The 56685-nt window shown below is 53.1% G+C and carries 62 protein-coding genes (1 of these 62 only partly in view); 33 read left to right on the forward strand and 29 right to left on the reverse strand.

Going from position 1 to position 56685, the window contains the following annotated elements; genetic code table 11:
- From A0129_RS05260 to A0129_RS05295, 8 genes are all read left to right on the forward strand, one after another.
- The coding region (locus A0129_RS05260) for a flagellin (protein ID WP_291713043.1) at positions 1 to 535 on the forward strand (535 nt) is incomplete at its 5' end.
- A 176-nt stretch (positions 536 to 711) separates the two neighbouring features.
- The gene (locus A0129_RS05265; protein ID WP_105028589.1) at positions 712 to 1056 is read left to right on the forward strand and encodes a flagellar protein FlaG; all 345 of its coding nucleotides are present in this window, start codon (positions 712 to 714) and stop codon (positions 1054 to 1056) included.
- Between the two features lie 22 nt (positions 1057 to 1078).
- The gene (gene fliD / locus A0129_RS05270) at positions 1079 to 2728 is read left to right on the forward strand and encodes a flagellar filament capping protein FliD (protein ID WP_291713045.1); all 1650 of its coding nucleotides are present in this window, start codon (positions 1079 to 1081) and stop codon (positions 2726 to 2728) included.
- Positions 2729 to 2826: 98 nt separating this feature from the next.
- On the forward strand, positions 2827 to 3219 hold the full coding sequence (gene fliS, locus A0129_RS05275) for a flagellar export chaperone FliS (RefSeq protein ID WP_291713047.1): 393 nt from the start codon (positions 2827 to 2829) through the stop codon (positions 3217 to 3219).
- 26 nt (positions 3220 to 3245) lie between these two features.
- The gene (locus A0129_RS05280) at positions 3246 to 3593 is read left to right on the forward strand and encodes a flagellar protein FliT (protein WP_168426926.1); all 348 of its coding nucleotides are present in this window, start codon (positions 3246 to 3248) and stop codon (positions 3591 to 3593) included.
- A 30-nt stretch (positions 3594 to 3623) separates the two neighbouring features.
- The gene (locus A0129_RS05285; RefSeq protein ID WP_291713049.1) at positions 3624 to 4889 is read left to right on the forward strand and encodes a flagellar hook-length control protein FliK; all 1266 of its coding nucleotides are present in this window, start codon (positions 3624 to 3626) and stop codon (positions 4887 to 4889) included.
- Positions 4879 to 5160: an EscU/YscU/HrcU family type III secretion system export apparatus switch protein gene (locus tag A0129_RS05290; protein WP_291713051.1), complete on the forward strand. Its 282-nt coding sequence runs from the start codon at positions 4879 to 4881 to the stop codon at positions 5158 to 5160. Before A0129_RS05285 ends, A0129_RS05290 begins: the two co-directional genes overlap by 11 nt.
- A 2-nt stretch (positions 5161 to 5162) precedes the next feature.
- Complete coding sequence (locus A0129_RS05295; RefSeq protein ID WP_291713053.1) at positions 5163 to 5918, forward strand: flagellar brake protein; 756 nt, start codon at positions 5163 to 5165, stop codon at positions 5916 to 5918.
- Positions 5919 to 5930: 12 nt separating this feature from the next.
- On the opposite strand, the gene A0129_RS05300 is transcribed toward A0129_RS05295, so the two are convergent.
- Complete coding sequence (locus A0129_RS05300) at positions 5931 to 7472, reverse strand: helicase HerA-like domain-containing protein (RefSeq protein ID WP_291713054.1); 1542 nt, start codon at positions 7470 to 7472, stop codon at positions 5931 to 5933.
- Positions 7473 to 7554: 82 nt separating this feature from the next.
- Positions 7555 to 7878 (reverse strand): flagellar hook-basal body complex protein FliE, encoded by a 324-nt coding sequence (locus tag A0129_RS05305; RefSeq protein WP_008252509.1) that lies wholly within the window; start codon positions 7876 to 7878, stop codon positions 7555 to 7557.
- Between the two features lie 224 nt (positions 7879 to 8102).
- On the opposite strand from A0129_RS05305, the gene fliF reads away from it, so the two are divergent.
- The 13 genes from fliF (at position 8103) to fliR (ending at position 19362) form a co-directional block, all read left to right on the forward strand.
- Entirely contained in the window at positions 8103 to 9830 is a 1728-nt protein-coding gene (gene fliF, locus A0129_RS05310; protein ID WP_291713056.1) for a flagellar basal-body MS-ring/collar protein FliF, read from the forward strand.
- A 36-nt stretch (positions 9831 to 9866) separates the two neighbouring features.
- Entirely contained in the window at positions 9867 to 10868 is a 1002-nt protein-coding gene (gene fliG, locus A0129_RS05315; RefSeq protein ID WP_291713058.1) for a flagellar motor switch protein FliG, read from the forward strand.
- Complete coding sequence (locus A0129_RS05320; RefSeq protein ID WP_291713060.1) at positions 10855 to 11598, forward strand: FliH/SctL family protein; 744 nt, start codon at positions 10855 to 10857, stop codon at positions 11596 to 11598. Before fliG ends, A0129_RS05320 begins: the two co-directional genes overlap by 14 nt.
- Positions 11599 to 13005: a flagellar protein export ATPase FliI gene (gene fliI, locus A0129_RS05325; RefSeq protein ID WP_291713062.1), complete on the forward strand. Its 1407-nt coding sequence runs from the start codon at positions 11599 to 11601 to the stop codon at positions 13003 to 13005. It begins immediately after the preceding gene.
- A 15-nt stretch (positions 13006 to 13020) separates the two neighbouring features.
- Positions 13021 to 13470, forward strand: a complete 450-nt coding sequence (fliJ, locus tag A0129_RS05330; RefSeq protein ID WP_291713064.1) for a flagellar export protein FliJ — start codon at positions 13021 to 13023, stop codon at positions 13468 to 13470.
- Entirely contained in the window at positions 13467 to 14954 is a 1488-nt protein-coding gene (locus tag A0129_RS05335) for a flagellar hook-length control protein FliK (protein WP_291713066.1), read from the forward strand. Before fliJ ends, A0129_RS05335 begins: the two co-directional genes overlap by 4 nt.
- Positions 14955 to 15082: 128 nt before the next feature.
- Entirely contained in the window at positions 15083 to 15601 is a 519-nt protein-coding gene (locus tag A0129_RS05340; protein ID WP_291713068.1) for a flagellar basal body-associated FliL family protein, read from the forward strand.
- 16 nt (positions 15602 to 15617) lie between these two features.
- The gene (gene fliM / locus A0129_RS05345; protein ID WP_291713070.1) at positions 15618 to 16664 is read left to right on the forward strand and encodes a flagellar motor switch protein FliM; all 1047 of its coding nucleotides are present in this window, start codon (positions 15618 to 15620) and stop codon (positions 16662 to 16664) included.
- 22 nt (positions 16665 to 16686) lie between these two features.
- Positions 16687 to 17136, forward strand: a complete 450-nt coding sequence (gene fliN / locus A0129_RS05350; protein ID WP_291713072.1) for a flagellar motor switch protein FliN — start codon at positions 16687 to 16689, stop codon at positions 17134 to 17136.
- Between the two features lie 63 nt (positions 17137 to 17199).
- Positions 17200 to 17538: a flagellar biosynthetic protein FliO gene (fliO, locus tag A0129_RS05355; protein ID WP_291713074.1), complete on the forward strand. Its 339-nt coding sequence runs from the start codon at positions 17200 to 17202 to the stop codon at positions 17536 to 17538.
- Positions 17535 to 18305: a flagellar type III secretion system pore protein FliP gene (gene fliP / locus A0129_RS05360; protein ID WP_291713077.1), complete on the forward strand. Its 771-nt coding sequence runs from the start codon at positions 17535 to 17537 to the stop codon at positions 18303 to 18305. Before fliO ends, fliP begins: the two co-directional genes overlap by 4 nt.
- 20 nt (positions 18306 to 18325) lie before the next feature.
- Complete coding sequence (gene fliQ, locus A0129_RS05365) at positions 18326 to 18595, forward strand: flagellar biosynthesis protein FliQ (RefSeq protein WP_291713078.1); 270 nt, start codon at positions 18326 to 18328, stop codon at positions 18593 to 18595.
- Between the two features lie 2 nt (positions 18596 to 18597).
- Positions 18598 to 19362, forward strand: coding sequence for a flagellar biosynthetic protein FliR (fliR, locus tag A0129_RS05370; protein WP_291713080.1), 765 nt, complete (start codon positions 18598 to 18600; stop codon positions 19360 to 19362).
- On the opposite strand, the gene A0129_RS05375 is transcribed toward fliR, so the two are convergent.
- From A0129_RS05375 to ectA, 7 genes are all read right to left on the reverse strand, one after another.
- The gene (locus tag A0129_RS05375) at positions 19363 to 19815 is read right to left on the reverse strand and encodes a response regulator (protein WP_291713082.1); all 453 of its coding nucleotides are present in this window, start codon (positions 19813 to 19815) and stop codon (positions 19363 to 19365) included.
- The gene (locus tag A0129_RS05380) at positions 19800 to 21851 is read right to left on the reverse strand and encodes a histidine kinase dimerization/phospho-acceptor domain-containing protein (protein ID WP_291713084.1); all 2052 of its coding nucleotides are present in this window, start codon (positions 21849 to 21851) and stop codon (positions 19800 to 19802) included. Before A0129_RS05380 ends, A0129_RS05375 begins: the two co-directional genes overlap by 16 nt.
- Before the next feature lie 135 nt (positions 21852 to 21986).
- The gene (locus A0129_RS05385) at positions 21987 to 23396 is read right to left on the reverse strand and encodes a sodium/proline symporter (RefSeq protein ID WP_291713086.1); all 1410 of its coding nucleotides are present in this window, start codon (positions 23394 to 23396) and stop codon (positions 21987 to 21989) included.
- 1 nt (position 23397) lies between these two features.
- On the reverse strand, positions 23398 to 24312 hold the full coding sequence (locus A0129_RS05390) for a phytanoyl-CoA dioxygenase family protein (protein WP_291713088.1): 915 nt from the start codon (positions 24310 to 24312) through the stop codon (positions 23398 to 23400).
- A 21-nt stretch (positions 24313 to 24333) separates the two neighbouring features.
- Positions 24334 to 24723, reverse strand: a complete 390-nt coding sequence (locus tag A0129_RS05395) for an ectoine synthase (RefSeq protein ID WP_291713090.1) — start codon at positions 24721 to 24723, stop codon at positions 24334 to 24336.
- A complete protein-coding gene (ectB, locus tag A0129_RS05400) occupies positions 24720 to 26054 on the reverse strand; it encodes a diaminobutyrate--2-oxoglutarate transaminase (RefSeq protein WP_291713092.1) in 1335 nt (444 codons plus the stop codon). Before ectB ends, A0129_RS05395 begins: the two co-directional genes overlap by 4 nt.
- On the reverse strand, positions 26051 to 26524 hold the full coding sequence (gene ectA, locus A0129_RS05405) for a diaminobutyrate acetyltransferase (protein ID WP_291713162.1): 474 nt from the start codon (positions 26522 to 26524) through the stop codon (positions 26051 to 26053). The genes ectB and ectA overlap by 4 nt, the downstream gene beginning before the upstream one ends.
- Between ectA and A0129_RS05410 the strand changes: the two genes are divergently transcribed.
- The 3 genes from A0129_RS05410 (at position 26450) to A0129_RS05420 (ending at position 27685) form a co-directional block, all read left to right on the forward strand.
- A complete protein-coding gene (locus A0129_RS05410) occupies positions 26450 to 26629 on the forward strand; it encodes a hypothetical protein (protein WP_291713165.1) in 180 nt (59 codons plus the stop codon). The genes ectA and A0129_RS05410 overlap by 75 nt on opposite strands.
- A gap of 243 nt (positions 26630 to 26872) precedes the next feature.
- Positions 26873 to 27355, forward strand: a complete 483-nt coding sequence (locus A0129_RS05415; RefSeq protein WP_291713094.1) for a MarR family transcriptional regulator — start codon at positions 26873 to 26875, stop codon at positions 27353 to 27355.
- Positions 27356 to 27457: 102 nt separating this feature from the next.
- The gene (locus tag A0129_RS05420; RefSeq protein WP_291713096.1) at positions 27458 to 27685 is read left to right on the forward strand and encodes a hypothetical protein; all 228 of its coding nucleotides are present in this window, start codon (positions 27458 to 27460) and stop codon (positions 27683 to 27685) included.
- Between the two features lie 10 nt (positions 27686 to 27695).
- Here A0129_RS05420 and A0129_RS05425 read toward each other — a convergent pair whose 3' ends face one another.
- From A0129_RS05425 to A0129_RS05500, 16 genes are all read right to left on the reverse strand, one after another.
- Positions 27696 to 28745: a diguanylate cyclase gene (locus A0129_RS05425; protein ID WP_291713099.1), complete on the reverse strand. Its 1050-nt coding sequence runs from the start codon at positions 28743 to 28745 to the stop codon at positions 27696 to 27698.
- 88 nt (positions 28746 to 28833) lie between these two features.
- Complete coding sequence (locus A0129_RS05430; RefSeq protein ID WP_291713100.1) at positions 28834 to 29358, reverse strand: chemotaxis protein CheW; 525 nt, start codon at positions 29356 to 29358, stop codon at positions 28834 to 28836.
- 14 nt (positions 29359 to 29372) lie between these two features.
- Entirely contained in the window at positions 29373 to 31571 is a 2199-nt protein-coding gene (locus A0129_RS05435) for a methyl-accepting chemotaxis protein (RefSeq protein WP_291713102.1), read from the reverse strand.
- A gap of 20 nt (positions 31572 to 31591) precedes the next feature.
- Positions 31592 to 33700, reverse strand: coding sequence for a chemotaxis protein CheA (locus A0129_RS05440; protein WP_291713104.1), 2109 nt, complete (start codon positions 33698 to 33700; stop codon positions 31592 to 31594).
- Positions 33701 to 33703: 3 nt separating this feature from the next.
- A complete protein-coding gene (locus tag A0129_RS05445; RefSeq protein WP_291713106.1) occupies positions 33704 to 34048 on the reverse strand; it encodes a lipid asymmetry maintenance protein MlaB in 345 nt (114 codons plus the stop codon).
- Positions 34049 to 34067: 19 nt separating this feature from the next.
- On the reverse strand, positions 34068 to 34433 hold the full coding sequence (locus A0129_RS05450) for a response regulator (RefSeq protein ID WP_105028561.1): 366 nt from the start codon (positions 34431 to 34433) through the stop codon (positions 34068 to 34070).
- 22 nt (positions 34434 to 34455) lie between these two features.
- Positions 34456 to 35652: a methyl-accepting chemotaxis protein gene (locus A0129_RS05455; RefSeq protein ID WP_291713108.1), complete on the reverse strand. Its 1197-nt coding sequence runs from the start codon at positions 35650 to 35652 to the stop codon at positions 34456 to 34458.
- Positions 35636 to 35824 carry a hypothetical protein gene (locus A0129_RS05460; RefSeq protein ID WP_291713110.1) on the reverse strand — a complete coding sequence of 63 codons (189 nt, stop codon included), beginning with the start codon at positions 35822 to 35824 and terminating at the stop codon, positions 35636 to 35638. Before A0129_RS05460 ends, A0129_RS05455 begins: the two co-directional genes overlap by 17 nt.
- A gap of 224 nt (positions 35825 to 36048) precedes the next feature.
- Positions 36049 to 36342, reverse strand: a complete 294-nt coding sequence (locus A0129_RS05465; protein WP_291713112.1) for a hypothetical protein — start codon at positions 36340 to 36342, stop codon at positions 36049 to 36051.
- Between the two features lie 21 nt (positions 36343 to 36363).
- Positions 36364 to 37350 carry an alpha/beta fold hydrolase gene (locus A0129_RS05470; protein WP_291713114.1) on the reverse strand — a complete coding sequence of 329 codons (987 nt, stop codon included), beginning with the start codon at positions 37348 to 37350 and terminating at the stop codon, positions 36364 to 36366.
- Positions 37351 to 37497: 147 nt separating this feature from the next.
- The gene (locus A0129_RS05475; RefSeq protein ID WP_291713117.1) at positions 37498 to 38193 is read right to left on the reverse strand and encodes a DUF3299 domain-containing protein; all 696 of its coding nucleotides are present in this window, start codon (positions 38191 to 38193) and stop codon (positions 37498 to 37500) included.
- 35 nt (positions 38194 to 38228) lie between these two features.
- Positions 38229 to 39527, reverse strand: a complete 1299-nt coding sequence (locus tag A0129_RS05480; protein ID WP_291713119.1) for an ABC transporter permease — start codon at positions 39525 to 39527, stop codon at positions 38229 to 38231.
- The gene (locus tag A0129_RS05485; protein ID WP_291713121.1) at positions 39524 to 40207 is read right to left on the reverse strand and encodes an ABC transporter ATP-binding protein; all 684 of its coding nucleotides are present in this window, start codon (positions 40205 to 40207) and stop codon (positions 39524 to 39526) included. Before A0129_RS05485 ends, A0129_RS05480 begins: the two co-directional genes overlap by 4 nt.
- On the reverse strand, positions 40204 to 40821 hold the full coding sequence (locus tag A0129_RS05490; RefSeq protein WP_291713123.1) for a DUF2796 domain-containing protein: 618 nt from the start codon (positions 40819 to 40821) through the stop codon (positions 40204 to 40206). The genes A0129_RS05485 and A0129_RS05490 overlap by 4 nt, the downstream gene beginning before the upstream one ends.
- Positions 40822 to 40901: 80 nt before the next feature.
- Complete coding sequence (locus tag A0129_RS05495) at positions 40902 to 41717, reverse strand: mechanosensitive ion channel domain-containing protein (protein ID WP_291713125.1); 816 nt, start codon at positions 41715 to 41717, stop codon at positions 40902 to 40904.
- A gap of 4 nt (positions 41718 to 41721) precedes the next feature.
- On the reverse strand, positions 41722 to 44772 hold the full coding sequence (locus A0129_RS05500) for a parallel beta-helix domain-containing protein (RefSeq protein ID WP_291713127.1): 3051 nt from the start codon (positions 44770 to 44772) through the stop codon (positions 41722 to 41724).
- A gap of 182 nt (positions 44773 to 44954) precedes the next feature.
- Between A0129_RS05500 and A0129_RS05505 the strand changes: the two genes are divergently transcribed.
- Both A0129_RS05505 and A0129_RS05510 read left to right on the forward strand, forming a co-directional pair.
- Complete coding sequence (locus A0129_RS05505; RefSeq protein ID WP_291713129.1) at positions 44955 to 45302, forward strand: c-type cytochrome; 348 nt, start codon at positions 44955 to 44957, stop codon at positions 45300 to 45302.
- Between the two features lie 10 nt (positions 45303 to 45312).
- Positions 45313 to 46587 (forward strand): NAD(P)/FAD-dependent oxidoreductase, encoded by a 1275-nt coding sequence (locus A0129_RS05510; protein WP_291713131.1) that lies wholly within the window; start codon positions 45313 to 45315, stop codon positions 46585 to 46587.
- Between the two features lie 6 nt (positions 46588 to 46593).
- Here A0129_RS05510 and A0129_RS05515 read toward each other — a convergent pair whose 3' ends face one another.
- Positions 46594 to 47214, reverse strand: a complete 621-nt coding sequence (locus A0129_RS05515) for a DUF2799 domain-containing protein (protein WP_291713133.1) — start codon at positions 47212 to 47214, stop codon at positions 46594 to 46596.
- Positions 47215 to 47462: 248 nt separating this feature from the next.
- Here A0129_RS05515 and A0129_RS05520 point away from each other — a divergent pair, with 248 nt between their 5' ends.
- Entirely contained in the window at positions 47463 to 48233 is a 771-nt protein-coding gene (locus A0129_RS05520; RefSeq protein WP_291713135.1) for an alpha/beta hydrolase, read from the forward strand.
- Positions 48234 to 48246: 13 nt separating this feature from the next.
- Here the strand turns inward: A0129_RS05520 and A0129_RS05525 are convergent, their stop codons facing one another.
- The 3 genes from A0129_RS05525 to A0129_RS05535 all read right to left on the reverse strand — a co-directional run bounded on the left by A0129_RS05525 (position 48247) and on the right by A0129_RS05535 (position 50226).
- Entirely contained in the window at positions 48247 to 48621 is a 375-nt protein-coding gene (locus tag A0129_RS05525; protein WP_291713137.1) for a hypothetical protein, read from the reverse strand.
- A 199-nt stretch (positions 48622 to 48820) separates the two neighbouring features.
- Entirely contained in the window at positions 48821 to 49753 is a 933-nt protein-coding gene (locus tag A0129_RS05530; protein WP_291713139.1) for an alpha/beta fold hydrolase, read from the reverse strand.
- Positions 49750 to 50226: a thioesterase family protein gene (locus A0129_RS05535; protein ID WP_291713140.1), complete on the reverse strand. Its 477-nt coding sequence runs from the start codon at positions 50224 to 50226 to the stop codon at positions 49750 to 49752. The genes A0129_RS05530 and A0129_RS05535 overlap by 4 nt, the downstream gene beginning before the upstream one ends.
- Positions 50227 to 50378: 152 nt before the next feature.
- Here A0129_RS05535 and A0129_RS05540 point away from each other — a divergent pair, with 152 nt between their 5' ends.
- The 6 genes from A0129_RS05540 to A0129_RS05565 form a co-directional block, all read left to right on the forward strand.
- Positions 50379 to 50612 carry a hypothetical protein gene (locus A0129_RS05540; protein WP_291713142.1) on the forward strand — a complete coding sequence of 78 codons (234 nt, stop codon included), beginning with the start codon at positions 50379 to 50381 and terminating at the stop codon, positions 50610 to 50612.
- Positions 50596 to 51375 carry a hypothetical protein gene (locus A0129_RS05545; RefSeq protein WP_105028544.1) on the forward strand — a complete coding sequence of 260 codons (780 nt, stop codon included), beginning with the start codon at positions 50596 to 50598 and terminating at the stop codon, positions 51373 to 51375. Before A0129_RS05540 ends, A0129_RS05545 begins: the two co-directional genes overlap by 17 nt.
- A gap of 111 nt (positions 51376 to 51486) precedes the next feature.
- Positions 51487 to 53922, forward strand: coding sequence for an ATP-binding protein (locus A0129_RS05550; RefSeq protein WP_291713145.1), 2436 nt, complete (start codon positions 51487 to 51489; stop codon positions 53920 to 53922).
- 10 nt (positions 53923 to 53932) lie between these two features.
- Positions 53933 to 55681, forward strand: a complete 1749-nt coding sequence (locus A0129_RS05555; protein ID WP_291713147.1) for a CHASE domain-containing protein — start codon at positions 53933 to 53935, stop codon at positions 55679 to 55681.
- Positions 55682 to 55849: 168 nt separating this feature from the next.
- Positions 55850 to 56074, forward strand: coding sequence for a hypothetical protein (locus tag A0129_RS05560; RefSeq protein WP_291713149.1), 225 nt, complete (start codon positions 55850 to 55852; stop codon positions 56072 to 56074).
- Between the two features lie 191 nt (positions 56075 to 56265).
- A protein-coding gene (locus A0129_RS05565; protein ID WP_291713151.1) for a UDP-glucose/GDP-mannose dehydrogenase family protein crosses the window boundary here: on the forward strand, positions 56266 to 56685 show its 5' portion. Its footprint extends 999 nt past the window's final position; 420 of the gene's 1419 nt are visible here — the first part of the coding sequence; its start codon is at positions 56266 to 56268; its stop codon lies beyond the right edge, outside the window.

A 56685-nucleotide genomic window follows, 5' to 3' on the forward strand; every position in this document is an offset into this window, starting at 1 on the left:
GAACCGTGAATTCACAGAACTGGCCAACGAAGTGGGCCGTGTTGCAACAGGCACCACATTCAACGGCAATAACGTGTTCGCAGCTGCCAACAAAACCGTGAACCTGCAAATTGGTTCTGGCAACGTGGCGTCTGACACACTGGGCGTTAACCTGACCGACACGGGCACGGCTGCTGGTAATGACTTGCAAACCACCCTGGGTGGCGCAACACAGGCCGCAATCGTGACCGCATTTGGTGGTGTAGACACAGTGGCCAACGCAACAACTGCAATCACTGAAATTGACACTGCAATCAACGACATCACCAACCTGCGCGCCACAACTGGTGCTGGTTTGAGCCGACTGGATCAAGTGGTTTCTTCGCTTGAAACCACCAGCGCCAACCTCAGCTCTGCCCGTGGACGAATCATGGATGCGGACTTCGCCAAAGAAACTGCAAACCTGACCCGTTCACAGATCCTGCAACAGGCCGGTACTGCCATGTTGGCCCAGGCCAACCAGCTGCCCAACAACGTGTTGAGCTTGCTGCGTTAATTCAGATTTGATCTGAAACCAGACGAGAATTTGCCAAAAGCAGATTCAAATCGAACAAAAAGCCCGGTGAATCAAGCTCACCGGGCTTTTTAACGTTAAAGAAAACCCCTAAAGCTGCCGTTAATCAAGACATGGGGCCTTGTCTTGGCCTCGTAAAATTCGCAAAGGTGGCGAAAATGAACATTTCAAACATGGCTGATTATGCAACTGGCCTGCAGAAACCGCAGGACGCAACGAACACTAAACCGGCTCAAAACATGGGAGTCCAATCACCCATGGGAGAACGGGCCGAGTTGAGCGTGAGCGAAGTACTTGAGGTGGTTCAGAAAGCAAACGCTGCCTTAACCAGCAATCAATCCAATTTGAAGTTTTTGGTCGACAGTGACAACGGCAAACCGATTGTTCAAATTGTGGACCGGGAAACACAGGAAGTGTTGAAACAAATTCCGTCGGTTGAAATGCTGAAGATCGCAAAAGCCATCGAGAAAATGCAAGGCGTTCTCATGTCTCGCGAAGTCTAGAACGCAACAAGGGGAATAAATCATGGTAGGAATTTCATCGGCAGGTATTGGTTCGGGATTGGACATTGAGGGCATCATCAGCTCTTTGATGGCTGCTGAACGTATTCCACTGACCAAAGTAAGTCAGGAACGCACTGCGATCAATACCAAGATTTCCATCTACGGCATCATCAAGAACTCGTTTGCAGACCTGAAATCAGCCGCTGACAAACTCAGCAACCTGAGCAATCTGAATCCATTGAAAGTGACTTCAAGCGACGACAAACAGGTGGCTGCGACGGCCAGCGCCAGCGCCGCCAAAGGCACTTACAGCATACAAGTGAGTCAACTGGCCAAAGCCCAAAGCGTGGCGGCATCCAGTGTAGCCACGGCCGACACCACCGTCGGTACAGGCAGCCTGACCATCACCTTGGGCAGCTATGACTCAGGCAGCAACACCTTTACGAATAATCCGGATAAAACCCCGGTGACCATCAACATTGGCACCGGGCAGCAAACGCTGGACGGCATTCGTCAGGCCATTAACGATTCGAATTCAGGCGTAACTGCCTCGATCATCAATGACGGTACCGGCGCTCGCTTGGTGTTGACCAGCAAGGAAACAGGTGCGGTGAATGGTTTTAAACTGGAAGTGGCTGACGCCGACGGGAACAACACCGACACTGCCGGGCTGTCCAGGCTTGCCTTTGATCCCACAGCCGCAGTAGGCTCAGGTAAAAATGCCAGCTCGCTTCAAGTGGCGCAAAACGCCAACTTCACCATCAACAACCTGGCGGTCAGCAAGGCCAGCAACACAGTGACTGATGCAGTTCAGGGCCTCACCCTGAACCTGAAAGCCGTGACCACCACGGCAGTGAATCTGGAAGTTGGGCTGGATGACACGGCACTGAAAACCACACTGGACGGATTCGTGTCCGCTTACAACAAGATTCGCGGCAATCTGAAAGACCAGCAGCAAAAAGATGCCACCTTGTCCAAGGAAACAACACCATCCACGCTCGAACGTGGTCTTCGCAATATTCTGCGTGAACAAGTGGCCCAATACGGCCTAGGCTTGAGTGACATTGGTCTTAGCTTTGACAAAGACGGAGTTTTGTCACTCAACAAAAGCAAACTTGACTCAGCCGTGGCTGCAGACCCTTCCATTCTGGAAAAGGTTTTCACCAACACCGCGACAAGCACTGACGCGCGTGTGAAGTACCTGGGTGCGAGCAGCATGACCCAGGAAGGCACTTATGCAGTCAATATAAGCACGGCTTACGATGGCAGCAATACGATTGCAGGCACCATCAATGGTGTGGCGGGTACAGGTGTGGGCAATGTTCTGACCGGTGCTACCGGAAACGCCAGCGAGGGTCTGCAATTCTCGGTGGTTCAAGGAGCCAGCGGCAACATGGGCTCGATTACCTTCAGCAAGGGCCTGGCTGAAAGGCTCAGCGACTGGATAGGCAGCCTGACCGACGAAGGCGGCACCCTGGTATCCAGAACAGATGGACTAAACAGCAGAAAATCCCGCCTGGACGACCAGGAAGACCGAATCAACCTGCGACTTGAACAGGTGGAAAAGCGCTACCGCGCCCAATTCACGGCGCTGGACTCGATGTTGGCCAGCATGCAGCAAACCAGCTCTTATCTCAGCCAGCAACTGGCCGCGCTGGCCCAACAGCGGTAAGCGCGGAACTGTGCCCTAAAACCCCTGTTTTTAGTCGGATCAAACAGGGGCTACAGGCCCTACCATTTGTTTAAGACAAATTACCAAGTGAACGCACCATGATGTACGGCGCAAAAGCATACGCACAGGTAGGACTGGAAACAGGCATCAACAGTGCCTCACCCCACGGCCTCATTGTGATGCTTTACGAAGGGGCAATCGAGGCCATTCGCAAAGCCAAAATTTACCTTGAAATGCAAAACATCGAGATGAAGACCAAATCGGTGGACAAGGCGCTGCGCATCATCAAAGACGGATTGACTGCGTCGCTGGACGTGAATGCTGGCGGTGCGCTGGCTCAGCAATTGCTCGCACTGTACGACTACATCGGCAAAGAACTGATTTTGGCCAACGCCCAAAACAGTCCGGAACGCATGGACACCTGCATCGACTTGCTGGACGACTTGCGCACTGCCTGGCTGGAAATAGGCCAAACCGTCACCAAACCATAACAACATACTTAGGACCGCTCTCGACCATGATCTTCGCGACAGACAACAACGGTGCAATCATGAAGTTGTACGCAGCCATAGCGAATCAAAGCCAGGTGATGCTTGATTCGGCCAAGGCCGGCAATTGGGATGAGTTGTGTGCTGCTGAAGAACAGTGCTCAAAATTGATCCACGAGCTTCAGGCAATCAAGGAAGCACAACAAACCGAGTTGAATGAAAAGGAACGCAGCCAGCACATTGGCTATCTGAAAAAGATTCTGGCTGATGACGCTGCCATTCGCGACATCACTGAACCCCGCCTTAAGCAGTTGGAAGAATTTCTTCGCGCAGCCAACAACTCGCAGAAACTCAGCAACTCTTATGGGTCCAACTAAGCCATTGCGCTAAAGCAACGGGTGTGAGACATGACATTAACCCCGGTTAAATCGGCTCCGCCCAGCGTCAATTCTGTACTTCAATCCAATCCTGGGGATCGTGTTTCGTCTGGCAAAGGCGAGATCGCACCTGTGGTTGCCATACTGACCCGTCAACTCCCGCTACCACAAGCCCAGCAACTTGCCGGGCAAACCGCCTTGGTGCGTGTGGTGAAAGGAGGTCCGGGCAATGAGGCAGAACTGGAGTTTGGCGGCCAGAACATTCAAGTCAAATTACCTCCTGGACGACAGCTCACTGCGGGTGAAATGGTCACCGTCGCCTTTGCCCTGTCCGGCAAAGGGGATGACTTGTCCGCAGGTGGCAGCAGCGGCAGTAAGAAAATTGCTGAAGCCCGCAATCTGCTCACGCCTTTGCCCGCAACCACTGAGGATGGTGAGGCTCAGGACTCCCCCAGTTTCGTGGATCGACTCTCGGGCACAGCGCGACTGATTGGTCTTCTTGAACGTTTGGGCCAGGGTTCACCTACCCAAGTGTCCACCTCGGTGATGACCAGCCTGAAGCAATTGAGTGCACAGTTTCAAACACAAACCAACCTGCCCGGCGTCTTGCTGGCTGACCCCGACAATACAACGCCCAATACCCGCGCCGTGGCGCAAACTACACCTCAAAGCCAGGTGCAACATGCCCAAAGTGTGAACACATCGAACCAACTGAACAACAGTCTTGCTGGTGTATTGGCAAAACAGGTCAGTGCTGCCGTAGAAAACAGCGGTTTGTTTTACGAATCGCATTTACAACAGTGGGCCAATGGCCAACGCAGTACCGACCAAATTGCAAGAGAGCCTCAAGCGCGATTCGGACAGGAACAGGTGATCTCGGAAAAAGGTCTGAACCCCTCTGCCGTCGATCAATCGGTCAAACTGGTTACTGCGCAACTGGCTGCACTGGACAACAATCGAATTTCTCTGGCGCTTAGCGGCTTGTTGGGACACCCGGTTCAAATCGACATTGAACCAGACCACGAACAGGCCGGAGATCAGGAAGAGCCGAACAGCGAGGAGCCTGCCCGCCCCTGGGTTGCACGCCTGAAACTGGACATGGCTCATTTGGGTGAACTGAATGTCCGGGTGCGTATGGTAGGTTCACAATGTGATGTGCAAATTACCGGATCTGCACGCAGCAAACAGGTCATTGATCCCCATTGGCAAACCTTTCGGCAAGCCATGGATGACAAAGGACTCAAGCTGGTCCACGGCCAATTCATGACACCGACGGGGTTGGAAATTGGCGAATAAACTCAGCCCCCAACAAGCCGTGGCCTTGGCTTACCTAGAACACTCAGGTGCACCCAAGGTGGTGGCCAAAGGTCAAGGCTTAATTGCAGAACAAATTATCCAGAAAGCCAAAGAATCCGGAGTGTTTGTTCACGAAAGTCGCGAGCTGGTCTCGTTGCTGATGAATGTCGACCTGGACCAACAAATTCCACCGGGTCTCTACCAGGCGATTGCAGAATTGTTGGCCTGGGTGTATCAAATAGAAAACAAAGAATTCAGTACAGAGGGATAGTCATGAGTCACAACACCAGTATCGCCCCAGAACGCGATCAAAAACTGCTTGAGGAATTCAGTTTGAGCGCAGTACCCACTGTGCGCAAACTACTCACCACCATCGATGAAGACGAGCATGAGCTGTATGTATACCTGCAAGCCGACCACACTCAGTTTGTCACTGAAATACTGAATATCGATTGGACCAGCGGCCTCATGTGGCTGGGTACACCCTACGACAAAACCCTCAGTAGCAAGTGCGATGCTTCAACGGCCTATGTCATGGTGAGTTTTCCGGACGGCGTGAAAGTGCAGTTTGCAGGCATGGGAATTCTACAGAGCCAATACCAGGGGGCTGATGCCCTGCGCGTTGCCATACCCAAAACCGTCGTTCGCCTGCAACGGCGAAATTACTTCCGGGTGATGGCCGATGAGGAATTAAACGCACAGGTCAAACTTGAAATTCCAACGGTGAGCAGCCCAATCAGCCTGATCGACATCAGCCTTGCTGGCTGTGGCTTGTCATTACAAACACCACCCAGCCTTCATCAGGCGGGAGAAGTCATTCAGGATGTTCGCCTCACATTGCCCGACGGCGAAGGCAGCATGTTGGTGGAGTTGGTGGTGCGAAACATCAAGCCGATGGCTGACCACCCGGAAATGGTCCAACTCGGATGTGAAATGAAAACGGTAGAACGGGGCGCCGAACGCAGGCTGCAGCGGTTTCTGCTCGCCACAGAACGCCGACAACGCGCCAACCTGCATTCGATCGACTAGGTGCTGGATGTGTCAGCGTCGCTTGCTGCCACCCAGCAGAGAACCAAGAATGCCACGCATCAGCTCACGCCCTACCTGTGAGCCAATGCTGCGCGCCGCACTCTTCGCCATGGTCTCTGCCACACTCTGGCGCTTGCGCCCACCCGCCGAGCTGGTACCAAACAGCATGTCTCCCAGACCGCTGAGCGTACTCTTCTCTTCGGCGGCTTGAGTCCCGCCCTGTGCAGCGGGCGTCTCGGCAGCGTCCTGCGCCGCCATCGCCTGCTCGGTGCGCGCTTTCAACATTTCAAAAGCCGATTCACGATCCACCGCTTTTTCATACACCCCTGCCACCAATGAATTGGCAATCAACTCCTTGCATTGCTCGGGGCTGGCCGGACCAAACTTGCTGGCCGGTGGATACACCCAGGCGCGGCAAGTTGGGCTGGGAGTACCCTTCGGATCGAGAAAACTGACCAAGGCTTCACCGACACCCAACTCGGTAATGGCGGCTTCAATGTCCAGGCCAGCATTCGGACGCATGGTTTCCGCCGCCACTTTGACCGCTTTCTGATCGCGCGGAGTGAACGCCCTCAGGGCATGCTGAACGCGATTACCGAGCTGCCCCAACACCGAATCAGGAACATCCAGCGGATTCTGGGTCACGAAATAAACACCTACACCTTTGGAACGGATCAGGCGAACCACCAGCTCCACTTTTTCAATCAATGGCTTGGGCGCATCGGTGAACAACAGGTGAGCCTCGTCAAAGAAAAACACCATTTTGGGTTTCTCGACATCACCCACTTCAGGAAGATTCTCGAACAGCTCAGACAACAACCACAACAGGAATGTGGCGTAAAGCTTTGGCGAATTCATCAACTGATTGGCTGCCAGAATGTTGATGATGCCCTTGCCGTTTGAGTCAGTTTGCATCAGGTCATCAATATTCAACATGGGCTCACCGAAGAACTTGTCGGCGCCTTGCCCTTCCAGGGCCAGCAGGCCGCGCTGAATGGCGCCCACCGAAGCCGAAGAAATATTGCCGTACTCGGTGGTGAACTGCTTGGCATTTTCACCCACGAACTGCAGCATGGCGCGCAGGTCCTTCAAGTCCAGCAACAGCATGCCGTTGTCGTCGGCAATTTTAAATACCAGGTTCAACACACCTTCCTGCGTGTCGTTCAAACCCAGCAAACGGCCCAACAACAAAGGCCCCATATCGGAGATGGTGGCACGTACCGGGTGGCCCTGTTCACCAAACACATCCCACAAAGTCACCGGGCTGCCTGCAAATTCCGGCACAGGAATGCCAGTCATTTTCAGACGCTCTTCAAATTTCGGAGAAGTTTTCCCGGGCTGGGAAATACCGGTCAAGTCGCCTTTCACATCGGCCATGAACACTGGCGTACCCATTCGTGAAAAAGCTTCGGCCAATACCTGCAAAGTAACTGTTTTGCCCGTGCCGGTTGCACCAGTAATCAAGCCATGCCGATTGGCCAACTGAGGCAACATAAAGAGGTCGGTTGCGGTTTCGGCTCGGTTGTCTCGGGCAATCGGGAAAGGTGCAATCATGGGCTGGGCTCCAGTTCTTCAATGGGGTCAATGAACTGGATTGTGCCACAGCCTGTCTGGAATTCAGAACGACTTCAAAACATTACACAGGCATGTTCATGATGTCGTTGTAGGCCTGAAGAATTTTGTTACGCGCCTGAACCACCGCTGTGAATTGCAGCGATGAAGTATTCATGGCGATCACCGTTTCTTCAACCGAGGCAGTGGGGTCATCCATCTGCAAACGCTTGCCCAGGTCAGCAGCCTTGTCGGCCGACAGGCTTGCGCTTTCCAAAGCCTTGGCAATGGCATCAGCGAACGAGGCCTGGTCAAGTGCCTGTGGCTTGCTGGTCAGCGACGGGCTCTTGATGGCATCTGTTACCGCACTGCTTAACAGGCCACTCACGGCCCCCATTTTGTCGATCATGAAACACTCCAACGCGGAATTATTGTTTGTACCCTCTCTTTGTACAGGCAAGCGGGGCAAGCCATTGCCACAAACAAGGGGTAAAACCCCCCTTATTTTTTAAACGTCACCCTCAAGTTTTTGAAATAGGTGCCGTTAAAGCCCCCTTTTTACTGAATTGCTTGCATACCCCAGCAAGCACAATGCATAGGTAGAACAATATTTAACCCACATGCAGGTATTCCATGGCAGAAGTTCTCAGCAGCCCCGAAGTGATCGGCCCGGTTGGCAACAACCCGATTACCAATATGCAGCAACGTTTCGCAAAACTGCCCCAAAAAAACAAAATGGGCATATTGATTGGTGTGCCATTGCTGATCGCGGTGATTGCCTCTCTGCTGATGTGGGCCAACCAGACCACCTACCGTGTTCTGTTCAGCGGTCTGAATGATCAAGATGGTGGTGCGATTGTTGAAGCACTGACCCAGATGAAAGTGCCCTATGAATTCAATACCGCCGGTACTGCCATTCTGGTGCCCTCTGAAAAGGTGTACGACACACGCCTGGCCCTTGCCAGCCAAGGCCTGCCCAAGGGCAGCGTCAGCGGTTTTGAGGCCATGGACAATCAGAAACTGGGTATTACCCAGTTTCAGGAACAAGTGAATTACCAGCGTGCACTGGAAGGTGAACTGGTTCGCTCCATTCAATCCATCTCGGCCGTGCAAAGTGCACGTGTGCATTTGGCCATTCCAAAGCCATCCATTTTCATCCGCGAAAAACAAACGCCCAGCGCATCGATTGTGCTGAACCTGTTTGGCAGCCGCACACTCTCGGAGCCCCAAATCAACGGCATTGTGCATTTGGTCGCCTCAAGCCTGCCGGGCATGAACCCGGAAGACGTCAGCATTGTGGACCAGTCTGGTCGGTTGCTCACCGGCAAAACACAAATGGAAAGTGGTTTGAACCCCACGCAGCTGGCCTACACCAACCAGATTGAACAAAGCCTGACCAGCCGAATTGTCGATATTCTCAGCCCCGTGTTCGGCAGCGAAAACGTCCGTGCCACCGTGACTGCAAACATGGATTACTCGACTTCCGAGCGCACTGATGAAATTTACAAACCCAATGGTGACGCAACACAAGCCACGATTCGTAGCCAGCAGATCAGCGAATCCAATGACGGCAGCAGTAATGCCAACCCACAAGGAATACCCGGTGTCATGGCCAACACGCCTCCCGGAGAAGCAGCAGCCAACATCGGTCAGAACCCACAACAGGCACTGGCCAATGGCGTGAACGGCGGTAACAACACTGCCACACAAACCAACAGCAGCAGCCGGAAAGATTCCACGGTGAACTACGAAGTGGACAAATCGGTTCAATACACGAAATCGCAGGTTGGAAAAATTCAACGCCTGTCGGCCGCAGTGGTGGTGAACTACAAAACAATCACCGACCCCAAAGGCGAAACGCGCCAGGTGCCGCTGACCCCTGAGGAAATCACCCAACTGGACAGCTTGGTCAAACAGGCCATTGGTTTTGACGAACAACGCGGCGATGCAGTCAATGTGGTCAACCAGGCTTTCACCAAAGTTGAAGAGCAATCCATCCCCATGTGGGCACAGCAGGAAACCATGGACCTGGCGAAATCACTGGGCATGCCAATCGGCATTGCGCTGATCGCAGCCATTCTGGTGTTCGGTGTACTGCGCCCCATGATGAAGCCGGCCGAAGTTGATTTGTTTGATGAAGGGCCAGAATTGCTGCCCGGACAACGCATGCCACTCCTGGCCAACCAGGTGGGTGGTGACAACGACGCAGAATTGCTTGAGCAACTGCAACGCGAAGGCACCCTGCCCGGCATGAATCGCCAGGAAAAAATGGAGAAGCTGCGCCAATTGGCCAAAGAACATCCACAGATTGTTGCCAGCATCGTGAAGAACTGGGTCAACGGCGAAACACAGAACGGCTAAGGCCCGCCTGACGAAGCACTACAAGGAATCAATACCATGGCAGAAAGCGAACTTGGCATTCAAAAAGGCGCAATCCTGATGCTTAGCTTGGGCGAGGAAGAGGCTGCAGAAGTATTCAAATATCTGGGCCCCAAAGAGGTACAGCGCCTGGGGCAGCAGATGTCGAAAACAAAAGATGTACCGATTGAGCGCATCGAGGAAATCGCCGGAGAGGTTGTCAATCTGGCACAGAGTCAGAGTGCGCTTGGCCTGGACTCCGATGCCTACATTCGCAGCGTGTTGACCAAGGCACTGGGCGAGGACAAGGCCGGTTTCTTGCTGGATCGCATTTTGCAAGGCAGCGACACTTCTGGCATTGAAGGCTTGAAGTGGATGGACCCGGCGACTGTGGCTGAGCTGATTAAAAACGAACACCCACAGATCATTGCCACCATTCTGGTTCACCTGGAACGCGACTTTGCTGCGGCTATCCTGAACCTGTTTGTAGATCGTCTGCGCAGTGATGTAGTACTGCGAATAGCCACGATTGATGGCATTCAACCCAATGCCTTGCTGGAACTGAATGATGTGCTGTCCAAAGTGCTGGCCGGTGGCGACAAGCTGAAAAAGACAACCTTGGGTGGTGTGCGTGCTGCAGCAGAAATTCTGAACTTTGTGGGCACCACTTCCGAGAAGACAGTACTCGACACCATCCGCGAATACGACAACGAACTCAGCCAGCGCATTCAGGATGAAATGTTCACTTTTGACAACTTGCTCGACATCGACGACCGCGGCATGCAAAGCATTCTGCGCGATGTACAAACCGACCTGTTGGTGATTGCACTGAAAGGTGCAGACGAAGCGATTCGGGAAAAAGTGTTCAAGAACATGTCCAGCCGAGCAGCAGAGGCCTTGCGCGACGATCTCGAAAGCCGTGGCCCGGTTCGCCTCTCTGAAGTGGAAGCGGCACAGAAAGATGTACTGAAAGTGGCCAGAAAACTGGCTGATGCCGGCGAAGTAGTATTGGGTGGAGGCGGAGAAGATGCGTTCATCTAACCGCATTATTCGCGGACTCGACGCGGCAGAGCTACCCAGCTGGTCAGTTGAATTGATTGGTTCACGTTATGAAAACCCCGTGGACCGGATGATGGCAGAAATCAATCGTCATCAGACCGAAGCCTCAGTCCTCGCCCCAGCACCGGCCCCCACTGCGGAGGAACTCCGCCTGAAGGAATGGGAACAGGCATTGGCCCGACGCGAAAAACAACTGGAAGAACTTGAAAAAGACACACTGAAACAGGCCGAGGAACGTGGTCAGCAATTGGGCTATGAAGCGGGCTGGAATGCAGCACACAATGAACGCGTGGTGTTGGTGCAGGCCGCCAGCACCATGGAAGCGGAGTTCGAACGCTTCAAAAGCGAATTGTCTGAAAAACTGCTTGATCTGGCGGTGCTGGTCAGCAAGAAAGTGATTGGCGACACACTCGCCCTGCACCCTGAATACGCAGCCGAATTGTTGAACCAGGTGCTGGAAAGCATGCAGTTGCACAGCAAAGCAGTCACGCTGCGTGCTCACCCCAACACCATTCGCGTGCTTGAAGCCCAATTCGGCGACCAGCAAATGCTGGGCAATCTGCGCATGATCGAAGACCCCAAGCAACTGCAAGGTGGTTTTTTACTTCAACACCCGGAAGGCGAAGTGGATGCAACGCTTCAAACCCGCTGGCTACGGGCCATTGAGGCTTTGGGCCGACACAACCCATTGAATCCAGAGGACACTGAGTAAATGGCCGACCTGTTGGAATGGATCGACGAATGCAAATTTCTGGTTGAACACAGCCAGCCCCAAATTGCCACTGGCAAACTGACCCGCGTGGCCGGTTTGGTCATGGAAGCTGTGGGCCTGAAGCTGCCCGTGGGCAGTGTCTGCACTGTGGTACAAAAAGGTGCCCCGCCGCTGGAAGCTGAAGTGGTGGGCTTTAATGGCGACAAGCTGTTTTTGATGCCTGCCACTGATGTGCACGGCATGACACCCGGTGCCAAGGTTATTGCACAGGAGCCCCCTCCCATCGCACCCAAGTTGGGTGTAAAAGCGCACCCCTGGCGCAGGCCTGAAGACAAAACCAAACACCTGCCTGTGGGCGACAGCCTGTTGGGTCGTGTGGTGGACAGCAATGGCCGCCCACTGGATACCCTGGGTGAACTGAAATTCGAAAAACGCAGCCCACTGGCTGCCCGCCCAATCAATCCACTGGAGAGGGAACCCATCTCCGAACCACTGGATGTGGGCGTCCGAGCCATCAATGCCCTGCTCACGGTTGGCCGAGGTCAGCGTATTGGCCTGATGGCAGGCTCGGGTGTGGGCAAATCAGTGTTGTTGGGCATGATGGCCCGTTACACCAAAGCCGACCGTGTTGTGGTGGGCCTCATTGGTGAACGTGGTCGAGAAGTCAAAGAATTCATTGAACAGATTCTAGGCGAGGAAGGTTTAAAGCGCAGCGTGGTGATTGCTGCACCTGCGGACGTCAGCCCCCTGCTTCGAATGCAAGGCGCAGCCTACACCCAGGTGGTGGCCGAGCATTTCCGGGATCAGGGCCACAACGTGCTGATGATCATGGATTCACTGACACGCTACGCCATGGCCCAACGTGAAATCGCCTTGGCCATCGGCGAACCCCCTGCCACCAAAGGCTACCCGCCCAGCGTGTTCGCCAAACTGCCCACATTGGTAGAAAGGGCAGGCAATGGCAGAAAAGGCGGAGGCTCGATTACTGCGTTTTACACTGTGTTGACCGAAGGTGACGATCAACAAGACCCCATTGCCGACTCAGCCCGCGCCATTCTGGATGGCCACATTGTGCTGTCGCGCCAACTGGCAGAAAGCGGCCACTACCCTGCCATTGACATTGAGCAGTCCATTTCACGGGCCATGCACAATATTGTGCCCGCAGGCCATTTGAATGCGGCCCGTGGCTTGAAAGCCGCTTTCTCCCGGGTTCAGCGAAACCGTGACCTGATCACCGTGGGCGCTTACTCGCCGGGGGCAGACCCACAATTGGACCATTCTTTGGCCCTTTATCCAAAGATTGAAAACCTCCTGCAACAGTCAATGTTAGAGAGTGCAAGTTTCGATGAAGCGCTCGCAGGCCTTCAATCGTTATTTCCGAACGAATTTAAAAACGACAAACACTAAACCGCTTGGATGCCCATGAGTAATGTGCTGCAAATCCTGATTGAACAGGCCAGCGAGAAGGCCGACAACCTGGCCAGAAACATGGCCAGCACCCAGCAAAAACTGGTTCAAGGCCAGGACAAGCTCAATATGCTGCAGACCTACCGCGATGAATGCGAGGGCGGTATGCACAACAAAGCCAGCACCGGCATGACCGGACAGCAGCTGCGCAACCAGTTGGCCTTTGTCGGCAAAATTGCACAAGCCATTGAGCAACAAAGCCGCGAAATCGAATTTCTGAACACCACACTGGCCCATCAGCGTACGCAATGGCAAGACGCACTGGCCGAACAGCGCAAATTTGAAGCCTTGGTGGAACGTGAAAAAATCAAACAGGCGAAGCTTGAAAACAAGCGCGACCAAAAAATGAACGATGAATTTGCCGCACGCATTTACCGGGTTCACACAGCCGGGGAGCCCTCATGAACACGAGTACCCAAGCCATGAACCATGTCAACAAAGTGCAAACCCCTTCGGTGGGCAACAAGCTCAAGCAAGGCCAGCAAGAACCTGACCTGAATTTCACCGAACTGTTCAGTTCAGCATTGGGTCAATCCGCGCCCAAAGCGCAACTCAACAGCATTGAAACCCAATTGCGGGAAAGTTTGTATCAACAAAACAAGCCCAAAAAGAACAATGAAAGCACGGCCAACGCTGAGGCTGCACAGGCAGCGCAAGCGGCTGTGTGGGCGCAGCGCAACTGGATGCAAACCACACCCGTGCAGCAGGCTACAACAGTGGCCACAGCGGCAGCGGCTAAAAACACCGAAGTTGCAAAGCAGGCTGTTACGCCGGAAAACAGGGTCGAAAGCAATACCCCTGACAACACGGCTCCCACTGATTCAACCAATGCATCAACAAGCAGCGAGAACAGCCGGGCAAGTTCTCGTGGGGCGCAGCAAACACCGGAACAAAACGCAGACAACAATACAGAACAAGCAGCGAAAGTTGGATTGCCTGGCACCATTGCAAACGCGGCAAACAGCGAAGTCGCGCTTGATACAACAACCCCGACAGCCGAACTGGCATTGAACCGTGCCACCGATGGCGAGCCCGTGGCGCAGTTGATCAATCCAACAAAACCAGAACAAGCCACCGGCAATGAACTGGCTGGTGCAGACAAAACACGCCCTGACCTTAAAACCACCACCCAGTTGAAAGCTGACGCCACCGTGGCCAACAGCGCGGTGCAAGTGCGGGCTGAAGCTGGCCCGGGTAATTTAGGCAACACGGTTCAGGCACAGTTAAACCAGCAACTGAACCCACAAATTGCGCCACAAATCACCCAACAGGCACAGGCCATGGGTGAAGGCTTTGGCGAGGAAGGTTTGAAAGTAGGCCAAAAAATTCTGGCCACAGGCAACCTGCAATCCGCGGGCACGACCACAGGGATTGCCGCAGGCACCAACGGTCTGACAGGCTCGGCAGGTACAGCGCAACAAGCCCTGATCAAAACACCGGTCAATCAACCCGGGTTTGCCAAGGAACTGGGACAAACCGTGCAATGGGCCATCGGCAAGAATTTGTCCACCGTTGACATTCGCGTGAATCCCGAAAGTTTTGGTCCCATGAACATGCGTCTGGTGCAGAAAGGCCAACAGGTTCAACTCGTGATTCGCACCCAGGATGAAGCTTCAGCCAACCTGTTGACCCAGGCCTTGGGTGGCTTGAAAGAAGTGTTGGCCCAGAATGGCCTGCAACTGAACCAGGTGCAGATTCAACACGGCAACCCATCCAACCAGCAAGGTCAGCCCAACAACAGTCAAACCCAGTTTGATCAGAACCGGAACCAGGGCCAAGGCCATGGACAACATGCAGCTGGTGGCGACAATTCCCAGCCAGAAACTGGTGGACCTGCCACCACCGCCGTGTCCAGAAGGCCTGAGGGCAAGCTCGACCTGTTTGCCTGATCCACACAGGCCTGACGAATGAATTGGGTCCAAACAACACGGCTTTTCAGGGGTTTGCTCGGAAACCTTTCAGACACAATAGAGTTTGAAAGTGACACACAACAGCAATTGAACTTACGGAGTCAAGCATGGCCAGAGTCGCCCCGGCACCCGCTGCAGTAGCCCCAGAAGCAGCAGCGCCCGAAAAAGGATCCAAGAAAAAACTGATCCTGATTCTTGCAATCGTATTGACCGTTCTTGCCGCTGGCGGCGCAGCAGCCTTTTTTCTGCTGGGTGGCCAAGGTGGTGAAGGCGCCGCAGAAGAAAAGGTCGAAACACCATTGGGCCCACCCACATTCGTGGTCATGGACCAGTTTGTAGTCAACCTGGCCGAGCCAGATACCACCCGTTACCTGCAAATTGGCATCACCTATGAAGTGAGCGGTCCCGCACAAGCCGAAGAAATCAAGAACTACACACCCGTGATTCGCAGCCGCATTTTATTGGTGTTGTCTGGCAAAAACGTGGGCAACCTGACATCGATCGAAGGTAAGCAACAGCTGATGGATGAGTTGGTAGACCTGGCTCGCGTCACCATCAAAGGCGACCCGAAAGACCCCACGCGCGGAATTCGCGATGTGCATTTTTCCAGCTTTGTGATTCAGTAACAGGACGCGCAGCAACATGCCCGGAGAATTTCTTTCACAAGATGAAGTTGATGCCCTGCTCAGGGGCGTGAACGGCGAAGAAGAAACGAAAGATGCGTCTGAAACCGCAGAAGGCGTTCGCCCTTACAACCTGGCCACCCAGGAACGCATTGTTCGTGGCCGCATGCCCACGCTTGAAATCATCAACGAGCGCTTTGCACGGTTAATTCGAATTGGTTTGTTCAACTTCATGCGCAGAAGCCCGGAAATTTCCGTGGGGCCCGTGAAAGTATTGAAGTACAACGAATTCATTCGCAATCTGGTAGTACCGACCAACCTGAACATCATGGCGATGAAGCCGCTGCGCGGCAATGCCCTGTTCATTTTTGATCCCAGTCTTGTATTTGCTGTGATTGACAACCTGTTTGGCGGAGACGGTCGCTTCCACACCCGAGTTGAAGGGCGTGACTTCACCCAAACCGAACAGAGAATTATTGCCCGCATGCTGGAAGTGATTCGGGAAGAATTTGTGAAAGCCTGGGCACCCGTGTTTCCCCTGAAACCGGAATACCTGCGATCTGAAATGCACACGCAGTTTGCCAACATTGCAACGCCTTCCGAGATTGTAGTGACCACCTCCTTCTCGATTGAGTTGGGTGCCGGTGGCGGTTCACTTCATATTTGTATCCCCTACTCCACCATGGAACCCATTCGCGATTTGCTGTATTCCAGCATGCAGGGAGACCAGGCCGAACCTGACAAACGTTGGGTAACCATGCTTAAAAAGCAGGTGCAAATGGCCGAAGTGGACTTGGTGGCCAGCCTGGCCAGCACCCAGCTGACCGTGGCCGACATCATGGAATTGAGAATCGGTGATGTGATCCCGATTGAAATTGACAAAGTGATTGAAGCACGAGTGGACAATGTGCCCGTGTTCAATTGCAGCTACGGCACCAGTGGTGGCCAGTATGCACTGAAAGTTGAAGAAGTTCTGGCTGTGAGCAACGACTCGCATGCCGATGCGCTGAACCTGGAAGCCTTGCTGAGCAAGGAAGCCAAGCAGGCTGAAAAAACACACGAATAGCGATCAAGATAAGGAACACACCATGTCTGAACAGCAAGTAGATACCGTAACCGATGCAGCCGATGACTGGGCAGCAGCCCTGGCCGAACAGGCCAGTACCACAGCCACAAGCACCAACGACACCGACAACCTGTTTGCCCAGGCCAGCGATGCAAAACCAGCCTCTGGTTTGTTTCAGCCTTTTGCAGGAAGTGTGGCTTCAGGCACGCAGAACGACATCGACATGATTCTCGACATTCCGGTTCAGTTGACTGTTGAGCTGGGTCGGACGAAGATACCGATTAAGCACATTTTGCAACTGGCCCAAGGCTCCGTCATTGAATTGGACGGGCTCGCAGGCGAGCCGATGGATGTGCTGGTAAACGGCTACCTCATTGCGCAAGGCGAAGTGGTGGTAGTCAACGACAAATTTGGTATCCGATTGACCGACATCATCACGCCATCCGAGCGTTTGAGAAAACTCAACCGTTGATACCCTTTTGCAATACAAAGGCATGCAACTACAACAAAAAAATAAAAATTTGGTGGGACATTCATGACAGGCCATCTGGTGCAAACCACACTGGGCCTGCTGTTTGTGGTCGGCCTGCTGCTGGCGCTGGTGTGGTTACTCAAACGCATGGGCATTGGTCACCAACAACGCCGTGGTGGCTTTTACAAAGTGCTGGCCACCTCGGCCTTGGGGCCACGCGAAAAAATAGTACTGATTGAAATCGGTGATACCTGGCTGGTGCTTGGCATGACGAGCAGCAGCATCAACACCCTGCACAGCATGCCAGCAGGCAGCATTGTGCTGGACGAACTACAAAATCCCGCTGTGAGTTTTGCAAAAATGCTCGAGCGTGTAAAAGCAGGCAAGGTGAAATCCTCATGAACACCCTACGCACCCCAGCAGGCAAACTCATGACCCTGGGCCTGCTGCTCTTGCTGCTTCTGTGGGCCTGGCCTGACGCGCAAGCCCAGCAAGTATTACCCGGTGTTACGGCCACGCCCGGCGCCAACGGCACCACCAACTACAGCGTGCCCATTCAAACACTGCTGTTTTTTACTTTCCTCAGTTTTTTGCCCGCTTTGCTGTTGATGATGACGGGCTTTACCCGCATCGTGATCGTGATGTCGTTGTTGCGCATGGCCTTGGGCACGCAAAACTCACCGCCCAACCAGGTCATCATCGGCTTGAGCATGTTTCTCACCTTTTTCATCATGGCCCCGGTGTTTGATCGCGTGTATGAAAACGCTTACCTGCCGTTCTCCAACAATGAAATCGAATTCCAGGAAATGACTGAAAGGGCAAGCGTACCCATGAAAGATTTCATGCTAAAGCAGACCCGAGAACCTGATCTGGCACTATTCATGCGCCTGGGCAAAGTGGAAAATGTCGAGAATCCGGAAGACGTGCCCTTGCGGGTATTGATCCCTGCATTTGTCACCAGTGAACTGAAAACCGCGTTTCAGATCGGCTTCATGATATTTCTGCCGTTTCTGGTGATTGACCTGATCGTGGCCAGCGTACTCATGTCCATGGGTATGATGATGCTGTCGCCCATGCTGATCTCCCTGCCGTTCAAGATCATGCTGTTTGTGCTGGTCGATGGATGGACCTTGCTGGTTGGCTCTCTGGTGGCCAGCTTTGAGACCTAAACTAGACTGAGCGTGCGCACATGAACAGCCAAACTGTATTGAACTTGGGCCAGGCGGCACTGGAAGTGATGCTGATGGTATCGGGCCCCCTGTTGGTGGTGGCGCTGATCGTGGGTTTGTTGGTCAGTATTTTGCAGGCTGCCACGCAAATCAATGAAATGACCTTGTCATTCATTCCAAAAATTCTGGGTATTTTCGCCACTTTGCTACTGCTCGGCCCCTGGATGCTGGCCACACTGGTGGACTACACCCAGCGTTTGATCATGAGCATACCGACCGTGATCGGCTGAGCATGGTTCCCATCAACGGCGAACAACTGGAAATCTGGATCGCCTCGTTTTTGTGGCCTTTCATCCGAATTCTGGCGATGCTGGCCACGGCACCGGTGTTCGACAACCGCACCGTGCAACGTCGTACTCGTGTCGGGCTTGCAGCGCTGATTGCCATTCTCATGATGCCCCTGCTGCCGCCCCCCCCAGTACTCAGTTCTGCACAAGCCATTCCGGTTTTAATCCAGCAAATACTGATTGGTGTGGCCATGGGCTTCTCCATGCGACTGGTATTTGCAGCATTCGAAATGGCGGGTGACCTGCTCGGTCTGCAGATGGGCCTGGCCTTCGCACAATTCATCGACCCAGCACGCGGCACACAAACACCACTCATCGGCAGTTTTATGGGGGTGTTGGCCATGCTCACATTTTTGGTCATTGATGGCCACCTGCTGGTCATCGCCGCTGTGGTTCAAAGTTTTGAGTTAATCCCGATCAGCGCAAACCTCGCCGTGGTCAACAGCCAAAGCATCGCCATGGCTGGCAGCATCATGTTCATGCTTGCCCTTCAAATTTCATTGCCTGTCATGGCCGCCGTGTTAATCAGCAATATTGTGCTGGGTATTCTGGCGCGTGCAGCGCCGCAACTGAACGTGATGTCGATTGGCTTTTCGATCACGATTGGTGTGGGTCTGTGGATTCTGTGGGTCAGTCTGCCCTATTTCATCGCAGGAATCGACGGCGCGATTGGACGGCTCTTGAGTATTTCCGTCTTGAATACCGGTTGATCACTCCAGGAAAAAATCCGTGTCCACCGTACAGTCTTTGCCTGCCAGGGGTTCGTTTTTTCGGCCTGAAGTGTGCGAGAGATGGTAGCGAATCACATCCATCAATTGCTCTACTTCGAACGGTTTAATCAGGTAATCGTTGGCGCCCAGGGCAAATGCCTGTTGCAAATCACTGGCATCGCTGCGGGCACTCAACAATACAAACGGCAACTTCTTGAAGTGCGCATCGCCACGTACTGCGCGCAACAGATCAAAGCCATCCATATTGGGCATCATCAAGTCGCTCACGATCATTCTGGGCAAGGCCGCATCGTGTACGCGGCACTCCAGCAACAACCGCAAGGCCTCCTGCCCATCGTGGGCCTCCATCACATCCAGCCCGCTTAACTGCAGCAACTGCGAGAGATTACCGAGAATGGTCAGGTCATCCTCTACGATCATGACGCGCGGCATGCTTCCTCCTTGAGCGACGGCAAATCAACACACAACCAGTGACGACTGCGCCGGTTTTTAATCATGATACGTCCATTGATCAACCGGATGACCCGCTTGGTCAACAGCAAAGTGAAAGGCAAACACTCCCCTTTGAAAGGCACCACGGTTTCTTCGTCATGCGCGGGTTCCAGTTGCCCGCCCTTGATCATCCAGGCCGGCCAATCCAACAACTCAATGCACAGATTCAAAGTGTTCTCATTGGGCATCTTGATGGTGAGTTTGCCCGCATGCGACTCTTTGCTTTCTGCAAACGACAACATTTGCCGCATGGTCTGCGTAAACACATACTCATCGGAATAAAACTCAAATTGATCCAGGCTGGGATGCAATTCATATTCAAGCCAGTGTTGACCGTGTCTGCGGCGCTGCTCAAAGGAGGAAAACTGGCAAAAAACCTTTCGCACATCCAGCTGCGCGATATTCAAATGCTTGCGCGTAAAATTGGCGCCCATGAACATCAGCGTTTCATCCACCAGCGCTCGCAGCGAACGCAACGCTCCGCCAATTTGATCGATGTAATGCAAAGCCGACTCCATATTCACTGGCTCCTTCTGCAAGGAACTTTCCAACAGGGCTTTGGCTGATCCGATCACAGTCATCGGCGTTCGAATTTCATGTGAGAGATACGATACGAACTGAGATTTTCGGGACGACAACAAAGACTCCTCATTCAACTCCTCACGAATGGAAAGCTCCAGATCCATTTCCTCCGTCCGGTCATGGATAATACCCACGGCTTTGCTGGGCAATCCGTAGGCGTTTTTCACCGCCACCAGATGAATTTCAAGCTTCAGCAAAGAACCATATGCGGTTGAATAACGCACCTGCACTGCGCTACTGGGTAAGTTATTGGTGAGACAGGCCTGAAGTGCTGCATCCAGACCCTTGATGTCTTCACTGAGAATGCCAGCTCGCCACGCGGTGGCCGAGATTGCAGATTGTGTTTGATCATCAAATCCAAACAGGCGACGCCACGTTGAACTGAACACCACAGTCTCCTGTTCAATGTCCCATTCAAAGACGCCGTCTTCAAGCGTGGCCACGGCTGCCACCAAACTCTCGACAGACATTTCATGGTCCTGCTGAACGGTTGCAATGGACTTTTCCAACTGCTCGATGCGAGTTCGTTCCAGTTCAAGTTTCTCGGAAGCGGTGGCCACTTGTTCCAAAGCGTCTTGTTTCATCACCTGCAGTTTCTGGTTGTCGGCACGCAGTATCTGCACCGACTTGTCCAGTAACACATAGACATAACACATCAACACCGAAATCATCAGCAGGGCGAAGAAACTGACGAATATCTCGAACCCCGCCCATCCAGTCCACATGCCATACCAGGCCGAGTGCTCCGCCCCAGCCCCCACATGGACAAACCCGATCAGACTTAGCGCAATCATCTGGTTTAAACCCACAATGCCAAAGATGTAAATCATCCGGCTTTGAAGAGGTTTGGATTTACCCACAGAGGTTTCGTGCGCAAAACGACTCAGCAGCCCCATGCACACAAACAGCACCAGATACATGGCGATCAAACCCGACCAACGCACCTGCAATATCTGATGGTTGTTGGGAATGAAAATGAATGCCATGTGGATTAAAAACTGGATCAGAATGCCCAGCGAAGTAAACAGGAACATGAACAGCTTGGCAGCACCTTTGGCCGACTGAACCAGATAGTCCACGTAAAGAAATACGACTATGCACACGGCAAAGGTGAGAACAGTACCGGAAATACTGAAGAGGGCTTCCTTGGCTGAGGGAAGCGTTAAACCCACAAAAGCCGAGGCAAAAAACATGGAAATCACATAGAGGGAAATCAGTACCCCGCGTCGAATCAGGTAGTGGCTATTGGCAATCAGGGGGGGATTTTTGATTCGAACTTCAACACCGACGGTCATGGCCAACAACGAGGCGAAAAAACCAAAGGCCAATCCGGAAAGATGGGCCTCTGAGATTGCTGCCGCTGCGAATGCAAAATCCTCCACCAACCAATTCATGAAACGCACCGCCCCTGATTCGATGTACTCAGCTTCTTGCTGATTTATTTGATAGTGATGCCCGACAAGATTTTGCAAGGCGTTCACACAATTTAACAACTTGGGGTGATGCTCCTATCCCCCCAATCGGGGTAGCTAGGGGTGAAACCTGCTGCGGATACTACTTATTGTGAAAATTGCACCCAAAACAAGGGCACTGAACATGCCCACAGCTCCCTCATAAATGGTGTTCGGGAAACCGTAAAACTTCCAGGCCACGGTGGCCAATACACCAGTGCTGGACATGACAAGCATGGCCAGTGAGTTGAGCTTCGCACCCAGCACCTGCCAGATCAGGATAGGTACAAATGCGGCACCCAAGGTACCCCATGCCCACACCACCAGCGAAAACACACTTTGCTCGCTCCAAAGACCGATGCCCAGAGCGAAAATCGTGGTGAATCCCGTGGCCGCTTTCAGCAACCACCGGTTCTCGGATGAATGTCGGGGTAAATCTTGTGTCAGTGCCGAGGAACAGGACAACACCAGGGAATCAGCGGTGGACATGGTGGCGGCAAAAATGCCCGCCAGCATTAACCCAGCCAGCCAGGGTGGTAACAAATCGCGCGCCATATTGGGCAGGGCCATCTCAGGATCAAAACCTGAGCTTTCACCAAAATACAGGCGACTGAGCAAACCCACAGCAGTCGCAAAACAATAAAACAGCAAATAGTAACCGTAGTACCACAGGCGAACCTGGTTCATTTGGCGTGTGTTTTGCAAAGCCAGAAAACGACTGACAATGTGCGGCTGCCCCAGTGCTGCCGCGCCAGCAAACATCCAGCCCACCACAAAGGCCAAGGGTCCAATAAAACCCGGAATATCCAGGTTGGTGGGGCTTGGATTCAAAAAACCATCAATGGCACCGGCTTGTTGAAATACCGCCTGCAAACCACCCAAATGGTTCACTGCCGCAAGCAGCAACACGACCATGGACACCACCATCAACAGCGATTGCACCGCATCAGTCCAGATGGAAGCACGCATGCCGCCTGCAATGCTGTAAGCAATCACGACCAAGGCCACCATGCCCATGCCAATGGCCATGGGAATGTCCAGCATGCCTTCCAACGCCTTGCCGCCCGCCGAAATTTGGGCGGCTGCGTAGGTGCTCAAAAAGACAACACTGACCAAGGCGGCCAACACTTGCCAGCTTCGGTTGCGGGTGTCTCCCCATCGCGCCAACAAGCTGATGATTCCATTGGCGTGCACGCGCTCTGCTTCATCGCGCATGCGCTCATGCGCCACTTTCGAGCCAATCAAATCGCCTGCGATCCAGCCCACCATCAGCCACACGGACTGAATGCCCACTGCATAGGTGTAGCCAATCAGGCCGATGAACATGTAACCGGAATTGTTGGTGGCCACCGCCGACAGGCCCACCAGCCAAGGGGGCACACTGCGACTGGCCACAAAGTAGTCGGCCGCGCTTGCCTTGGCCTGGCGTGCTGAACTCAAGCCGATCAGCAACACCAAGGCAAGGCAAATGAAGAAGCTTGCGCCCAAATTAAGCGGGCACCTGCAAGGTCAATGGCTCAACAGTGCGCGTGGCCAAGAACTCAGGCCGAGGGTTGTCCGCGGCATACGGCGAATTCAGCACGTTGCTGACTGCGTTGTACACATAGAACAAATTGGCACGCAGATGGTCACTGGTATTCTTGCCCGCACCATGCATGACATTGCAATCGAACAGCAACACCGAACCCGCTGGTGCGACCACTTCCTGCACGCCACCGTTTTCTTCGAGCAAGTCCAGAAACAAGGCGGGTGGTTTGCCCACAGCCTGCTTTCTGAAAGCTTCCTGATACACTTGCGTATCCGGTGTTTCGCCCGGGCAGGCCACGAAAGTTTTATGGCTGCGTGGCATGAACTTCAAAGAGCCATCGGCAGAAATTTCGTCGGTCAGCAGTACCGTGGCGCTGATGGCGCGCATGCCGGGCATGCCATCTTCAGCGTGCCAGGTTTCAAAGTCGCTGTGCCATTCAAACCCACTACCGTACTGCGGGCTTTTAAAGTTCAGGCGCGATTGGTGAACGTAAACCGAGTCGTTCAACAAAAACTGAACCACCTCCAGCATGCGCGGGTTGCTTGCGGTGTCTTTGAGCAAACCTTCCATGCCGTGCACGCCAAACAAGGTGCGTAGCTGTTCAGTATCGGCCTCCTTGATTAACTGGCCTGGGTGTGTTTGCGCGCAGTTTTTGCTCACCCGCTCAGCGACTGCACGCAACTCATCGAGTTCATGAGCAGAAAATACATCGGTCAATACCAAATAACCATCGCGCTCAAACTGCTGCACCTGCGCCTGGCTCAAAGGTGAGTCTTCATTCCACTCGCCGTGAACCACCGGCTCGGCACGTCGAATCAAGGCGCCTTCCGATTTGTCACGTGTGGGGTAGGGATCTCTTACGGCTGAAACAATCATTGTGTTTTGCCTCCTTTTTATTTATTCGGCCAGCGCAGGGTATGCGCCGGTTTCATCATGCACTTCCGCACCAGTCACGGGTGGGTTGAACACGCAGGCCATGATCATGGGCTCGTCGAATGCACGCAGAATGTGCGGGTCGTGCAAGTTCAAGGCGTACAGGGTGCCTGCCTCAATCGGGTACACCTTGCCATCAAGCTTGCTTTCAATCTCGCCCTTGCCGCTGACGCAATACACGCTCTCAAGATGGTTCTTGTAGTGCATGTGCAATTCAGCCTTGGCATGAATGGTCGTGATGTGGAAGGAAAACCCCATCTTGTCATCGCGCAACAGCATGCGAACACTGTCCCAACCCTTGGAATGAATGTGCTTTTCCGTGCCTTGTACTTCGCTCAGTTTTCGAACAATCATGCTTTCACCTTTTTGCTGTTGGCATCTTTCTCGGCCTTGGCGCTAACTACAGCCACGGCTTTCTCCAGAATGGTCAAACCTTTTTTCAGGTCTTCCATTTCGATGTTCAGGGCGGCAAATACTTTCACCACCTGCCCATCGTTGCCACAGGTTTCAATAATCATGTGGTGCTTGAAACACTCGGCCACCACTTCATCGGCCAAAGCACCGTTTTGCATTTCAATGCCCTGCATCATGCCGCGGCCTTTCACCTGCACGGTGACGTTGTCATTGGCCGTCAAAATGCGGTTCAAACTTTGGTTCACCACATCGGCACGCTGCGCAATGCCACGCTCGAATGCCGGGTTGGCCCAGTACTTTTCCAGCGCTGCCGCAGCGGTAATAAACGCATGGTTGTTGCCGCGGAAAGTGCCGTTGTGCTCGCCGGGCTTCCAGAAATCAAGGTCGGGGCGAATCAGCGTAACCGCCATGGGCAAGCCCATGCCGGAAAGCGACTTGGACAGGCAGATCAGGTCGGGCTCAATACCCGCTTCTTCGAAACTGAAGAACGAACCGGCACGACCAACGCCAGCCTGAATTTCGTCCAGAATCAACATGGCGCCGGCCTTGCGGGTCACCTTGGCCAGGTTCTTCAGCCACTTCATGGAGGCTGGGTTCAAACCACCCTCACCTTGCACGCCTTCTACAATCACAGCCGCCGGTGCGTCCTGACCACTCGACTTGTCGGTCAGCATTTTTTCGAGGTACTCGGTAGTGTCCACGCCTTCACCCATGTAACCGTCGTAAGGATAACGATCAACGCCACACAGTGTTGAGGCCGATGGGCTGCGGTGGTGGGTGTTCGCCGTGCAAGCCAGGGCACCTTGGGTTACGCCATGAAAGCCGTTGGTAAAGGCAATTACCTGCTTGCGCCCGGTAATTTTGCGGGCCAGTTTGATGGCTGCTTCAACCGAGTTGGTGCCAGTGGGGCCTGTAAATTGAATGCGATATTGCATGCCACGCGGCTTCAAAATATGGCGGTTGAATGCATCAATGAATTTGGCCTTGGCGGCGCTGTGCATGTCCAGGCTATGGCCAATGCCGTCGTCCACAATGTAGTCAAGCAATGCCGATTTCATCTCTGGATCGTTGTGCCCGTAGTTCAACGAGCCTGCCCCAGACAGGAAATCGAGATAATCCTGACCATTCATGTCGGTCATATAGCTGCCCTTGGCCCGCACGAACAGGGTAGGAAAGCTGCGGCAGTAGCTGCGCGCTGCCGACTCGTTCTTTTGAAACGTGCGAATTTTGCTCAGGGTTTGAAAGTCGATTGACTTGCTTGAGTCACTCATTGTTGTACTCCTTGAGTTTGTAGGAATGTCGCCACAGGCGATGTTGGCAAAGCGATTTCCACCAAGACTTCAGTGTGGTGTCGGCCGCCAAAATGAGACTGTTCCTCGAACCAGTCTCGTGAAGACAAATCGCTGCCCCAGTCGCGAGCCAGTGATTTGAAAAGTCCCCATGACGCCGCATTGTCAGGCGTGATGGATGTATGAATTCTTGAAATGCCGATTTGCTGGGCTACCACCCAGTTGATGAGCCTCTTGCCCAAACCGAGGCCACGGGCTTTCTCACCCACCGCCACTTGCCATACAAAAAAAGTGTCTGCTTGCCTGGGTGGAATGTAGCCAGATACCCACGCTACGGGCTCGCCATGCCAAGTCGCCACAACGCAGGAGGATGCGAAATGACTGCACTGGAGAAGGTACAAGTAATGGGAATTGAGATCGAGGGGTTTGCAGGCATCCACGAGGTCGAACACGGCAGTACCGTCTTCAAGCACGGGATGTCGCAAAACGACATCATCGTTGGACATTTGGATGAGATGGCTCTGTTATTGGCAGACCCATTTGTTATTAAAAAATGAACTACTTCTCATCCTTTCGTAAAAGCTCATTATTACAAATCAATGTAATAAAGAGTTTTTATGAAAGAACAACTCAATAATAGTTTATTTTATAAACTAATGCAAACATGAAACCAACTCAGATCAACATACGCCAAAACGTTAAATTTGGTGGGATTGCTCTAAGCGTATGAAATTCCAACTCACCAGACCGGTTAATCACTACAATTCATCAAAATGAATTAAATCACCGGGTTAGCGCGCATGGACAGCACCTTACAAGACTCACTTATTTCGCTTCGCCGAATTATTCGCGCCACAGAATCGGGTGCCCGAGAGCTGGCCAAAAAGGCCGACATGGCCACCTCTGAACTTCTGACATTGCAATCCGTGGCGGATAACCCTGGCATTTCCCCCGGCGAGCTGGCCAAGTCGCTCAGCCTTTCTCCTGTGACCTCCACGGTAATTCTGCAAAAACTGGAAAGCCGCGGTTTGATCGAGAAAATTCGCAGTACTGTGGACAAACGCAGACTCGAAGTCGTGTTGACGGAAAAAGGCAAACACGAGGTCAACGACGCACCGTCCAGCCTGCAAACCCGTTTCGCCGAGCGCTTTGGGCAACTCCAAAATTGGGAGCAACATTTGATTGCATCGGTGCTGGGGCGGGTCACCACACTGCTGGGCGCAGAGGCCATCGACGCCTCGCCCATTCTCGATGTGGGCGAAATTGACAAACCGACCAAATAACCTTGGCAAAACTGTCAAATAAGAATTGACTTATTGTTTATTATTTTTAATAATTGTTCCCAATTTACAACATTTCACACTTTTTGAGTTTGACTGGTTCACATGTTTGATTTAGGCGCATTTTTTAGACGCAACAGAAAAGTGTTGTGGTTTGCCATCGCAGCATTCATGGTGACCTTCATTTCAATACAAGTCAGTAAAGCCTTGGCCACGCGAGATTCCAACTACGGTGAAATCGCTGAATGCACCTATGTGCACCAAGCACCCGAGCTTCAAACCCCAGCAAATCCGCAAAAGTCCAGCAGTACTTACTGCCCCACCAAAGGCTGAATTCTGCACGCTACAGTGTTTGAACCAGCACCTGGTTTTTACCGGTCCGCTTGGCCTGGTACATAAGCTGGTCGGCACTGGCCAGCAGCTTTTCAAGACTGACTTCATCGAAAGCATTCACCTGCAACACCCCCACGCTTGCCGATACTGGCAAATCCGGGCAGGTATAATCAATCGCCTCTGCGATGGCTGCGCGAATTCTTTGCCCCAAATGTTCGGCGGTATCCGGGCGGCAACAACCCATACTCAACACCACAAACTCATCGCCCGACAGGCGATAAACCTTGTCCTCAGCGCGCAATCGAACAGACAGTTTTGAACTGATGCGTTTGAGCAGTTTGTCACCCGTCGCGTGGCCCAGGGTGTCATTGACCATTTTGAAGTTGTCGAGATCGAGAAAAGACAATACAAAGGGTTCCTTTGCATTGAGCATGCGCCACACTGCGTTCTCCAGTGCTTTTCGATTCAAGCTACGGGTTAAAGGGTCGGTCAGGTTTTCCTGACGAAGCGACCTTGAGCTGGCCTGAATTTTTACACTGACACCATAAAACTGTACCGGCAACACCAACAACAGAAACAGGTTGGCATAGACCAGTTCAAGATGAACTTGCCAGTAAGGAACAGACAAAGCCAAACCCGACACCATGGCGACACCCAAGCCGATGTGACACGCCAACATGCAGGGTCCATAACGAATGCCCCGGATTAAAGCAACCACGGCAATAAGAGGGGACAAGGGTGCAAGGAATTCGGGTGCGACAACCAGCCCCCAGGCAATCATGGGAAGGTCAAGACAATAACTGGGAAGCTCGATTTTGTCCCAGTGACGCTCACGGTTGGAGATCAACCAGGATTGAAGCAAGGCGAGATGAAAATAGATACCCAGGGCGATCATGAACACCAAACGGGCGTTGCTGCCAACAATGGCACCGCCGGGCGCAAAAAAGAACACGATGAGAAAGGAAAGCCCGGCAAAGGCCATTCTCTGCCTGGCACGGGAGGCACTGTCTGAAATATCGAGGACGTATTTAAGTTTGAACATGCGATTGAGATATCTCATGGTGCCCCACCGGGGGAACATCCCTCCGGTGGGTGTGTAAACCCATGATCTCAGTGACGCATCAAGGCCTTCAGTTCCAAGAAGTTAATCAGGCCACTGCCGCAGCGGCAGCCTCTTCAAGGTCGGTGGGAATATCGAAGTCCAACAGGCGTTCTACGTTCAACACGAGCACGAACTCGTCGTCTACCTTGCCAATACCGCGCAAGAAGTCGGTTTTTACACCGGCACCAAACTGCGGTGGCGGCGCAATACACTCGGCATCAATGTCGACCACGGCATTCACCGCGTCCACCATGAAGCCAACCACTTGTGTTTCATCGGCCATTTGCGATTCAAGAATCACAATGCAAGTGCGGCGGTTGATGGTGGTTTTGCCTTGCCCAAACCGGGCACTCAAATCCACCACAGGCACCACAGAGCCGCGCAGGTTGATCACACCACTGATGCACTGCTGCATCATGGGCACTACAGTAATTCGGCCAAACTCGATGATCTCTTTGATCCGGAGAATTTCCACCGCCAGTTTTTGTCCATGTACCTGAAAAGTCAGGTACTGGTGACTGGCGCTGTCACTCTCCAAGGCATTGGCCAATTGTTCATTGACATTGCTCATGGTGAGTGCCCCTATTAAAAGTCGTCAAAACTGTCAAAACCATCTGCACCGCCATGGCTGCTGGCTTTGCCAGGTGCTGGTTTGCGCTCGGCATGGCTGGATGCCCGCGTGCTGGCTCGGCCAGAACCTGTATCAAAGAACGCCATGGCGTTGTTCAGCATGCTGGCCTGGCCGCTCATTTCCTCAGCGGTTGCAGCCAACTCTTCAGAAGCCGCTGCGTTCTGTTGGGTTTGCTGGTTCAAGCTCATCATGGCCTGGTTAATTTGCGCAACGCCGTTGGTTTGCTCGTTCGACGCTGCAGTAATTTCCTGAACCAGATCCGACGTGCGGTTAATCGCTGGCACCATTTCCTGCAGCAAGCTGCCCGCACGTTCGGCCTGTTTCACACTGCTGCTGGCCAGGTCACCAATTTCCTGTGCAGCCACCTGGCTGCGCTCGGCCAGCTTGCGTACTTCAGCCGCGACCACCGCGAAACCTTTGCCGTGCTCACCAGCTCGAGCCGCTTCAATGGCAGCGTTCAGGGCAAGCAGGTTGGTTTGGTAAGCGATGTCGTCCACGATGCCGATTTTGTCAGCGATTGCTTTCATGGCATTCACAGTTTCAGTCACAGCTCGGCCACCCTCTTTGGCCTCTTCAGCCGCCTTGGTTGCAATTTGATCTGTCACACGGCTGTTCTCGCTGTTCTGCTTGATTGAGCCTGCCATTTCTTCAATACTGGCTGACACTTCTTCCACGCCTGCTGCCTGGCTGCTTGCGCCTTGCGACAAACTTTGTGAGGTCTTGGAGATTTCACGTGCCGCGTTGGTCAGTGAGTCGGCATTGCCACGCACCTCCTGAATCACGTCGCTCAGTCGATCAATCGTGGTGTTCACATCGTCTTTCACTTCACCAAACAGGCCCTTGTAGTTGGCTGTGATCTTCTGGGTCATATTGCCGTTGGCCAGCAACTTCAACACGCGGCCCACGTCTTCCAGACCCACCGAGGTAGTGTTCAACAGACCGTTGACGTTTTGTGCCAGTGTTTTCAGGAAACCTTCCTTGTCGTCCTCGCGAATGCGATCGCTGAAATCGCCATCCGATGCTCGACCCACGATGCCGGAAATTTCATTCTCGATGGCCACTTCAGCAGTGCGGTCACTCCACTCCACCACCGTTCCCAAACGCTCGCCTTCCTCGTTGACCACTGGCGATGCAATCAAGCGGAAGCTGAGCTCACCCACTTTGATACCGGTTTTCAGGGGGGAATTCAAAGCTGCCAACATGCCACGCTGGTGAGCCGGGTTCTTGTGGAAAATATCAATGTTGGCACCAATCAGCTTGCGCACGTTGAAATTGGGCAGACTCTTGCGAATCATGTCCTCATTGCGCGTCATCATGGTGTTCAGTGAATTGTTCAAGTAAGTGATGTGACCCTGATTGTTTGCGATCATCACGTTGGTGGTCACTGAGTCAAGCGCAATGCGAATGGCCAGGTTTTCCAGCGCTGTTTTGCGCTCCAGTTCTGCACGTTCTTCTTCACGTTTGGCCATAGCCACTTCAGCAGTGCGGTCCTTCCATTCCACCACAGTGCCCACGCGGGTACCGGACGCATCGAACACAGGTGTCACCAACAGGTTGAAATGACGCTCACCAATGGTCAGGTTGGTGCTGTAGGAGTCGCGCAAGCGCGCCAACATACCACGCTGGTGGCTAGGTACTTTGTGGAAGCTGTCAATATTGGCACCGAGAATTTTGCGGGCATCAAACTGCGGCAAGTCTTTCTTGATGTCGGTCTCCGCTTCCACCAACATTTTTGACAGTGAGTTGTTCACGTACACAATGTTGTAGTCAGCGTCAGCAATCATCACGTTGGTGGCGACACTTTCCAGCGCTTGAACCTGGCGTTGCGCAAACATGGTTTCCGCTTCCAGCTTTTTCATGGCATCACGAATGGCTGAGGGCAATTCATCGGCTGCGCCCTTGAGCATTTCCTTTTTCCACAACTGGTGAACACTGCGCACCGCCGTTTCTTCCACCTTGCGGGCGCGGTCATTCACGCTCGCAATCATCTCGTTGATTTTGGTGACGACAGACAACACATCACCGCTCAGGTCTTTGGTTGGCAAAGCCTGCAAGGGCTTCTCAAGGTTGGTTTTCAAGCCTGAAATTTCTACCTCCAGACTATCAGCAACTGCAGCCAACTGACCGCTCTTTAAAAAATCAAATGCACCCATGTTCGTCTTCCTTTGTAAAATTACGCGTTGGCCTGCTCAAGGCTTGCTGAAATACTGCTGACTTCTGTAATCAATTTCGGTACATCAATGATCAAGGCCACATCGCCGTTGCCCATGATGGTGGCTCCGCTTATTGCCCTGTTCTGTTCAAACAAATTGCCCAGCGGTTTAATCACTGTTTGTGATTCGCCGTGGAGTTGGTCGGCCACAATGCCGGCTTTCATGCCGCCAAAGCTGACCACAATGATGTTCTCGCGCTTGGGGCGCTTGGCATCGGGATGAAATACTTTGCGCAAACGAACAGCGGGTAAAAACTCCCCGCGAAGGTCGTAGTGAATGTCCATGCGATCATCGGTGCCCAAGGCATCCACTGGCAACTCCAGGCATTCACGCACATACGACAGCGGAATCACATAGACGGATCCGCCCACGCCAATCATGAAACCGTCGATAATGGCCAATGTCAACGGCAGGCGAATCTCGAAGGTGCAACCTTGCCCCGTTCTTGAACGAACTTGTACCGAGCCTCGCAGGGCCTCGATGTTTCGCTTCACCACATCCATACCCACTCCGCGACCGGAAATGTCAGTGACCTTGTCAGCAGTGGAAAAACCTGGCGCAAAAATCAGCATGTTGACTTCAGCATCGCTGAGCGTTTGGTCTGGCGTGACAATGCCTTTCTCAATCGCTTTCTTCAGAATTTTCTCGCGAGCCAAACCACGACCATCGTCATTGACTTCAATCACAATGTGACCACTGTCGTGGTAGGCATTGAGTTGCAGTCGACCCGTGGCAGGTTTTCCAGCGGCAACCCGCTCTTCAGGCGTTTCCAGACCATGGTCCAGCGCATTGCGCACCAGATGCATCAATGGGTCGCCAATTTTTTCCACCACTGACTTGTCCAGCTCCGTGTCTTCACCGGAAATCTCAAGTTGAATTTGCTTGCCCAAGCCCATGGCGGTGTCGCGAACCACGCGCTGAAAGCGCTGGAAGGTTTCACCAATTTGAACCATGCGAAGGCCCAGGGCACCGTCCCGAATTTCTTCAATCAGGCCAGCAACAGCACTGGTTGATTCCAGCATGGCCGTGTGATTCAAATGTTTGGCTTGTTCCACCGTGCCGGCATTGGCAATCACTAGTTCACCGACCAGATTGATCAGCGCATCCAGCTTGTCGGAAGGCACACGAATAAATGAACTGGTGGGAGTGGACTTGCCCGTTGCCTTGGACTTTACCGAGGCCGCTGCAACTGCACTGCCTGCAGCGTCAATCACCTCCGGCGACACTTCTTCTTGTGGCCTGAAGAAACCCGCTTCCTGCAACAGTTCCGTGGCGCGCACTGCCCCCTCGGGCAACGAATTCACCAACTCGTCCCACTGTGTTGGTGTGCAGTGATGGGACAGAATTCTGACCTTGCTTTCTTCAGTCAGAAATTCAAATGCATCTTCAATTCCGGCCTGCCCTTTGTCCGTAACAAAACGCAGTTCGAACCCCAGGTAACACGACTCCGCATCCAGATCAGCGAAGCTGGGCAATGCATCCAGCACGGGCACGACAGCTTGCAACTCGCCGTAGCTTTCCATGTATGAAAAAATGGGCGCCGGGTCAAATCCATCGCACAAAGTGCTACGCCCCAATCGAACCGACACGTGCCAGGTTTGTTGACCGTTGCCTGTTTCAACCATTTTTACTGGCTTGCTGCCTGAAGGTTGTTCTTCGTGCAACAAATACGCTTTTAAACGGGCGGTCAAACCCGCCTGTGCTGACGCCATGTCAGGACTGACCTGCTCAGCATTGCCGCCTGCCTCGATACAATCCACCAATTCAGAAATGTGGTCGCGGCATTCCAGCACCAAGGTGCTCATGTTCGCGTCGAATCCGATTTCAGAATTGCGCACGCGGTCCAGCACGGTTTCAAGGTCATGCACAAAATGCGTGATCACCAGCAGGCCAAATACACCCGCGCTGCCCTTGATGGTGTGCGCAGCGCGAAAGGCCGCATTGAGCACTTCAGTGTCGTTGGGATTTTGCTCAAGCTGCAGCACATAGCTTTCCACCTCCGCGAGCAGTTGGCGCGCCTCGGTGAAAAATATGCCACGCGAGGCATCCAGGTCCAGTTCAAAGGCCATGCCTTAGTTCTCCAAAAAACCAGCGTTGATCCAGGACTGCACGCCCAGCCGGGCAGCCTTCATGGCCACAACCTCTGAGGGTTTGGTCCAGTGCACTCGCAGGTTTACCGCAGGGTCGTTTTGAATGGTCACCAACATTTGCATGCCTGCCGTGTCCACTTCCTGGCAATTGCTCAAATCAAGCACCACCGAAATACCCTGGTTCAAAGACTGACGAATCACTTCAACCAGACCTGCACAATCCGCAATGGTCAAAGTCTCCAAAGCCACTTGCGTGTGCTTGCACGTCGCGATGCTGTTCTCCATCTCGTTCTCAAGGTCTTCTTGCATAATCAGTTCGCTGTGCATGTGCATCCTCCCTGCGGCTTTAGGCCACCAATTTGTTCACTGCGGCAATCATTTGTTCTGGCTTGAATGGCTTGACCATCCAGGCTTTCAGACCCGCCGCCTGCCCTTCACTTTTCAATTTGTCATCCGATTCCGTGGTCAGCATGATGATGGGTACGAACTTGTAAGCCGCCATTTTTTTCACCTCGCGTACGAAGGTGAGTCCATCCATGTTGGGCATGTTCAGATCACTCACAATCAAGCTGATTTTTCGGCCATCCAGCTTGGTCAATGCGTCCTTCCCATCACAACCTTCCACCACATCAAAACCCTGACTTTTCAGGGTCATTGACACCACTTGGCGCAAGGAGGTGGAGTCATCCACGATCAATACGGTTTTGCTCATACAGGTTCTCGTTCTTGTGTGTTTAGAAAAAAGTCAGTTCATCGCTGCTGGCCGCTGGCTTGGCTGCACCGCTGTTGCTGGCCTTGCCACTGTGGTTTACACGTTCTTCGGCCATGGTGTATTTGCGCTCCAGTTCATGCATCAGCGCAGCCACGTTCAAGGATTCCAGGCCGGTGCTCAGCTGGCCTTTCATTTGGTTCAAGCTGTCTTGCACATGCCCCAGAATTTGAGACACACGATCCTGAAACTGAAAATGGACTACGGCGTTGTTCAAACTGGAGGACACCTGATTGGTATTGGCAATGATTTGTTCACTGGCCTGATGCAATGGCCCGGTGACCTGCTCAAATTGTTCAACGACACCGCTTAGGGTTTCACTGGCCTGGCTGAGCACCTTTTCATCGCTGCTTTCCATCCGTGCAGCACCGTCGCCCGCTTTCTTGGCAGCCGATGCAATCAGTTGCACGCGCTCACGAATCTTCACGCCAGTTTCTGCAGACAACATGGAAAGCTTGCGCACTTCATCGGCCACAATCGAGAAGCCCCGACCGTCCTCGCCGGCACGGGCGGCTTCAATGGCTGCATTCAAGGCCAGCAGATTGGTACGGGCTGCAAGGTTCTCTACGGACGCGGCCATCTTGGCCAACTCTTCGGTCGAGGAAATAAAGCCTTTCACCTCGTGCATGATGGTGGCCTTCTCTTCGAATGAATTCCGAATGCTGCTCAGCATGCCATTGAGGCTTTGCGCCACATGATCAGCCAAGCCGTTTCCGCCACCGGAGGTATTGCCCAACACGTGTGCGGCACCAGCGGCAACACTGACAGTGTCGTTGAGCTTGCTGTGAATTTCAGAGAAGGCTTCCGCCAGGTTGACAATGCCCATTTCCATCTGTGAATTGGCCGTGCTCAACTGACTGTTCAAGGTGGGGGCCCAGGTATCAGCCAGTTGGATGAGTTCTGCTTTTTTGTCATCAGTCTTGCCCAACTCACCTACAGTCGAGGACAAGGAATCAATCTCGGCCTGCAAGGCAAGCTGTCGCTTTTTACCCAGTTCATGAACGGCCTGTGCGCACAGCAGCAAGGCGACGCCACCAAACGCCAAAGGCCACACACTGCCCTGAACGATTGCACCCAAGGCCAGGATCCCGACCGATGCGGCAATCAAAACCGTGGGCACAGAGACCCACGCTTGCAATGTGTTCTTATTGTGTTTTTTCATGAACAGAAATTCCTATCAGTTGTTTGACTGGGCACACTGCGGGTTCAATGGGGGCTGGTGAATGCTCGAACGCCTCATACCATCCATTGCCAAAGGCGCCATGCACGGTAAGGTAAGCAGTGGCTACCCGCTGATGGAGAACTTGCAGGAATTCGATGAGGGTGCTGCGCATAAAGTCCTCCGGTGGACCACTTTGTTAAACGCAGTGAACTTGAATATTTCACGCTTGGAGAAAGTTTGCGCCGATACCCATGTGAGTAATAGGGAGAAAAGAAATGGAAAAGGGGGCCAATATTGGGTTAATGCACTTGGGGGAATGCAACAAAAGGTTAACTGTGTGAACAAATGTAAAAAACCCGCTACAGGAGCGGGTTTCAGTTCAATTCGATGACAATTTTATTGAGCGTCGCTGGGTCTTAAAGTCATTCCAAGTGGCCCCTTGATGGTGCCGTCTTCATTGAGGTCATAAATGGTGGTTTCGCCGTCGCTGGTGATTTTTACCTTTTTGTCTTCAACCTCATAGGTAGCCTCGCGGGTTACACCCATGGTGGACACATACACAGTGCCATTGCCTTGGAACTCATACTTTTGCAAACCCAGGTCGTCTTTGTACACACCATCCAGGTTGTTACCACATGCTGTCAACAAGCCGAGCAAACCCAGCATGATGCATGCCTTACGAATGTTCATGCTTTCAATCCCCTCTCAAGATCAGGCCGTCCAAAACTCCTGCAGGGCCTTGGCCGTGCGGATCGGAATTTCAACCATGGGCAAGTGGCCCACGCCGTCAAAAAGTAACACATCCGCATGAGGAATAATGGCCTGGTACGTGTAAGCACCGGTGTAATGTACAAGTCGGTCTTCTTTGCCCCACATGATCAGGGTAGGTGCCTGGGTGGCTGACATGCCTGGGCCATTGGGGTTGGGGGCATTGACAAACATTTGATGAAACAAATGCCGGTTGACGTGGCGACGATTGATCAGATCCTGAGCCATGACAGGCGCCAACGCCAAAGCGATGGCCCGGTTGTGTATGGCCAGACTCATCAAGGTGTGGGCTCCGGCAAGACTTTCGACAATCATCGGGTTGCGACCCTCTTTCAAACCCGCTTCAAAGTGGGTGTGATCAGTGCCTTTGCCACCCGCCGGGTTCATCAAACACAGGGTTTGAACCAGATGAGGATGCCGCCCGGCCAGCAAAGCCGACACCAAACCACCCACTGAGTTGCCTACCACATGGGCTTTGCCCGGCACATGGTTTTCAATCCAGGCCGCCACACGGGTAACCTGATCATCCAGGCCATAAGGCACATTGGCATTGAACTGGCTTTCCCCCCAACCCGGCAAATCCAGCACAAACAAACGGTGCTGTTTCAACAGGAAAGGCACCAGTGACAGCCAGTTTTCCTTGTTGGAAGCAAAGCCGTGCAATAACACCACAGGGGTGCCCTCGGAGTTACCGCCTTCCAGCCACACGAGTTTGTGATCGAGCACCGTGGCCTGATGACGCTTAAGGCCGGAAAGCCCTGCATGCAATTTGTTGATCAGAGGTACCGCGCTGCGGTTTTTCCATTGGCGAATTTTCAGGCCGTGCGGCGGACGAGCAAGACTCAGGTACTTGGGCGCCACATCATCCAGAAATGCAAGCTCAAGATGATGCATTCCGGCGAACTCTCTGCCAGTGCTTACATTGCCCATGAATCAAAACCTCCGGTGTAAATCAAACGTTTGTTTGTTTTATTGACTGTATCATCGAGTGATGTAAAGGTATGGGCATGATGCCGCGCTGTCAACGATAAAAATAGAGGGGTTTTTACTAATTCAGCAGCTCGGTGAGTCGCTGACTCATTCGTCGTAAGGCTGTATGCCCGTGGCGCTGAGCAAATACGCTGCGTCACCCAATTCACTGCTGAATTTGCTCGCAGTCAATTCTCCCCACACCCAGTAGGCCTGCATGGCACCCACCGCTGGCTGGGGCTCGCTCAATTTGACATGGATGATCTGGTTCGCAGGTGGTGGCGGCGTGTGAATGCAGGCACCGAAATACGGCACCAGCAAAAGCTCATCCACCCCCTTCTCGCTTTGCTCAATCGGAATGGCGAACCCGGGAATACGTACTTTTTTACCCGTGTAAGCCGGGTTCACAGGCGCGTCGTTCCAAGCCTTTCGCATTTTCTCGAGGGCCTCTTGGGCTTTCGGGTCATTGTCCTGCAGTTCGGCGATGTTCAAACCCCGGAATGCCGCCATTGGGTCCCAATCGGCGGGCATGAGGTTGTCCCATTGCAGCTCGGGAAACGCGGGGTCGAACACCGTGGCAGCCTTGCCCGCTTTTCCGGCATTGCCGGTGAGCCGGTCGCCTACGGCATATTCACCATCGGTCGCCCCGGAGTCACTGGCAAGTTGGGCCAGTGTCTGCTCCAATTGGGTTGCACCTTCTGAATTTTTGGCAGGCTTGCCAATAAACCACGAGGCAAGGCCATAGCCCAGTGCGGTCAGCACCACCACTGCCACAACCATCACGATCAGTTTGCCAATTTTCATGAAAGACGCACCTGCAAATAACTTTTTATGTTGAATCAATTTGTTCTGGGGCTTAAACCGTCCTGAAGCTGGTTTCGATAGGCCTGAAATGCGGGCAACAGCCCCAACAAACTTCCAAATGACGCAAAAGCCACCACGGCCAATAATCCCGTTCCAAGTTCGTGAAGCCCCACCCATTGCAAACCGAATTGTGCCTGAACCCAGGGTGCAAGTGCGGCACCAGCCAGTGCAAGCACCAACACGCCCAGAGCAACACCCACCCACATCACCAAAGCGCTTTCAAGGAACAACAATCCAAACACGGTGCGCGGGCCTGCGCCGGTGGAACGCAAGACTGCAAGCTCTCGCCTGCGCTGGCCCAGTGTTACCAGCATCACACTGGTCAGCCCCAAGGCGCTCACCACAGCGACCAATGCCGCCACAAACAACAATACCCGCTCCACCAAACCTACGGTTTGCCACAAGCTGCTTAAAGCCACGCCCGGCAAAATTGCACTCAGTGCGGCATCAGGCCTGTTTTCCAGTTCACGCTGCATGCGAAACACGCTCGCCCGGTTGTTCAAACCCACCAACACCGCAGTGACCGACTTGGGTTGCAAGTTGAACTTGGTCACGTACTCAGCCGGAATTTCGGCCCCAGGCACTGGTACACCCGCGGCCCAATCCACATGAATGGCCTCCATACCTGCCAGGCTAATGTGCACGCTCTGATCGACCGGAGTGCCGGTGGGCTGCAAAATGCCGACTACAGCAAAGGGTTTGTCAGCGTGGCTGGGTTCCGTCTGCTGAATTTGCATGCCATGGCTTAGTGCAATTTTGTCGCCCACCCGATGCTTCAAACGTTTGGCCACTTCAGAGCCCAACACGGCTTCGAACAATACCGTGGCTGGCTTGCCCACGCTGTAATCCTCAAAGGCCCTTCCCTGAGCAAACTGCAGGTTTTGTCGCGCACCGTACAAAAACTGCTTGAAATAGACCTCCTTGGTACCCACCACGGCAAAGCCTTGATAGGAATCGCCAAGCGCAATCGGTAGCGCCGACTTCACGCGAGGGTCCTGTTCCAGACGCTCGAACTCGGCATAAGGCACATTCCGCGTCGCCTGGCCAATTCGGAATACGCTGTACAGCAAAAGCGAAACCGGGCTGGTTTGCGCACCGACGATCAAATCCGTACCCGCCACTGCATTTGAAAAACTGGCCTTGGCGCTTTGACGGGCCAAATCGATGCCCAATAACAGGCAGGTAGACGTAATCACACTGAGCAACAGCAGCAAAAGACTGCCTTTGCGGCTCCATGCACTTCGGCTGGCCAACAGCAGCAGTGTTTGAATCATGCCTGCCACTGCCCCATGTGCTGACGTCTGGCACAATGCTGTGCAAGGCTCGGATCGTGACTCACCAACAACACAGCCGTATTTTGTTGCGCCGCCTGGGCAAGCAACAATTCAATGAACTGGGCCTGGTGACCTGCATCCAGCGCAGAAGTGGGTTCATCGGCAATAATCAGATCGGGCTGACCGATCAAGGCGCGGGCAGCGGCCACCCGCTGCTGCTGACCAACCGACAGAGTGGACACCGCCTGATTCAGATACTTGCCCATGCCGAGCGAATTCAACAACTGTTCGGCCGCCTGCCTCACCGAACCAGCTTGCCCAACAGCGTTGTGTTTGCGGCGCTTTGAAAATTTACAGGGCAAGGTGACGTTCTCCAGTACATTCAAATAAGTCAACAAATTGAATTGCTGGAACAGAAAACCGATGTGATCCACCCGAAGCGAGTCGCATCGACTGGCTGACAAAGCACTCAAACTTTGCCCCATCAGACGAACCTGGCCGCTTTGAGGCAACAACACGCCAGCCATCAAATTCAGCAGGGTGCTTTTGCCACTGCCACTGTCTCCTTCCAGAAACACAGTGTCACCAGCTTGCATGGAAAACTCGGGGATATTTAATTCAAACCCGCTGCTGGCGTATTTGAATGACAGGTTTTCGCAGTGAAGTACTGCTGACGTCATTGCACCACCAATGTGCTCTGCTTGGGAGTGAGCGTTGCGCCAACCTGTCCCTTGGGGAACAGGGCCTGCACCTCGATTTTTTCGAAACCGGGAAACTGGCGAAACACGCGTACATCAATTGCCTTCAATTTGCCAGGTTGCTCGCACTCGAATTCATAGGCCGCCCTAAAGTCCGAATGCCCGTCGGCGCTGTCGTGATGCTGGTGATCATCGCCCTGACCATGGGAGTGGGGATTCAGGATTTCAGAATACAACTTGTGGCTAGTTCGCTTGCACTGTGCCTCGGGCGAGAAGGCGAACAAACCATTGGCCCTCAGCAGGGAAACCACGCGACGTGCCTTGACGCGTTCCGCATCGGTTTTGGGTGCACGCTCAAAGCCCAGGACATTCTCAAGCGGGGAATACAGACTGATGAACAAGCCATTGCCGTCCTGAACAATCTCCAACTCCCCTTGACCATGCACATGTGCTGCGTCATTGTGCCTGCTGTTCGCCTTGGCATGGTCGTGCGAATGCCCGTCATTGCCATGGGCCATGGCCGAGGTAGAGAGCAGTGCCGCCATGGCGAGCGTACCAAACCGGGTGAATAGGGATTGAGCTGCGAACTTTGTCATGAATGTCCTTTCGTTGTATTTCATTGTCTCGCCCGATAGACCAGCCACCACCGCAAGAGGTTCCCGGGTCAGTCCAGCCCCTAGACGGGACCAAACTCCCGCCAAAAACCCTTGTAAATAGCCTGCTCTGCATCACCCCGCTTTTCAAGCGGACAAGCCAGGCGAACAATCATTTTGTGCGCCAGCTCATTGTAGGCTTGCCAGAACACCTCCGGTTTGGCCCCAGGCAAATCCACAAATTCCGACACCTCAATTCGGTCGAAATACTGATCAGCCTCTTCCACCCAACTGGCGGACACAGTGTTGGCCACCTGCAAGGCCACTTGCTCCGCTCTGGCTGTGTCGGCCTTGAACGGCAAAATAATTTCAATGGTGTACAGGCTGAACTTGCCCAACATCGACAAATGCTTGATGGTTTGCGTCAATACCAAGGCATTGGGTACAGCAAGCCTGCGCCCGGTGTACTTGCCCGACATGCCGATTTCAAACAATTTGGTGCTGAGCAGATCAATGTCAATCACTCGTCCGTTCTGGGTTCCAATCTCGATGTAATCACCAATCCGGAATGGCTTGGACAGCGAAATGTTCACATAGCCCAGCAAACTGAGGACCACCTCCTTGCCGGTGATGATCAAGGCACCTGCAATGGCCACCACACTGAGAAAAGCACCGGTGATTTGCGAGGCCCACACCGAAATGAGCAGAAAAAATACGGCCATGCGCACCAGGTTCTTCAAGAACACCAGTTGGGAGCGGGCTTTTTCGGGGTGGTAAGGATGAAGCTTGCGAAGCGACCAGGACAAGGCCCTGTTCACGAAGAAGCCACTGGCCATCAACCCGAAAGTGATGGCCAGCTTGAACAAGAACAATGCAGTGGGGTTTTTGAGAAATTCCATCCCCTTATGGTAACAGGGGCAGACCTCCAATCAAGGGCAAACCACCGCCGGACGTGTTGCCCTCTTGGCAGGCATCGGCGTTTTCATAACTTGAATCGATGACTTGATCGATCCACTGATTGATCAAAGCCACTGCCTCATCATGCACCACACTGCGTGCCAAGGGCGGCATCTTGGCAGCCAGCTCCACCGCCTCGGGGCCCATGCGATAGGGCACAATCGAGTCACTGGACATGGCCGGGTGAATATCGTAAGTGCGGGTTCCCCGCCCTTCCGATCCACTGGCAGTGGGCTTTTTACAAATGCCATAGGTACTGTCCACGGCGCGGAACACATCCACATAGAAGCCGGTGTTGGAGGCCTGCCCGTTGACGTTGTGGCAGTGCGCACAGTTCACTTCCAGGTAGGCCCTTGCCCGCGCCTCGATGTCCCCTTTGGAATTGGCAGGCAAGCCAGAGTCGCCAGGCTTGTTGAATTTTGGAATGTGGTTCACGTTGGTGGCCACTTGACGCTGGTCCAGCTCAAAGCTGCTTGGGCAACCATTCATCAATCCCGTGTCACACATGAACTTCAACTGGTTTTTGCCATTGACCGGATGCTGCGCCTGCCCGGTGAACAAGGGCGACTCGTTCACATAGGCGCGGTTCAAATTGCGCGGCTTGGGACCGATGGGTGCGGAACCGGGATCAACATCGTTGTTGCTGTGGCAAATGGCACACTGACTGGCGTTGGGGAACAAGTACGCGTTGGTGCTGCCCACCTGGCGCTTGCCCGAGTCCACATCCACATAATCCCAATTGGCCGAGGCAGTGCCGCCAAACTGCGTCAATACGGCTTTGCGCTTGCCGTTGCCCGCATCTTGCCAAATGTACTCCAGCGCTTCCCAGTAGTTCTGCCCATCGGTGCGTTGGCGCTTGATCAGCAAACGCGTTTCATAAGGCGTCTCTTTGGCACGCGGCTGATCTACAAATGAGAAAGTTTTGGCAATGATGGTCCCCACCGGGAACTCAATGGTGGAATTCACGCGACTGGCCTCGTCCTCCAGGAAGCGGGCCTGCTTGCCTTCCGGAATGAATATCACCCGATGCTTGATGGAGTAATCGCTGAACAGCTTGCTGTTCAACACATACGGCATGCCCTGCCCGTTCGGTTTGCTGGCCGGGTTCTGGTCATCGGCAAACAGGTTGTACTGAGCCAAATCAGGACAGTTGACTTGTGCAGCCGCCTGGTTCACCACACCTGCTTTCAGGGGCACTTCACAAAGCGCTTTCACAGCCTCGGCAGCGGGCTCCGGTGCAAACTGCCCACTAGGCTCGAACGGTTCAAACTCGAAGTCGGGCAAACGCGGCAGGTCAGCGCCAAAGCGCGCCATGCAATCGTGTTTGCTGATGTCGAACTCACTGGGTAACAAGGGAATGCCTGTGGCAATGGATTGAATGTATTCCAGCGACAAGTTGGCCGTGGGGTCATTGGTATTCAGGTTAATGACTGCATCCAGACCACGGGTGCCGTGAAAGTTTGCAAAGGCCAGGCTGTCTGATCCAAAATTGTTGTTGGGGTTGATACAGCTGAACCACCAAGCGGGTACCTTGCGCTGCCCATTCGATTCAAACTTGTATTTGTTGTAACGGCAGCTTGGATTGGGGTTTTGGTTGCCCTGTATCGGTTTGCCATCGGCGTCCACAGCCACAGGGTTGCCGTTGCGGTCTTTGGGTAGGTCACAGCTGCTGTTCAAGGTGTCGGTGTAGCCATCCCACACAATGTGTGCGCCACGATAACCACCACCGCCCAGGGCGTTTTTCAAGCCCACCACTGCAGGAAATGCACTGGTGACCTGTCCACCTTGCGTTGCCAAAATGGTCGCAAAATCGGGTTGAGGCAAATCATTGCCATTGTTGATGAAGGTGTTGTCGAAAATGTTCACAGCTTCCGAATACACGTCCATGCGACGGTCACCGTTCTCACCCAGCAAATCGTAGCTGGTCAAAATAATGCCCGCAGTGCCGTTGTTCTCAAACACGTTGTCGTAAATATCGATTTTGTCGTAGGCCAAAGTAATCAGGCCTGAACCGCGCGGCACGTTGGCCACAATCGAGCCGGGCACCGCAAAGTTGTACGTGTTGTTGTTGCGGGCAATGTTCTTGAATACCCGTGAGCGCGATCCGTACTGGGTCAGGTTGTCCAGGTCGTACACCAGAAAGCCGCCCGAGTTGCATTCGGCCAGATTCTCTGAATACTCGCCGTCCACCACGTTCTCAATCTCAAAGCCGAACACGTTGAAGGCTGCACGGCTCTTGCGGATTTTCGCAATATTGGTTTGCCCTACGTAAATGCCGGCATCCGAGGCGCCAATGCTCTCAGTTTCCTCGACCAGAATATTGCGGCTTTCAACCGGGTAAATGCCGTAGCGCCCGGAGGCCGTGCTCACAGTGTAATCAGGCGAGGTGTTGTCGGTTTCCAAAGGGTTGGGGTTGGCTGGGTTGTGGCGTGCGGGGTCAGTACATTGCACCTTCACTTCATCGCGGAAGTTGGCTGCCGTAATCGGACGTTCCTCGGGCAACTTTCGACCGCTGCTCCAGATCGCACGCACTTTTCTTAATGTGCCGTGGTTCACGCCCTTGAGCTTGAACGCGTCGCCAGGAGAGTCTCCAATCGTGAGGTTGCGCACGGTCACACCGCGCACGTTCGACGCCAAAAAACCTTCCTGCGAATTGCTGTCCCGAAACGACAGGAATGTTTCATCCATGCCGCAACCCTCAATGATCACATCCTCTGTGGTCGTGATCTGAATGCCGGTTTTCAAGTCGAAAAAGCCGCAGTCAAACCGAAGAATATCCTTGGGCTTGAGCTGCACCATGGCCTTCACCATTTCCTCGGTGGCATTGGGCCCGGGCTGAATCAGGAACACTCGTCCGTTGGATTCGGCTGGGTTGATCACCGAGCCACCGCCAGCGGTGTTGGTGGGGTCATCCCCGCCTGACGACAAGCAGGCGCCAAGCACCAAAGTAGACAATGAAAGGAGTACTGCTTGCAGTGCACGTTTGGAGTGAGTCACGTCCAACCTCGATCTTGTTATATGCATATGAGAAAAAACTGCTTGCCTGTACCTGTTACCACGCTAGAATCAAAGTGGATTGCGCTTTGTGTCGGCTAATTGACACTGCATGCGTGATGATTCATATTCGACCCGTAATGTTGAACCAAGCATTTACTCAAATAAGAACCGGAGGGACAGCAATGACTGACTTACAACAACGCGCCACACGGCTGCTGATGGCAGCCACGCTGGCTGGCAGCGGCCTGCTATTGGGCACTGGTGCCATCGCCAGCGAACTGACGCCCGAAAAGAAACTGCAAGCCGCCAGCCTGGCTGCTACCTGCGCCAACTGCCATGGCACGAATGGTCAGGGTGTGGAAGGCAGCGCCGTCACTGGGCTGGCCAACCTGAGCGTGGAATACATCAAAACCAATATGATCTGGTTTAAAACCGGGCAGCGCCCCGCCACTGTGATGCACCAACTTGCCAAGGGTTACACCGACGAGCAAATCGACATCATCGCCAACTACCTCGGCAAGAAAGACTAAGGAGCGCACCATGCAAAGACGACAATTTTTACAAACCAGCGCATTGGCCACCGCATTGTTGGGCGGCATGCCTTTGTCAGCCACAGCAAAAAGTGCCAAAGGCAAAGTGGTGGTGATCGGCGGCGGCTATGGGGGCGCGACTGCGGCCAAGTACCTGCGCATGCTGTCGGGCAACCAGCTCGACGTGACCTTGGTTGAACCCAATTCCACATTCGTGTCTTGCCCCATGTCCAACCTGGTGGTGGGCGGAATCCGCAAAATCAACGAAATCAGCGTCCCCTACACTGGCCTTGCCCGCAACCATGGCGTGAAGATGGTGAAAGATTACGTGACAGCCATCGACGTGGACAAACGCACCGTCAAACTGAAAAACGGCAAGACCTTGCCTTACGACAAACTGGTGTTGTCGCCAGGCATTGACTTGCAACTGGACACAATTGAGGGTTTGGCAGCAGCCAACGCCAGCGGCCAAATTTTGCAGGCCTGGGAAGCTGGAGCCGAGACAGTGGCTCTTTACAAGCAACTGGAAGCAATGCCCAATGGCGGCACTTACATTCTGAATGTGCCGCTCGTCCCCTACCGCTGCCCACCCGGACCCTACGAGCGCGCCAGCATGGTGGCCAACTACTTCAAACAGTACAAGCCGAAATCCAAAGTACTGCTGCTGGATGCGAATGCAGACGTAACCTCGAAAGGCAAGTTGTTCAAGGGCGTGTGGGAAAGCGAGTACAAAGGCATTCTGGAATATCGCCCCAACATGAAAGTCACCGGCGTGGATGGCGCCACAAAAACAGTGCGTTTTGAATTCGAGGAGCCCATCAAAGGCGACGTACTGAACATTCTGCCTGACCAGCGCGCAGGCAAACTGGCCGTCGATTCCGGCATCGCCAACCTGAACAACCGTTGGGCCGAGGTCAACTACATGACATTCGAATCCACCGTTGCACCCAATGTGCATGTGATCGGCGACTCGGTGCAAGGCGCGCCCCTGATGCCAAAGAGCGGCCACATGGCCAACAGTCAGGCCAAAGTGGTCGCCGCCGCCATCGTGGCTCAGCTCAGCGGTTGGGAACCCAATGCCACACCGTTGACCAACAACACCTGCTACAGCTATGTGACCACCAAAAACGTGATTCACGTGGCCAGCGTGCATGTGTACAACGCCGAGAAGAAAACCTTCCTGACCGTCGAGGGATCCGGCGGCGTATCAGCCGAACCCAGTGAACTGGAAGGCACCTACGCCTGGAGCTGGGCCCAGAATATTTGGGCAGACACGCTGGCGTAAAATCCCTCAGCGCTGCTGAAAACTGGCCCGCATCTGGTTGATTTTGGAATCCAGACCGCGGGCTTTTTGTTCCAACTCCCCGGTTTCGCGAAACAGATCAGCTGCGGTGCGCTGAAGCGCCGAAACTGTTTTTTCTGCCTTGCTTCGCTCACTGGACGACAAAGCCTTGTTGTCCGCCCTGCTCCGGTTTTGTGCAATTTGCTCGGTCAGTGCTTTGGACTGCTCCCGCTTGTCCTGTAACTGACGCTCCACTTCGTTGCGTTCCCGCTGCACGTTGTAAACGAGCTGCCCTTCTTTGTAACCCGCACGTACCTTTGGATAGGTTTTTTCATTGCATTGATCCGGGTAAGCTGCACCCTTGGAACCCAGATCAAAACCCGTATTCACCGTGCAATAGTTCTTCAGGCCCTGCTCGAAACCCTTGTTGTACTCCTCAAGATTCACCGTCACTTTGGCCTCGGCACAGGCTGAGCGGTGCTCGGCAACGCGGGCCTGGGTATAACCTTGTGATGCATCGGTAAAACCAACCTCTCGCCAATTCGCCACCAGGCATTCCTCCCTGCTCATGGTGGCACACCCGCTGGCGCCAAGAAGTATCAGCACCGCCGACAACAATCTCCCACTCATTACTCACCTCATCTTGTTTTTTATTCATGACAAATCTATACCACGGGCACCAAACAGCCGTCTGTAGTCTGAGTGGACTAAGCCAACGCAGAGGGCTGGCGGCATGTTTATTGCATTCAACATTTCTGCAACAAGTGCTCAATTGCGATGCTTTTCTGCCGTTAATTCAATTGTAGTGAATGCGCATACAAGCGTAATTTAAATAAAACGAGCCAGCACACCTTAAGCATTTCAAAAGGGGACAACCAATGGCCGCTCAAACACCTGTATCCAGCCACTCCAAATTGGGCGTGGCCGAAGTCGCCAAACTCGCCGCCCGCGAAGGTTACCTGTTTGGCCTCAGTTTTCTGTTTCGCCAACGCGTAGCGCAATTCGTACCCGAATTCAGCCCAAACTTTCACAACCGCCAGTTGCCCATTGTGTTCATGGTACCGGGGTATATGGAAAAACCCGGGTGTTTTGCCACCCTGTATGAAGAACTGCTGTGGAGTGGCGTGCGAGTGGCTTTGTATCAGCCACGTTACCTGCTGGCTTCGGTGCACGACATGGCCCAAGATTTTGGACATTACATGGACACGGTTTTGGAACAGGCCGAATGTGATGGGGCCAACACTTATCTTGTAGGGCATTCCATGGGGGGGCTGATTGTTCGCAAGGCCATGAGCTCCCGCTGGCACAGCCACACCCAGGTGCAACACCTGTTCACACTGGCCTCGCCCAACAATGGCACCCGTATGGCTCATCTGGGTGTGGGCGACTGTGCGGTGGACATGCTACCCAACAGCGACTTTCTGAACCAGTTGAACGTGGAAGACGACGCACACCGGCAAAAAATGAGTAGCGTGATTGCCATTCCTGATGCATTGATACTGCACCACCGTTTTGCCCACCTTGAAGGTGCGGCCAATCATGTAATTGACCGCACAGGGCACATGGCTTTGCTGGATGAACCAAGACTGATTGAACTGTTGAAACGAAAAATGCAGGGACAAAACCCGCATCAATTGTTGGGAGCCTGATTGGTCAAGGCGATCAGCTGCGCTTGCTGACCGATTTAAAATACAGCTCTGACTGCATTTCCCGCACATGCACGCTGATTTGGGTTTGCAGGCCGTCTGTCTGCAGACAGGTTCTTTCGAGCACCTTAAGCAACACTTGCCCCAAGTGCTCTTGAACAGAGAACTCGCGACCACTGAGCAACTCGACTGTGGCCGCCACAAAGGCGTGGTCCCCACTTTCAGCCGCGGCCACACCCATGCGGTAAGAACGCAGACCGTGAATACGGGTCTTGATGTCCGCATCCATGAAAATACCGAGTCCCATCAAGGCTTTATTTACCTGGAGCAACACCCAGGACTCGTCCAGGTTGTGAAGATTGTCGCTGTATTCAATCGTAATGTGGGGCATCGGGAAAGCCTGTGTATGTGACAAAACCGTGAAAGTTCATGGTTTTGTCTAGTATAAATTACCTACAAAACTGCTTGTCGTTCCTAAACCTAAGCGCGAGAATGTTCACATTGAGCGCTGTAACAGTGTTCAACCTCATGTCTCCTCTTCTCCGCAAGCGAGAAAGGTTAAGCCGGCTTCTCACGAAGTCGGCTTTTTTTTATCCTGCGTTCGTACTTTGGGCAATGTGTGACTCGATCAAGCCGGCGAGCACCTCAGGCTGATCGTGATGAACCATGTGTCCAGCATGGTCAACGACCACATGCCTCCAGTTGGGCACGCAGTTGAACCGGGTACGGAACGCATCAAAATCAACAGGCTCACCGGCGCGGCTCAACCACATGCCTGCCTCGGTCTGTTTGGCTTCGACATGCAACACCGGCGCTGCAATATTGCTCCAACAGGCTTGCGCCTCTGCCAACCTGTAACCAATTGGATTCATGATTTTGTGCGCAGCATCGCCCAGCAAGCTGTAACCGTCATTCCCCACCCGGCTCCAGAACTGCGCCAAATACATGGCCTTCTCGTCGCTCAGCCGGTGGTTGGTTTTCTGCAAACGCCTGGCCACTGCCTCCAGGCTGCTGTAAGTGCGCAGTTCTTTGGGTGTTTTAATTTCATCGAGCCAATTGGAATAGCGCTTGGGTGCTTTTTCAGGCGGTGAATCGAGCATGCCAAAACCTTCCAGATTCACCACACTGCGAATGCGCTGTGGTCGAACACCTGCATACATCATGGCAATGTTTCCACCCATGCTATGCCCGACAAGGTTCACTGGCTGTGTGGGCGAGAGGTGATCCAGCAAAGCGTCCAGATCGGCCAGATAATCCGGAAACCAGTAAGAGCGAATGCCGGGCGAGCCGTCGGCTACCGGCCAATCACTCAAACCAAACCCCCGCCAGTCCGGAGCGACAACACGGTATTCCTGTTTCAATGCATCCACAACAAACTGGTAGCTTGCTCCCACATCCATCCAGCCGTGAACCATCACCAGCAAAGGCGCATCTTCCGGGCCCCAGCAATGTAGGTGGGTGCGCAGACCGCGCAAGTCCAGGTAGTGCGATTCGTGGGTTTTCAAGGGTATGTAGCTGTTCACTGATTATTCTCTTTTTGGTTTTTTCGATTCTGTTGATTTGCCAAGGCTTGCTCAAAAGTAGTCAACACCTGGTTTGGCATTGGCACGACTTTGCTCAGGTTGTAATTAAAAAATACAAAACCCGACTTGGCCAATGAAATTAATCGACCATCCGCAGGGCGTGTGATTCTAAAAACAATATCGCAACCGTATTTGTTGAAATCCATCAACCCCACCTCAAACAAAAGCTGATCCCTTGCATGCGCTTCGCTTCTGTACATGGTGGCCAGGTCGGTCACAATGATGCCGGTTTTGTCCTCGGACAGTTCAGGCACCCCCATCTGAAACAAGAAGCGCGCACGTGCCTCCGAGATCATGGAAATCATGGAATCGTTGGCAAGGTGGTTGCCCGCATTGATGTCCGTGATGCGAACCGTCAAGGTTGTGCTGAAAACAAAGTTCTCGTCCGGGAAGTCCAGTTGAAGGCGCGCCATGAATCAACAATCAGTGTGAGGTGAGTGTTCAAAGTGTATGCGATATGCCCCCAACTTGAATTTGACACCATGCTCTAAACGGGAAAGAAAAACTGTCGAATTCGAATTTTCAACATATCATTCATCAAAACTTAATAAAACTGGAGACTTGCATGCCCAAACTGGACCCCGCATTGATCGACGCACTGGGTGAGCCCATGCCCGAGCTGGAGCAGCTCAGTACCGCCAGTCAAAAGAAACTGGCCGCCGACCTGGCCGCTGCACACCAAGCCCACGACGCATTCTTGAAGCAAAGCATGGACAACGCGCTGGAGCACATTCCCCGCCTGCTGCGTAGCACTGTTAAAAAAAATTCTGGGACTGTAAATCATGGACAGAAACACTGAACTACGCCGTTTGGCACAAGCACTGCACAAATCTGCCGATGAACTGGCCTACCTGGACAAACTGGATGCTTTGGCTTTACAAAAATTGCGAACCAATTTCCAGAACAGCCTGCTGAACAAGTTCGGTCCGGTATTCGAGCGGATTGCAGGCGCAGGCAAACTGGCACCCGACTCCATCAGTGCCACACTGTGTACCAAGGTGTTTGGCCCTGCCATCACTGCGAATATGTCGTACTTCACGCCCATGAGCAAGGCGATCAGCCTGTGCAAACTGTTTGATGCCGACTTCATGGCTGAAGTGGCACGCGAGCAGATTCCTGAGCGGGCAGTGGATATGCTCTCGGATCTGCCGGTTGAGCAATTGAAGAAAGTTGCTGCCAAACTGGTCGAGCATGGTGACTTTCATGTACTGGGCGGTTTTACGGATTACATTCCTGAGAAGAAAGCCATCGAGATCATGGAAGTGATCAAAGACCCGGCTGCCAACCTGCACATTTCGTTTTATGCACAACGCAAGGACCGCATTGCCAAGCTGGCCAACATGCTGAACGACGAAAAATTGATTGAACTGATTGCCGCTGCGTTTTCAGATGAAAACCTGTTGGTTGAAGTCGGTTTGATTACCGCCGAAATGGACGACAAAGCACAAGTTCGAATGGCCAAGCTCACCGACAAGGTGAACAAAGCCTATCGCAACCTGGCCAGGACCAAAGCAGATGAACTGGGTTATGCGGATCGAATGAAGGCCTATTTCGCGGCCTGAGACCCAAGATCTATAACAATTGTAAACGAGGCGATTAAACCACTGTAATCAGCAGATGATCGACTGATTGGCAAGACTACTCTGAGCGCAAAGTAATGAGCCTTGCCCACCATGTCCTCAAACAAAACATTTGCCAACTGTAGCAACAAGCAATCCTCACTTGGCTTGTTGCCTTGGCTAATTGGTGTGGCTCTCAGCGCTTGCGTGTTGAGTCTGGTGCTGTTCAATTCCATCCAACAGCAAAGTGAGGCTCAACGCGTCAAAGCAGAGGTGCGCTATACCCTGGACCACCACGCCAACAAACTCGACAAGATTGTGGGCAAGGCCAGTGCCAACTTGCACTCCATTGAGGTATTTGTACGGCAAACTCCAGAGCTGAACCAGACCAGTTTCGAGCGCTTCTCCACGCTACTTTCGGTCGAAAACCCCGCCATTCGTAGTCTGCAATACGCACCTGACGGAATACTCACATTCCTGACCAACCCCGCATTGAACCAGAGTGCGATTGGGTTGAATCTTTACAAAGCCCCCATGACTGCCCCTTATCTCGAAGAGGCAGCCTTGACCGGCAAAACCATCATGGAAGGGCCGCGTGAACTCGTTCAGGGCGGCAATGCCCTGATTCTTCGATACCCGGTTTATCGCCAACGCAACGCCGGCAGCAATCGCGACTTGATGGGCTTTGCTGCCGTATTGATCGATTTTGAGTACGTGAAGCAAACGGTGATCGAGCCCCTGGAACAGCAAGGGCTGATTGTACGTATTCAGCAAAAAAGCCCCATGCATGCTGATTGGGTGCCTATCCATGGCAATCCTGGTCTGCGGTTAATCGATCCCATTTCATCGACCGTTTTTTTTCCGTATGGCGAATGGGCCATTGAAGTTGTGCCCAAGCAAGGATGGAGCCCCGCTGTCGGCATTCATCCTTTTCTTGTGCTGCTTGCGGCGATTACCATGGCCGTCGTCATCTGGATGTCCGTCCATGAATACCGGTCACGCAAAGCGATGCACGCAGCCTACGAATTGGCAAAATCGGCCAACGAACTGAAAGACAAACTGATTGCCAACGTGTCGCATGAAATCCGGACACCGCTGACATCGATCAACAGCATTGCAATGATGCTGGATACCCCAGCCTATTCCACCGAGGTGCAGGATTTGGGCAAGGCAATCAAACAATCCAGCGAAGCAGTCAATGTGATTGTCAATGATCTTCTGGATCTTTCCAAAATTCGACAGGGATACTTTCGACTCAATCACAGCAGTTTCCAGCTCGCGACCCTGGTCGACAACACCGCAAACATGCTGCAACAGCAATGGCTTCAAAAACCTGGAGTGGAACCTATTCTTCTGGAGCCATCGCCCAGCCGAACTCACTATCTGGGTGACCGAGGCCGAATTGAACAGGTGATCCAGAATCTGATTTCCAACGCATTCAAGTTCACGATGTTCGGAAGCGTGAAAGTAAGAATTTATGTAGTCACCGAGAGCCGAGAACGCGACCAACTCATTGTCGAAGTCTCTGACACGGGCGTGGGTATTCCCCAAAACGACATTGAGCGGATTTTCGATGCGTTCTACCAGGTGGACTCCTCACTTCAGAAGCGCTACAACGGCGCCGGGCTTGGCCTCGCTATCTGCCGGCAAATCATCGAGGTAATGGGAGGAACGATACAGGTTCAAAGCAAACCCAATCTGGGCACTCAATTTGAATTTCGCGTACCGCTCGAACATGGCGAACAACAGCAGGATCAACGGGATTCTCAGAGCAGTCCAGGCAACCGGATATTGCTACATGTCGGGGACATGGCCTTGGAACCTCATCTTGCGACTTGCCTGGAGCCTGATTGGCAGGTCCGCTTTCTTCAACGTAACAGCAACAGCGACAAGATTTTGCCGAGACACGACAATGCCCGTGTATTGCTGGACATACCTGAACCGCTAAGTACGGACAAATTGGACTGGCTGGACCAGTTTCTGGACACGCAACAGCATTTGACCCAACACATGGTGTGGCTTGGCAAGGATTTGCCTGCAGTTGCGGAAAAGCACCACATTCGTCTGCTCATGAAACCTCTGACACGGCAACGCTTAAGCCGTGCCTATGAACAGGACCACAGGGAACGACTTTCTTCAGTTGAATCAGCAGGCCTTGACCCCATGCACTTGCTGCTGGCTGAAGACAATTCACTGAATGCCAAGGTATTCAAAAAGTTACTGGAGAATCGGGGCATTTCGGTGACCTGTGTCAGTAACGGGGCGGATGCCCTGGCCCTGCTCACCCGTGGAAGTGCCAGGTTTGATGCCGTGCTCATGGATCTGCAGATGCCCGTCATGGACGGCCTGGAGGCAACCCGACTAATCCGCCGACACCCGGAGCTGCAAGGGCTGCCAGTGTATGCGGTCTCTGGCCATGTCAGCAACAGCATGAAAGAGGAATGTCTACACATTGGTTTCACGAACTTCATCACCAAGCCATTTGATCCAGACGTGTTGATCGACGACATTCGCGCCCGACTCCAACAACAATCAGATTCACCAGATTGAGATACGCGTGATGAAACAATTATCCGGAAACTGGATGTATGCAGCTGTGCTGTGTTTGCTTGGCACGGGCCTGAGCCTCGCGATCGGAATCACACTGCAAAACAAGGCCATCGAACACCAGCGCCTTGCATTTGAACACCTGCTGGACAGGCGCACCGACGAACTCCAGCAAACCGTGGATGAGTACAAGTTGAGCCTTTTGAATACAGCGACTTTCATCTCGGCATTTGGTTTGCAAGAACTGACTCCATCGCGATTTCGCGACTATGTTGCAGGCCTGAATTTGGGAGAGAATTTTCCGGGCGCACTTGGTCTGGGTTTTGCGCGAAAGGTCCCCTTGAAAGAGGAGTCCAGATTTCTTCAGGAAATGAACGCACTAGGACTGAAAGATTTTCAAATCCGGTTGATCAGTCCCTCTTCACAGGACCGCTTCGTGATGCAGTACATCGAACCCGCCAAGGAAAATGACTCTGCGCAGGGTCTCGATTTGGGCTCCGAAAAAATTCGTCGCGAGAACTGCCTGAGCTCCTTTTCAAGAGCAGGATTGGCTGTCTCAAAACCCATCACCATGATTCAGAACGCCGATGTCGGACGCATGGGATTCACGATGCTGATGCCAGTGTTCGACAAACCAGTACCCTCCGGTGATCTAGGTATTCGCTATGAGGAATTGCTGGGTTGGGTGTCTTTTCCAGTTTCAATTGATCGCTTTCTGAAACCCTGGATCGCTCAGGAGCCGGGATTGCAGGTGAGGATTTTCATTCTTGAAGAGGCCAACAAGCCAATCCTTTTCTTTGACAATGTTGAACCCAAAAATGTCACCCTGTTTCCGCACCTGGCGACAACACGCGACGTACAACTTGGCAACCGCAGTTGGCGACTGGAGTATTGGCCTAGCGAACCGAGCAGTGGGAGTGAGTACAACCCGATTTATCTGGCCTGGATGATATTTGGTATTGCATTGAGCGTTTTTGCCGCATTCAGGCTGAAAAAAGCGATGGACACCCGCGATTCACTCAATTTGCATGAACAGATGGTCAACAACGCCTCAGAGGCGCTCATTGCCGAAGATTCACAGGGAAGGATTCAGCTTTGGAACCGGGCTGCAGAAGAGCTGTTCGGACTGGACCGGGCTAGCGTTCTCAATGATCAAGAGCACAACCTGACAGTGCCCGAAGAACTTCAATCCTCCGAAAAACGACTTCATCAACGTGCAGCTCAGGGAGAGTCGTTAAAAAACATCCAGACAGTACGAACGAATGACTCGGCCCAACGGATTCACCTGCGGATGAATTTGTCCCCGGTCTACGGCCACGACAGGAAATTGATCGGGTACACCAAATCATACCGAGATGAGACCGAGGCCCGCATGCTCTGGAAAGACATGCATTCATTGGAAGAACTGATTGCCCACGCCCCCGATGGAGTCATTACCCTCGATGAATCGCGCAGGATAAAACTGGCCAACCCGGCGGCCCTGTTGTTGTTACAAGGAGCGAACCTTAAATCCACGCTCAACGGACAAAAAATGACTGACCTGCTGGCACCTGAAGTGTTGACCGAGTTTGAACAGGAAGTGCTGAACCCCCTGTACCGAAACAGAAAGGTGGAAGTATTGTTCAACTGGCCAGTGCCTGGGCACATGGAGCAAACCCCCTTGCTTTTCAGGGGATTCGTGTTGAACTATCCGGATCTGGGTGAATCAGTTTGGACTCTTCGCTTTGAAAAAAGAAACAGGTCGTACACAATTGACAACTAATTTTATTCATTTAAATCAATATTATACGATTATAGAAAGATAACTCTAACTTCACATATTGATTTTTAGTGCACAACTGTACACAATATAAACCATGCAAACACAACACAGTTTGCAGGGTTAAAGCGAAAGCCCTGATTTCGCATCCAAAGTAAAAGGGATACCAAAATGAAAAACTTTATCGACTCCGTAGTTCGCACACCTGGCATGTTGTTTATGGCGATGTTGACCACTGGCTTCACAATCAACGCTGGTGTTCAGTACCTCAACGGCACCAACCTTGAGGGCCCGAATTTGTTGGCTGCTGGTTGCTTGGTGGTTGGTCAGGTTGCCTTGGCCGTGGTTCACCAGTTGCGCCGCTGCGCTCAGGACAACAAACTGACTTTGCAATAATGAGTTTGGTGATGACGCGGCAAGGGTTTTTGCTTGAAAGCACAGCAAACAACCCTGCCGCCCTCGCCACAATCTAGATCCCCTGACAATTCCCCTCCCCGCGCTGTCACAATCCAGTCTTAAATCTGTCAAACGCAGGCAACACTGCCGCAACACACTGCTCGCATTGATCACTCATCAAAGCAAAGCACATGCGCGTCTCTATCATTGGCAGTGGATATGTTGGTTTGGTTACAGCCGCCTGTTTGGCTGAAGTGGGCAACAAAATTTTGTGTTGCGACATCGACGCCGCCAAGATCACTCAGCTTCAGAATGGGCAAAGCCCGATTTACGAACCTGGTCTGGATGAATTGCTCGAACGCAACATTCGCGAGCAACGCCTGGATTTCACCACCCGAATTGAAGACGCGGTAAACCACGCCGAACTGATTTTTATTTGCGTGGGCACGCCGCCTCGGGAGGATGGCAGCGCTGATTTGCGCCATGTGGTTAAAGTAGCCCAGCAAATTGCCACACACATGAACGGCTTTAAGGTCATCATCAACAAATCGACTGTGCCTGTGGGTACCGGCGAGCGAGTGGCCGATGAAGTGCGCCGCATGCTGGTGCAA

Origin of the sequence: Limnobacter sp. CACIAM 66H1, from assembly GCF_001601825.1 — a bacterium.
Lineage (GTDB): Bacteria > Pseudomonadota > Gammaproteobacteria > Burkholderiales > Burkholderiaceae_B > Limnobacter.

Excerpts from the sequence above, each read along its gene's own strand:
- A0129_RS05300 (WP_291713054.1), bottom strand. The coding sequence starts at position 7,472 with ATGATTGCACCTTTCCCGATTGCCCGAGACAACCGAGCCGAAACCGCA.
- A0129_RS05380 (WP_291713084.1), bottom strand. The coding sequence starts at position 21,851 with ATGAATTGGTTGGTGGAGGATTTTGCATTCGCAGCGGCAGCAATCTCA.
- A0129_RS05545 (WP_105028544.1), top strand. The coding sequence starts at position 50,596 with ATGGACAGAAACACTGAACTACGCCGTTTGGCACAAGCACTGCACAAA.
- fliF (WP_291713056.1), top strand. The coding sequence starts at position 8,103 with ATGGCAGAAGTTCTCAGCAGCCCCGAAGTGATCGGCCCGGTTGGCAAC.
- A0129_RS05395 (WP_291713090.1), bottom strand. The coding sequence starts at position 24,723 with ATGATTGTTCGAAAACTGAGCGAAGTACAAGGCACGGAAAAGCACATT.
- fliG (WP_291713058.1), top strand. The coding sequence starts at position 9,867 with ATGGCAGAAAGCGAACTTGGCATTCAAAAAGGCGCAATCCTGATGCTT.
- A0129_RS05450 (WP_105028561.1), bottom strand. The coding sequence starts at position 34,433 with ATGAGCAAAACCGTATTGATCGTGGATGACTCCACCTCCTTGCGCCAA.
- A0129_RS05515 (WP_291713133.1), bottom strand. The coding sequence starts at position 47,214 with ATGAGTGGGAGATTGTTGTCGGCGGTGCTGATACTTCTTGGCGCCAGC.
- fliJ (WP_291713064.1), top strand. The coding sequence starts at position 13,021 with ATGAGTAATGTGCTGCAAATCCTGATTGAACAGGCCAGCGAGAAGGCC.
- A0129_RS05430 (WP_291713100.1), bottom strand. The coding sequence starts at position 29,358 with ATGAGCAATGTCAATGAACAATTGGCCAATGCCTTGGAGAGTGACAGC.
- A0129_RS05435 (WP_291713102.1), bottom strand. The coding sequence starts at position 31,571 with ATGGGTGCATTTGATTTTTTAAAGAGCGGTCAGTTGGCTGCAGTTGCT.
- A0129_RS05340 (WP_291713068.1), top strand. The coding sequence starts at position 15,083 with ATGGCCAGAGTCGCCCCGGCACCCGCTGCAGTAGCCCCAGAAGCAGCA.
- A0129_RS05285 (WP_291713049.1), top strand. The coding sequence starts at position 3,624 with ATGACATTAACCCCGGTTAAATCGGCTCCGCCCAGCGTCAATTCTGTA.
- A0129_RS05410 (WP_291713165.1), top strand. The coding sequence starts at position 26,450 with ATGACTGCACTGGAGAAGGTACAAGTAATGGGAATTGAGATCGAGGGG.
- A0129_RS05560 (WP_291713149.1), top strand. The coding sequence starts at position 55,850 with ATGAAAAACTTTATCGACTCCGTAGTTCGCACACCTGGCATGTTGTTT.
- A0129_RS05535 (WP_291713140.1), bottom strand. The coding sequence starts at position 50,226 with ATGGCGCGCCTTCAACTGGACTTCCCGGACGAGAACTTTGTTTTCAGC.
- fliR (WP_291713080.1), top strand. The coding sequence starts at position 18,598 with ATGGTTCCCATCAACGGCGAACAACTGGAAATCTGGATCGCCTCGTTT.
- fliP (WP_291713077.1), top strand. The coding sequence starts at position 17,535 with ATGAACACCCTACGCACCCCAGCAGGCAAACTCATGACCCTGGGCCTG.
- A0129_RS05510 (WP_291713131.1), top strand. The coding sequence starts at position 45,313 with ATGCAAAGACGACAATTTTTACAAACCAGCGCATTGGCCACCGCATTG.
- A0129_RS05375 (WP_291713082.1), bottom strand. The coding sequence starts at position 19,815 with ATGCCGCGCGTCATGATCGTAGAGGATGACCTGACCATTCTCGGTAAT.
- A0129_RS05440 (WP_291713104.1), bottom strand. The coding sequence starts at position 33,700 with ATGGCCTTTGAACTGGACCTGGATGCCTCGCGTGGCATATTTTTCACC.
- A0129_RS05540 (WP_291713142.1), top strand. The coding sequence starts at position 50,379 with ATGCCCAAACTGGACCCCGCATTGATCGACGCACTGGGTGAGCCCATG.
- A0129_RS05550 (WP_291713145.1), top strand. The coding sequence starts at position 51,487 with ATGTCCTCAAACAAAACATTTGCCAACTGTAGCAACAAGCAATCCTCA.
- A0129_RS05475 (WP_291713117.1), bottom strand. The coding sequence starts at position 38,193 with ATGAAAATTGGCAAACTGATCGTGATGGTTGTGGCAGTGGTGGTGCTG.
- A0129_RS05455 (WP_291713108.1), bottom strand. The coding sequence starts at position 35,652 with ATGAAAAAACACAATAAGAACACATTGCAAGCGTGGGTCTCTGTGCCC.
- A0129_RS05445 (WP_291713106.1), bottom strand. The coding sequence starts at position 34,048 with ATGCACAGCGAACTGATTATGCAAGAAGACCTTGAGAACGAGATGGAG.
- A0129_RS05320 (WP_291713060.1), top strand. The coding sequence starts at position 10,855 with ATGCGTTCATCTAACCGCATTATTCGCGGACTCGACGCGGCAGAGCTA.
- A0129_RS05470 (WP_291713114.1), bottom strand. The coding sequence starts at position 37,350 with ATGGGCAATGTAAGCACTGGCAGAGAGTTCGCCGGAATGCATCATCTT.
- ectB (WP_291713092.1), bottom strand. The coding sequence starts at position 26,054 with ATGAGTGACTCAAGCAAGTCAATCGACTTTCAAACCCTGAGCAAAATT.
- A0129_RS05465 (WP_291713112.1), bottom strand. The coding sequence starts at position 36,342 with ATGAACATTCGTAAGGCATGCATCATGCTGGGTTTGCTCGGCTTGTTG.
- A0129_RS05520 (WP_291713135.1), top strand. The coding sequence starts at position 47,463 with ATGGCCGCTCAAACACCTGTATCCAGCCACTCCAAATTGGGCGTGGCC.
- A0129_RS05335 (WP_291713066.1), top strand. The coding sequence starts at position 13,467 with ATGAACACGAGTACCCAAGCCATGAACCATGTCAACAAAGTGCAAACC.
- fliI (WP_291713062.1), top strand. The coding sequence starts at position 11,599 with ATGGCCGACCTGTTGGAATGGATCGACGAATGCAAATTTCTGGTTGAA.
- A0129_RS05495 (WP_291713125.1), bottom strand. The coding sequence starts at position 41,717 with ATGGAATTTCTCAAAAACCCCACTGCATTGTTCTTGTTCAAGCTGGCC.
- A0129_RS05460 (WP_291713110.1), bottom strand. The coding sequence starts at position 35,824 with ATGCGCAGCACCCTCATCGAATTCCTGCAAGTTCTCCATCAGCGGGTA.
- A0129_RS05485 (WP_291713121.1), bottom strand. The coding sequence starts at position 40,207 with ATGACGTCAGCAGTACTTCACTGCGAAAACCTGTCATTCAAATACGCC.
- fliO (WP_291713074.1), top strand. The coding sequence starts at position 17,200 with ATGACAGGCCATCTGGTGCAAACCACACTGGGCCTGCTGTTTGTGGTC.
- A0129_RS05265 (WP_105028589.1), top strand. The coding sequence starts at position 712 with ATGAACATTTCAAACATGGCTGATTATGCAACTGGCCTGCAGAAACCG.
- fliN (WP_291713072.1), top strand. The coding sequence starts at position 16,687 with ATGTCTGAACAGCAAGTAGATACCGTAACCGATGCAGCCGATGACTGG.
- A0129_RS05415 (WP_291713094.1), top strand. The coding sequence starts at position 26,873 with ATGGACAGCACCTTACAAGACTCACTTATTTCGCTTCGCCGAATTATT.
- fliD (WP_291713045.1), top strand. The coding sequence starts at position 1,079 with ATGGTAGGAATTTCATCGGCAGGTATTGGTTCGGGATTGGACATTGAG.
- A0129_RS05525 (WP_291713137.1), bottom strand. The coding sequence starts at position 48,621 with ATGCCCCACATTACGATTGAATACAGCGACAATCTTCACAACCTGGAC.
- A0129_RS05490 (WP_291713123.1), bottom strand. The coding sequence starts at position 40,821 with ATGACAAAGTTCGCAGCTCAATCCCTATTCACCCGGTTTGGTACGCTC.
- A0129_RS05480 (WP_291713119.1), bottom strand. The coding sequence starts at position 39,527 with ATGATTCAAACACTGCTGCTGTTGGCCAGCCGAAGTGCATGGAGCCGC.
- A0129_RS05505 (WP_291713129.1), top strand. The coding sequence starts at position 44,955 with ATGACTGACTTACAACAACGCGCCACACGGCTGCTGATGGCAGCCACG.
- fliM (WP_291713070.1), top strand. The coding sequence starts at position 15,618 with ATGCCCGGAGAATTTCTTTCACAAGATGAAGTTGATGCCCTGCTCAGG.
- A0129_RS05420 (WP_291713096.1), top strand. The coding sequence starts at position 27,458 with ATGTTTGATTTAGGCGCATTTTTTAGACGCAACAGAAAAGTGTTGTGG.
- fliS (WP_291713047.1), top strand. The coding sequence starts at position 2,827 with ATGATGTACGGCGCAAAAGCATACGCACAGGTAGGACTGGAAACAGGC.
- fliQ (WP_291713078.1), top strand. The coding sequence starts at position 18,326 with ATGAACAGCCAAACTGTATTGAACTTGGGCCAGGCGGCACTGGAAGTG.
- A0129_RS05390 (WP_291713088.1), bottom strand. The coding sequence starts at position 24,312 with ATGATTGTTTCAGCCGTAAGAGATCCCTACCCCACACGTGACAAATCG.
- A0129_RS05425 (WP_291713099.1), bottom strand. The coding sequence starts at position 28,745 with ATGAGATATCTCAATCGCATGTTCAAACTTAAATACGTCCTCGATATT.
- A0129_RS05305 (WP_008252509.1), bottom strand. The coding sequence starts at position 7,878 with ATGATCGACAAAATGGGGGCCGTGAGTGGCCTGTTAAGCAGTGCGGTA.
- A0129_RS05295 (WP_291713053.1), top strand. The coding sequence starts at position 5,163 with ATGAGTCACAACACCAGTATCGCCCCAGAACGCGATCAAAAACTGCTT.
- A0129_RS05555 (WP_291713147.1), top strand. The coding sequence starts at position 53,933 with ATGAAACAATTATCCGGAAACTGGATGTATGCAGCTGTGCTGTGTTTG.
- A0129_RS05280 (WP_168426926.1), top strand. The coding sequence starts at position 3,246 with ATGATCTTCGCGACAGACAACAACGGTGCAATCATGAAGTTGTACGCA.